Genomic DNA, 57,671 nt, shown 5'->3' with positions numbered 1-57,671 from the left:
CCGTAGGTCGCCAGGACCGCCTGGGCCTCGATCGGGTCGCCGAGCGTGGTGCCGGTGCCGTGCGCCTCCACCGCGTCCACGTCCGCAGTGGTCAGCCGCGCGTTCGCCAGGGCCTGCCGGATGACCCGCTGCTGCGACGGGCCGTTGGGGGCGGTGAGGCCGTTGGACGCGCCGTCCTGGTTCACGGCCGTGCCCCGCACCACGGCGAGGATCCGCCGGCCCTCGCGCCGCGCGTCGGAGAGCCGTTGCACCAGCAGCACACCGGTGCCCTCGCCCCAGCCGGTGCCGTCGGCGGCGGCGGCGAACGACTTGCACCGGCCGTCCGGGGACAGGCCCCGCTGGCGGGAGAACTCGATGAACGTGCCGGGCGTGGCCATCACCGTCACGCCACCGGCCAACGCCAGGTCGCACTCACCGGAGCGCAGCGCCTGCACCGCCAGGTGCAACGCGACGAGCGACGACGAGCACGCCGTGTCCACGGTGACCGCCGGACCCTCCAACCCGAACGAGTAGGCGACCCGGCCGGACAGCACGCTGCCCGACGTGCCGACGCCGACGTAGCCCTCCACCTCGGCCGGCAGCGCCACCAGCCGGGTGGCGTAGTCGTGGTACATCACGCCGGCGAAGACGCCGGTCCGCGAGCCGCGCAGGGTGGCCGGGTCCACGCCCGCCGACTCGAACGCCTCCCAGGAGGTCTCCAGCAGCAGCCGCTGCTGGGGGTCCATGGCCAGCGCCTCGCGGGGCGAGATGCCGAAGAAGCCGCTGTCGAAGTCGGCGGCGTCGTAGAGGAAGCCGCCCTGCGTCGCGTACGACGTGCCGCTGTGGTCGGGGTCCGGGTCGAACAGCGACCCGAGGTCCCAGCCCCGGTCGGCGGGGAACTCGGCGATGCCGTCACCACCGGCGGCCAGCAACTCCCAGAGCTGCTCCGGGTTCTCCACCCCGCCCGGATAGCGGCACGCCATGCCGACGATGGCCACCGGCTCGTCCAGGCCGGTCGTGGCGGCGGCCGGCGCGGCGGCCGGGTCCGGCCGGTTTCCGGCCAGTTCGGACCAGACCTGTCCGGCGAGCGCGGCCGGGGTCGGGTAGTCGAACACCAGCGTGGACGCCAGCCGCAGCCCGGTGGCCGCGTTGACCCGGTTGCGCAGGTCCACCGCCGTCAACGAGTCGAAGCCCAACTCCTGGAACGCCCGGTCGGCCGGCACCGCGCCGGCGCCGGCGTGACCGAGCACCTGCGCGACCAGGCCGCGCACCAACAGGTCCACCTCGGCACGGGCCTCGTCGTCGGTGAGCCGGGCGAGCCGGCCGGCCCAACCACCTGTCGCGGCCACCCGCCGGCCGGCGGGGCGGCCGACGAGCGTGGCAAGCATCGCCGGTACGGGCGCGGCGGCGGCCGCCGCGCGCAGCGCCGGCACGTCGATCACGGTCGGCACGAGCTGCGGTCGACCGGCGGCCAGGGCGGCGTCGAACAGCTCCAGGCCGGTCGCCACGCTCATCGGCGTCAGCCCGGCGCGCGCCGACCGCTGCCGCTCACCCTCCGACAGCGACGCCGCCATGCCGGCGGTGTCCCACATGCCCCACGCCAACGACACCGCCGGCAGGCCCGTCGACCGACGGTGCACCGCCAGCGCGTCCAGGAACGTGTTCCCCGCCGCGTACGCGGCCTGCCCTGGTGAGCCGAGCACCCCGGCGACGGACGAGAACACCACGAACAGGTCCATCTCACGGTCCCGGGTCGCCTCGTGCAACCACCACCCGGCGGCCACCTTCGGCCCGAGCACGTTCGCCAACCGCTCCGGACTGATCGACGACACCACACCGTCGTCCAACACACCAGCCGTGTGCACCACACCGGCCAGCCGGCCTTCCACCCCCGAAACCAGGCTGACGACCTGATCCCGATCGGTCACGTCACACGCCACCACCGACACCGACGCGCCCAGCCCGGACAACCGCTCCACCAACGCGTCCGCACCGGGCGCGGCCGGACCCTGCCGCGACACCAACACCAACGACCGCACCCCATGACCGGTCACCAGATGCTCCGCGACCAGCGCGCCGAGGGCCCCGGTACCACCGGTCACCAGCACCGTCCCGGCCCCGACCACCCCACCGGCATCGGCGCTGTCTCGCGCCGACGCGTCGTCGGCGGCGGTCCGACCGGCGGCCTGCGGCGCGGACCGGGGGTCCGTCGTGGCGGGCGCGGCGCGCACCAGGCGCGGCGTCGACACCACCTCGCCGCGTACCGCCACCTGCCCGCCGGTGCCCGCCGGGTCACCGAGCACGCCGGCGAGCACCGACAGCGCCGCGGCATCCACGTCGCGATCCAGATCGGCCACCACGATCCGCTCCGGATGCTCCGACTGCGCCGACCGCAGCAGACCCCACACCGCCGCGCCCGCCAGGTCGGTCACCCGATCCCCGTCCGCCACGGCCACCGCGCCCCGCGTCGTCACCACCAACCGCGACTCCGCGAGCGACTCCGCCGCCAGCCACGCCTGCACCACCGCCAGCACGTCCGTCACCGCCGCGCGGACCGCCTGCGGCAGGTCCGGGCCGGACGGCGCGGCCACCGGCAGCACAAGGACGTCTGGCGCGTCCGGCCCGGCGGCGGCCGGCACGTCCTGGTACGACGGGAGCCCGTCGACAGTCGCGCCGAGCGTGGCCCAGCCGGACACCTGACCGGCAGGCGTCTCCACGGGCTGCCAGCGCACCTCGTACAGGGGGCGGGTGGCGGCGCCGGGCCGGGCCATCTCGCGCAGGACCAGCGAGTCCACCGACACGACGGGGGCGCCGGCCTCGTCGGTGGCGGTCAGCCGGACCGCGTCGCCGGAGCGGGACAGTCGAACCCGGAGCACGGTGGCGCCGGCGGCGTGCACCTGCACGCCCCCGAACGCGAACGGCACCCGGGGACCGGCTGCCGCGCCGTCGGGCAGCAGCCCGATCGGGTGCAGCGCGGCGTCCAGCAACGCCGGGTGGAGCGCGAACCGGGCCGCGTCGGCGGCCACGTCGTCCGGCAGGGCGATCTCGGCGTACGCCTCGCCGTCGCCGGTCCAGGCACGGCGCAGGCCCCGGAACGCCGGCCCGTACGTCAGGTCGTGCGCGGCGAGCGTGTCGTACCAGCCGGTCAGGTCGACCTCGGTCGCGCCGGCCGGCGGCCAGACCACCGTGTCAGTTTCCTCGGCAACGGGCGGTTCGAGGACGCCGTCGGCGTGCCGGGTCCAACCCGCCTCGGGGTCGTCGTCGGGGCGGGAGTGGACGGTGACGGCCCGTCGGGTTCCGGCACCGTCGACGCGTACCTGGATGCGCAGGCGACCGGTGTCCGGCAGGACCAGCGGCGTGGCGACGGTGAGGTCACGGAGCCGGGGTACGCCGGCCTCGTCGCCGGCCCGGACGGCGAGTTCGACGAGCGCCGCGCCGGGCAGCAGCGTGGCCCCGGCGACCGCGTGGTCGGCCAGCCAGGGGTGGGTGGCGAGGGAGATCTGGCCGGTGAGGACCACCTCGCCGTCGCCGGCCAGGTCGACGGTGGCGCCGAGCAGCGGGTGCGCGGCGTCGCTCAGCCCGGCGCCGGTCACGTCGCCCCGGCGGCGACCGGCCGCCGGCCAGTAGCGCCGGTGCTGGAACGCGTAGGTGGGCAGGTCGACGCGGGTGGCGCCGATGCCGGCGAACCACGGCGTCCAGTCGACGGGCACGCCGTGCACGTGCAGCTCGGCCAGCCCGGCCAGCAACGCGCCGGTCTCGTCCCGGTCCCGGCGCTGCACCGGCACCGCGACCACACCGTCGTGGTCCGCCAGGATCTCCGCTGCCAGCGCGGTCAGCACGCTGCGCGGGCCGATCTCCAGGAACGTGTCCACCCCGGCGTCGCGCAGCGCGGTCACCCCGTCGGCGAACCGCACCGCCTCCCGAGCGTGCCGCACCCAGTGGTCCGGGGTGCGCAGGTCGTCCTCCGCCGCGAGCGCGCCGGTCACGGTGGACACCACAGGCAGCAGCGGTGCGCCGAACGTCAGCCCGTCGAGGACGGTGCGGAACTCGGCGAGCATCGGCTCCATCAGTGGGCTGTGGAACGCGTGCGACACCGCCAGCCGGCGGGTCCGCACGCCCCGGTCCCGCCACCCGCGGTCGAACTCGTCCAGCGCGTCGAGGTCACCGGAGACGACTGTCGCCGTCGGGCCGTTGACCGCCGCGACGCCAAGCGTCGGGTGTCCGGCGATCGACGCGGCCACCTCGGCCTCCGGAGCCGCGACCGCGAGCATCCCGCCGCCGGCCGGCAGCGCCTGCATCAGCCTGCCCCGCGCCGCGACGAGGGTGCACGCGTCCGGCAGCGACAGCACCCCGGCCACGTACGCGGCGGTGATCTCGCCGATCGAGTGCCCGCCCACGTGGTCGGGGACGACGCCGAGCGACTCGACCAGGCGGAACAGCGCCACCTCGACGGCGAACAGCCCCGCCTGGGTGAACTCGGTCCGGTCCAGCAGGTCGCCGTCGCCGAACAGCACCGGCTTCAGCGGCTGCGACAGCAGCGGGTCGAGGTGCTGACACACCTCGTCCAGGGCGGACGCGAACGTCGGGAACGCGTCGGACAGTTCCCGGCCCATGCCGGCCCGTTGCGCGCCCTGCCCGGAGAACAGCACCGCGAGCGGGCCGCGCCGGGTGGGGGCGCCGGTGACCACCGCGCCGGACGGTTCGCCCGCGGCGAGGGCCCGCAGCGCGGCGAGCAGCCCGTCGCGGTCGGTGACGCCGAGCACGGCCCGCCGCTCCAGCGGGGTCCGGGTGGTGGCGGACGACCAGGCCACGTCGGCCGGGCGGAGCGTCTCGTCGGCGGTCAGCCAGGCCGCCCACCGGCCGGCCTGGGCGGCGAGCGCGGCGTCGGTACGCGCCGACAGCAGCACCGGCGCCTGCCGCTCGGTCGCGTCCGGCTCCTCGGCGCCGGTGGGGACGGTGTCCGTCGGTTGTTCGAGGATGACGTGGGCGTTGGTGCCGGAGATGCCGAACGACGACACCGCCGCCCGACGCGGCCGGTCCACCGCCGGCCACGGACGGGCCGACGTCGCCAGCTCCACCGCACCGGCCGACCAGTCCACGTGCGGGGACGGCTCGTCCACGTGCAGGGTCGGCGGCATGATCCCGTGCCGCATAGCGAGGACCATCTTGATGATCCCGGCGACACCGGCGGCGGCCTGCGTGTGTCCCAGGTTGGACTTCACGGAGCCGAGCAGCAGCGGGGTGGACCGGTCCTGCCCGTAGGTCGCCAGGACCGCCTGGGCCTCGATCGGGTCGCCGAGCGTGGTGCCGGTGCCGTGCGCCTCCACCGCGTCCACGTCCGCAGTGGTCAGCCGCGCGTTCGCCAGGGCCTGCCGGATGACCCGCTGCTGCGACGGGCCGTTCGGCGCGGTCAACCCGTTCGACGCGCCGTCGGAGTTGACCGCCGTGGCGCGCACCACGGCGAGGATCCGCCGACCCTCGCGCCGCGCGTCGGAGAGGCGTTGCACCAGCAGCACGCCGACGCCCTCGGACCAGCCGGTGCCGTCGGCGGACGCGGCGAACGACTTGCAGTGGCCGTCCGGGGACAGGCCGCGCTGCCGGGAGAACTCGACGAACGTGCCGGGCGTGGCCATCACGGTCACGCCGCCGGCGAGCGCCAGGTCGCACTCGCCGGAGCGCAGCGCCTGACCGGCCAGGTGCAGCGCCACGAGCGACGACGAGCAGGCGGTGTCCACGGTGACCGCCGGACCTTCCAGCCCGAACGTGTACGCGACCCGGCCGGAGAGCACGCTGGCGGAGGTGCCGGTGCCGACGAAGCCCTCGGCGTCCGGCGGGAGGTCGGCCAGCCGGGAGGCGTAGTCGTGGTACATGACGCCGGCGAACACGCCGGTGCGGGAGCCGCGCAGCGCCACCGGGTCGACCCCGGCGGACTCGAAGCTCTCCCAGGACGCCTCCAGCAGCAGCCGCTGCTGCGGGTCCATGGCGACCGCCTCGCGCGGCGAGATGCCGAAGAAGTCCGGGTCGAAGTCGGCGGCGCCGGCGAGGAAGCCGCCGTGCCGGGCGTACGAGGTGCCGGCGTGGTCGGGGTCCGGGTGGTAGAGCGTGTCGAGGTCCCAGCCCCGGTCGGCGGGGAACTCGACGATGCCGTCGCGGCCGGCGGCCAGGAGTCGCCAGAGCTGCTCGGGGGTGTCGACGCCGCCGGGATAGCGGCAGGCCATGCCGACGATGGCGATCGGCTCGTCGGTGTCGACGGCCCGCACCGCCGCGCGGCGGGCGCTGATCCGGCCGGAGATCTGCTCGTGGAGGTGCTCGGCGAGCGCGGCCGGGCTGGGGTGGTCGAAGACAAGCGTGGACGGCAGCCGCAGCCCGGTGGCCGCGTTGACCCGGTTGCGCAGGTCCACGGCGGTCAGCGAGTCGAAGCCGAGTTCCCGGAACGCCCGGTCGGCCGGCACCGCGCCGGCCCCGGCGTGACCGAGCACCTGCGCGACCAGGCCCCGCACCAGCAGGTCCACCTCGGCGCGGGCGTCCTGCGGGTCGAGGCCGGCGAGCCGGTCGGCCCAGTCGCCGCCCGCGCCGGCCTGCCGCCGGGTGGCGGTCGGACCGACGAGGGTCCGCAGCACGGCCGGCACCGGGCCGGCGCCGAGCGCGGACCGCAGCGCCGGTACGTCGAGGACGGCCGGCACGAGCACCGGGCGGCCCTCGGCGAGCGCGGCGTCGAACAGCTCCAGGCCGGTCGCCACGCTCATCGGCGTCAACCCGGCGCGTGCCGACCGCTGCCGCTCACCCTCCGACAGGGACGCCGCCATGCCTGCCGTGTCCCACATGCCCCAGGCCAGGCTGATGCCGGGCAGCCCGTCCTGCCGGCGTCGCGCGGCCAGCGCGTCCAGGAACGCGTTCCCCGCCGCATAGGCCGCCTGCCCCGGCGAGCCGAGCACCCCGGCGACCGAGGAGAACACCACGAACAGATCCAGCTCACGGTCGCGGGTCGCCTCGTGCAACCACCACGCCGCCGTGGCCTTCGGCGCCAACACCGCCGCCAGCCGCTCCGGGCTGATCGACGACACCACCCCGTCGTCCAGCACACCGGCCGTGTGCACCACCCCGGCCAACCGGCCCGGCAGACCCACCACCAACCGGAACACCTGATCCCGATCGGTCACGTCACACGCCAGCACCGACACCGACGCGCCCAGTCCGGTCAACCGCTCGACCAGCGCGTCCGCGCCCGGCGCGGCCGGCCCCTGCCGCGACACCAGCACCAGCGACCGCACGCCGTGCCCGGTCACCAGCCGTTCCGCGACCAGCGCGCCCAACGCCCCGGTGCCTCCGGTGACCAGCACCGTCCCGGCACCGCCCACCCCACCGGCACCGGTCCCGGCACCGGCACCATCCGGCGCCGACACGTGGCCGGTGGCGGCCCGGCCGTCGGCTCGCCGCGCGGGACCGACGCCCGCCGTGGCCTGCGCGGATCCCGCACCCGCAATGGCGGGCGCGACGCGGACCAGGCGGGGCACGAAGACCCGGCCGTCGCGTACCGCGAGTTGGGCGCCGGTCGGGTCGGTGACCGCGTGCGCGAGCACGGCGAGCGTCCGGTCGTCCGGATCGGCGTCGAGGTCGGCCAGCACGATCCGGCCGGGATGCTCGGACTGCGCCGAGCGCAGCAGGCCCCACACGGCGGCGCCGGCCAGGTCGGTCACCGGGTCGCCGTCGCCGACGGAGACCGCGCCCCGGGTGAGGACGACGAGCGGCGCGCCGGCGAGCGCGTCGGCGGCCAGCCAGGGCCGCACGACGGCCAGCACGTCGGTGGTGACCGCGCGCACCGCGTCCGGGGTGGGCAGGTCGGCGGCGGGCACCGGCAGGACCAGCGCCGGGGGTGCCAGGTCCGCCTCGACAAGCGCCGCCACGCTCGGGTACGCCGCCAGCCCGGCCGGCGCCGGCACGCCCGGCCGGCTCGCCGACCCGTCCTCGGGCTGCTCGCCGGGGGCGGTGAGCACGGCCCAGCCGGTCGGCGCGTCGGTGGCGGGAACGTCCTCCCGCTGCCAGGTGAGCGTGTACAGGGACCGGGCCGCGACGCCCGGCACGACGGGGCCGGTCAACTCCCGCAGCGCCAGCGTGTCGATGGAGACCACCGGGGCGCCGGCGGTGTCCACCGCCACCAGACGGACGGTCGAGCCGGTACGGGTGAGCCGCACCCGCAGGACGCGGGCCCCGGTGGCGTGCACCTGGAGGCCCTCGACGGTGAACGGCACGCGCGGGCCGTCGCCGGCGAGCAGCAGCCCCACCGGGTGCAGCGCGGCGTCGAGCAGCGCCGGGTGCACGCCGAACCGGGACGCCTCGCCGGCCGCCTCGTCGGGCAGCGCGACCTCGGCGTACGCCTCGCCGTCGCCGGTCCAGAGCCGGCGTAGGCCCCGGAACACCGGCCCGTACGCGAGGCCGTGCCCGGCCAGGGCCGGGTACCAGCCGGACAGGTCCACCTCGGTCAGTCCGGTGGGCGGCCAGGCGTCGAGCGTCGGTTCGTCGGCGGTGGCGGGTTCCAGCACGCCGTCGGCGTGGGCGGTCCACCCGTCGTCGCCGTCGGGCTGGGAGTGGATGGCCACCGGCCGGGCGCCGGTGTCGTCGGCGGCGCCGACGCGGACCTGCACCCGCACGCCGCCGGTGGCGGGCAGCGGCAGCGGCGCGGTGAGCGTGAGGTCGCGTACCCGGGGGGTGCCGGCCTCGTCGCCGGCCCGGACGGCCAGTTCGGTGAGCGCGGTGCCGGGCACCAGGACGGTCCCGGCGACGACGTGGTCGGCGAGCCACGGGTGGGTGGCCGGCGACAGCCGGCCGGTGAGCAGCACCATGTCGGCGCCGGCCACGGTGACGGCGGCGGCGAGCAGCGGGTGGGCGGCGTCGCCGAGTCCGGCGCCGCCGACGTCGCCGGGGCGGGGCCGCCCGGTGGGCAGCCAGTAGCGCTGGTGCCGGAACGCGTACGTGGGCAGGTCGACCCCTGTCGCGCCGGCCCCGGCGAACCACTCCGGGAAGGAGACCGGCACGCCGTGCACGTGCAGGTCGGCCAGCGTGGCGAGCAGGGCGGCGGTCTCGTCGCGGTCCCGGCGTTGGACGGCGACCGCGAGCGCGTCGGGCACGACGTCACCGGCAAGCGCGGTGAGCACGCTCTGCGGGCCGATCTCCAGGAAGGTGTCCACTCCGGCGTCGCGCAGCGCGGTGATGCCGTCGGCGAAGCGGACCGCCTCACGGACGTGCCGCACCCAGTAGTCGGCGCGGGTCAGCTCGGCCGGGTCGGCGAGCGCGCCGGTCAGGTTGGACACCACCGGCAGCAGCGGCGCGGAGAAGCTCAGCCGGTCGAGCACGGCCCGGAACTCGGCGAGCATCGGCGCCATCAACGGGCTGTGGAACGCGTGCGACACGGTGAGCCGGCGGGTGCGGACGCCCCGGTCGTGCCAGCCACGTTCGACGTCGGCCAGCGCGTCGAGCGGCCCGGACACCACCACCGACGACGGCCCGTTCACGGCGGCGACGCCCACCTCGGGCACGCCGTCGAGGGAGGCCAGGACGTCCGGTTCCGGCGCGGCGACCGCGAGCATCCCGCCGCCGGCCGGCAGCGCCTGCATGAGCCGCCCGCGCGCGGCGACCAGCGCGCACGCGTCCGGCAGCGACAACACGCCGGCCACGTACGCGGCGGTGACCTCGCCGATCGAGTGGCCGCCGACGACGTCCGGGGTGACGCCGAACGACTCGACGAGCCGGAACAGCGCCACCTCGACCGCGAACAGCCCGGCCTGGGTGAACCGGGTCTGGTCGAGCAGGTCGCCGTCGCCGAACAGCACCGGCTTCAGCGGCTCCGGCAGCAGCGGGTCGAGCTGCGCGCACACCTCGTCCAACGCGGCGGCGAAGACCGGAAACGCGTCGGACAGCTCGCGGCCCATGCCGGCGCGCTGCGCGCCCTGCCCGGAGAAGAGGATCGCGAGCCGGCCCCGGGTGGTCGCCGTACCGGTGTGCACGGCGCCGGCCGGCGTGCCGTCGGCGAGCGCGCGCAGCCCGGCGAGCAGGTCGTCGCGGTCGGTGGCGACGACGACGGCGCGGTGGTCGAGGACGGCGCGGCCGGCGACGGACGACCAGCCGACATCGACCGGCCGGGCGGCTTCGTCGGCGGCCAGCCGGCGGGCCCAGCGGCCGGCCTGCGCGGCGAGCGCCTCCGGATCGCGGGCGGAGAGCAGCACCGGCGCGGGTCGGCGCGGCGGCGCGGCGGTGACGGGGACCGGCTCGGCGGGCGGCGCCTCGATGATGACGTGGGCGTTGGTGCCGCTCACCCCGAACGAGGAGACGGCGGCGCGGCGGGGCCGGTGCGACAGCGGCCAGGGCCGGGCCTCGGTGAGCAGGGCGACATTGCCGGCGTCCCAGTCGATGTGCGGGGACGGCGCGTCGACGTGCAGCGTGCGGGGCAGTACGCCGTGCCGCATCGCCATGATCATCTTGATGATGCCGGCGGCGCCGGCGGCGGCCTGGGTGTGGCCCAGGTTTGACTTGACCGAGCCCAGCCAGAGCGGTTCGCCGGTCCGGTCCTGCCCGTACGTGGCCAGCAGCGCCTGCGCCTCGATCGGATCGCCCAGCGTGGTGCCGGTGCCGTGCGCCTCCACCGCGTCCACGTCCGACGTGGTCAACCGCGCGTTCGCCAGCGCCTGCCGGATCACCCGCTGCTGCGACGGACCGTTCGGCGCGGTGAGCCCGTTCGACGCGCCGTCCTGGTTGACGGCGGTGCCGGCGACCACGGCGAGGATCCGCCGCCCGTCGCGGCGGGCGTCGGAGAGGCGTTGCACCAGCAGCACGCCGACGCCCTCGGACCAGCCGGTGCCGTCGGCGGACGCGGCGAACGACTTGCACCGGCCGTCGGCCGCGAGACCGCGCTGGCGGGAGAACTCGACGAAGGTGCCCGGGTTGGCCATCACGGTCACCCCGCCGGCCAACGCCAGGTCGCACTCGCCGGAGCGCAGCGCCTGCACGGCGAGGTGCAGCGCGACGAGCGACGACGAGCAGGCGGTGTCCACGGTGACCGCCGGACCCTCCAACCCGAACGTGTACGCCACCCGACCGGACACCACGCTGCCGGAGTTGCCGGTGCCGAGGTAGCCCTCCACACCCTCGGGCAGCTCCCCCACCCCGGCGGCGTAGTCGTGGTACATCAGGCCGGCGAACACGCCGGTGCGGGAGCCGCGCAGCCGGGCCGGGTCGACGCCGGCGGACTCGAACGTCTCCCAGGACGCCTCCAGCAGCAGCCGCTGCTGCGGGTCCATCGCCAGGGCCTCGCGTGGGCTGATGCCGAAGAAGCCGTTGTCGAAGTCGGCGGCGCCGGCGAGGAAGCCGCCCTCGCGGGCGTAGGAGGTGCCCGGGTGGTCGGGGTCCGGGTGGAACAGGGTGTCGAGGTCCCAGCCCCGGTCGGTGGGGAACGCGCCGACGCCGTCGCCGTCGGCGGCCAGCAGCTCCCACAGCGCCTCGGGGCTGTCGACGCCGCCCGGGTAGCGGCAGGCCATGCCGACGATCGCGATCGGCTCGTCCACGCCGGTGACCGTGGCCGCGTCGGCGCGGGTCGCCGTGGTGGCGCCGGTGAGCTGCTCGTGCACGTGCCCGGCGAGCGCGGCCGGGGTCGGGTAGTCGAACACCAGTGTGGACGCCAGCCGCAGCCCGGTGGCCGCGTTGACCCGGTTGCGCAGGTCCACCGCGGTCAGCGAGTCGAAGCCGAGTTCCTGGAACGCCCGGTCGGCCGGCACCGCGTCCGCGCCGCCGTGGCCGAGCACCTGCGCGACCAGGCCGCGCACCAACAGGCCCACCTCGGCGCGGGCCTCGTCGGCGGGCATCGCCGCGAGCCGGCCGGCCCACCCGTCGGCCGCCGCGCCGGCCTGCCGCCGGGCGGGCGCGCCGGCCAGGGCCCGCAGGATCGGGGGTACGCCGGCGGCGGCGCGCAGCGCCGGCAGGTCGAGCACGGCCGGCACGAGCGCGGCGGTGTCGCCGGCCAGGGCGGCGTCGAAGAGCGCCACGCCCACCGCCGCGGTGATCACGCCGAGCCCGGCGCGGGTGACCCGGGAGCGGTCGGCGTCGTCGAGGCCGGCGGCCATCCCGTCGGTGTCCCACATGCCCCAGGCCAGCGCGTGCGCGGGCCGGCCCTCGGCGCGGCGGTGGACGGCGAGCGCGTCGAGGTAGGCGTTCGCGGCCGCGTACGCGCCCTGACCGGGGGAACCGAGCACGCCGGCGATCGACGAGTAGGTGACGAACAGGTCGAGGTCGAGGCCGGCGGTGGCCTCGTGCAGGTGCCAGGCGGCGTCCACCTTGGGCGCGAGCACCCGGGCAAGCCGGTCGGCGTCGGTGCCGGTGATGACGGCGTCGTCGAGCACGCCGGCGGTGTGCACGATCCCGGCGAGCCGGCCGGCGGCGGTGAGGTCGGCGACCAGCCGGTCGACCGCGTCGCGGTCGGTGACGTCGCAGGCCAGCACCCGCACGTGGGCGCCCAGCGCGGTCAGCTCGCCGGCCAGCTCGGCGGCGCCGTCGGCGTCGGGTCCGCGCCGGCTGACCAGGGCCAGCGAGTCCACGCCCCGGTCGGCGACCAGGTGCCGGGCGAGCAGCGCGCCGAGCGCGCCGGTGCCGCCGGTGACCAGGACGGTGCCGCCGCGGGTCGCCGGGCCGGCCGCGGGCGGAGTGTCGGCGCGTACCAGCCGGGGGGTGTGGATGGTGTCGCCGCGGACCGCGAGCTGCGCCGCGGCCGGGTCGTCGGCGGCGGCCGCGAGCAGCGCCAGCACGCCGGCGTCGAGGTCCCGGTCGAGGTCGGCCAGGACGATCCGGCCGGGGTGCTCGGACTGGGCGGAGCGGACCAGACCCCAGACGGCGGCGCCGGCCAGGTCGGTGGCCGGGTCGTCGGGCGCGGCGGGCATCGCGTCGCGGGTGACCACGACGAGCCGCGCGTCGGCGGTCGCGTCGGCGGTCAGCCAGTCGCGCAGCGTGGTGAGCACGCCTGTGGTGGCGGCCCGGACCGCGTCCGGCGTCGGCCCGGCCGGCGGCACCGGCAGCAGCACCAGCGGGGGTACGCCGCCAGCGGCCACCAGCGCGGCCACGTCCGGGTGGGCGGCGGCGTCGGGCAGGGCGGACAGCGGCGCGCCGAGCACCGCCGTGACGGGCGGCGGGACCGGGGTGAGCGGTTCGGCCGGCCAGGCGACCCGGAACAGCGACCGGGCGGCGCGGGTGGCGGCCGGCGGCGTGACGCCGGTCAGCTCGCGCAGCACCAGCGCGTCGACGGTGACGACGGGCCGGTCGGTGTGGTCGACGGCGAGCAGCCGCACCGCGGCGCCGGCCCGGGTGAGCCGGACCCGCAGCGTGTCCGCGCCGACGGCGTGCACCTGGACGCCGGTGAACGCGAACGGCGCCTTCGGGCCGGTGGTGCCGTCACCGGGCAGCAGCGCGGTGGGGTGCAGCGCGGCGTCGAGCAGCGCCGGGTGCACGCCGAACCCGCCGGCCGGATCGGTGCCGGCGGACGGCAGTGTCACCTCGGCGTAGACCGTGTCGCCGCCTGTCGTCCAGGCCCGCCGCAGCCCCTGGAACGCCGGCCCGTACGTCATGCCGTGGCCGGCGAGCGCGTCGTACCAGCCGGTGAGGTCGGTCTCGACGGCGTGCGGCGGGGGCCAGGCGCCCAGGCCGGTCTCGTCGGCGGGAGCGGCGGCGGTGAGCAGGCCCTCGGCGTGGCGGATCCAGTCGCCGTCGGGGTCGTCGTCGGGCTGCGAGTGCACCGCGACGGTGCGCCAGCCGGTGTGGTCGCGCGGGCCGACCCGGACCTGCACCCGCACCGCGCCCCGGGCGGGGAGCACCAGCGGCGCGGCGACGGTCAGCTCGCGGACCCGGCAGGGGCCGAACTCCTCGCCGGCGCGCAGCACGAGTTCGACGAGCGCGGTGCCGGGGACGAGGACCGCGCCGGCGACCTGGTGGTCGGCGAGCCACGGCTGGGTGGACAGGGACAGCCGGCCGGTGAGCACGGCGGCGTCCTCGCCGGCCAGCCGGACGGCGGCGGTGAGCAGCGGGTGGCCGGCGGCGCCGAGGCCGGCGCCGGCGACGTCGGCGGCGGGCCCGGCCGGGCGCAGCCAGTAGCGGTCGCCGCCGAACGCGTAGGTGGGCAGGTCGGCCACGGTGGCCGGGGCGCCGGCGAACAGCGGGGTCCAGTCGACGTGCGCGCCGCCCGCGAAGAGTTCCGCCAGCGCGGTGAGCAGCGCGCGGGGCTCGGTACGGTCGGCGCGCTGGGTGGCGACGGCGAGCACGGCCGGGTCGCCGGCGGTGTCGCGGATCAGCGCGGTGAGCACGCCGCGCGGGCCGACCTCCAGGAACGTGTCCACCCCGGCGTCCCGCAGCGCGGTCACACCGTCGGCGAACCGCACCGCCTCCCGCACGTGCCGCATCCAGTAGTCGGCGGTGGTGACCTCGTCCCCGGCCAGCGCGCCGGTCACGTTGGACACCATCGGCAGGCTCGGCGCGGCGAAGCCCAACCCGTCCAGGACGGCGCGGAACTCGGCGAGCATCGGCTCCATCAACGGACTGTGGAACGCATGCGACACCGCCAACCGGCGCACCCGGACACCCCGGTCGCGCCAAGCGTGCTCCAGCTCGCCCAACGCGTCCACCGGCCCGGACACCACCACCGACGACGGACCGTTGACCGCCGCGATCCCGAGATCCGCGTGGCCCGCGATCGACGCGACCACCTCGGCCTCCGACGCCGCGACCGCCAGCATTCCGCCGCCCTCGGGCAGCGCCTGCATCAACCGGCCCCGCGCCGCGACCAGGGCGCACGCGTCCGGCAGCGACAACACCCCCGCCACGTGCGCGGCGGCGATCTCACCGATCGAATGCCCACCCACGAAGTCCGGGCTCACGCCGAACGACTCCACCAGACGGAACAACGCCACCTCGACCGCGAACAACCCCGCCTGCGTGAACTCGGTCCGATCCAGCAGATCACCGTCACCGAACAGCACCGGCTTCAACGGCCGCGACAGCAACGGATCGAGCTGCCCACACACCTCGTCCAACACGGACGCGAACGCCGGGAACGCCTCGGACAACTCCCGACCCATGCCGGCGCGCTGCGCGCCCTGACCGGAGAACAGCACCGCCACCGCCTGCCGGTCGGTGGCGCGGCCGGTGACCAGGTTCTCGGCGGGGGCGCCGGCGGCGAGCGCGCGCAGCCCGGCGACCAGCTCGTCGGGGTCGGCGGCGAGAAGCACCGCGCGGTGCTCCAGCGGGGTCCGCGCGGTCAGCGACGTCCGGGCGGCGTCGGTCAGGTCGGGTCGGCCCGGCGCGGCGAACGCGTCGGCCCAGCGGGCCGCCTGCCGGGCCAGCCCGCCGTCGCCGCGCGCGGACAGCAGCACCGGCGCCAGCGGCGGCGCGGGAGTGTCGGTCACCTCGGGCTCGGCGGCCGGCGGCTGCTCGATGACGATGTGGGCGTTGGTGCCGCTGACGCCGAACGAGGAGACCGCCGCCCGGCGGGGCCGGTCCACCGCCGGCCACGGCCGAGCCTCGGTGAGCAGTTCCACCGCGCCGGCCGACCAGTCGACGTGCGGGGTCGGCGCGTCCACGTGCAGCGTGCGGGGCAGCACGCCGTGCCGCATCGCCTGCACCATCTTGATCACCCCGGCGACGCCGGCGGCGGCCTGGCTGTGCCCGATGTTCGACTTGATCGAGCCCAGCCACAGCGGCTCGCCGGCCCGCTCCCGCCCGTACGTGGCCAGCAGCGCCTGTGCCTCGATCGGGTCGCCGAGCGTGGTGGCGGTGCCGTGCGCCTCGACGGCGTCCACGTCGCCGGTGCCCAGCCCGGCGGCGGCGAGCGCGGCCCGGATGACCCGCTGCTGGGACGGCCCGTTCGGGGCGGTGAGGCCGTTGGACGCGCCGTCCTGGTTGACCGCGGAGCCGCGGACCACGGCGAGCACCCGGTGGCCGTTGCGGCGGGCGTCGGACAGCCGCTCCACCACCAGCACGCCGACGCCCTCGGACCACCCGGTGCCGTCGGCGGACGCGGCGAACGACCGGCAGCGGCCGTCGGCGGCCAGCCCGCCCTGGCGGGTGAACTCGACGAACGCGCCGGGGGTGACCAGCACGTTCACGCCACCGGCGAGCGCCAGGTCGCACTCGCCGGCGCGCAGCGACTGCACGGCCAGGTGCAGCGCGACGAGCGACGACGAGCAGGCGGTGTCCACGGTGACCGCCGGGCCCTCCAACCCGAACGTGTAGGCGACCCGGCCGGAGATGACGCTGTGCGCGCCACCGGTCAGCCGGTAGCCGTCCAGGTCGCGGGTCTCGTCGCCGGCGCCGTAGCCGGACGGGGACGCGCCGACGAACACGCCTGTGGAGGTGCCGTGCAGCGCGTCCGGGGCGAGCGCGGCCTGCTCGAACGCCTCCCAGGTGGCCTCCAGCAGCAGCCGCTGCTGCGGGTCCATCGCGAGCGCCTCGCGCGGGCTGATGCCGAAGAAGTCCGGGTCGAACTCGGTGGCCCGGTCGATGAATCCGCCGTGGCGGGTGAACGAGCGGCCCGGGGCGTCCGGGTCGTCGGCGAAGAGCCGGTCGAGGTCCCAGTCCCGGTCGGTGCGGAACTCGGTGATGCCGTCGCGGCCCTCGGCGACCAGCTCCCACAGCCCGTCGGGGTCGCTGACGCCGCCCGGGTAGCGGCAGCTCATGCCGACGATCGCGATCGGCTCGTCGGCGGTCGCCGGGCCGGCGGGGGCGTCGGCGGCGGCGTCGCCGGCCTCGGGCAGCCGCAGCAGCGTGGCGAGCTGACCGGCGAGCACGGCCGGGCTGGGGTAGTCGAAGATGACGGTGGTGGGCAGCGACAGCCCGGTGGCGGCGGTGAGCTGGTTACGCAGCTCCACCGCGGTCAGCGAGTCGAAGCCGAGGTCGCGGAACGCGCGCCGGGGGCGTACCGCGTCGCTGCCGGCGTGGCCGAGCACCGCGGCGGCGTGGTCGCGGACCAGGTCGGTGAGGCGGCGTTCCCGGTCGGCGAGCGGCAGGTCGAGCAGGTGCCGGCGCAGTCCGGCGGCCCGGTCGTCGACGTCCTCGGCGGGACGTTCGGCCAGCGCGTCGCGGGCCTCCGGGATGTCGGCAAGCAGCGGCCGGGGCCGGGCGGAGGCGTACGCGGGCGCGAACTGGGCCCAGTCCACGTCCGCCACGACGAGCGTGGTCTCACCGTGCTCGACGGCCCGACGCAGGGCCAGCAGCGCGGCGGCCGGCTGCATCGGGTTGAGGCCGCGCCGACTGAGCAGCCGTTGCGCCTCCTCGGTGGTGGCCATCCCACCCTCGGCCCAGGCGCCCCAGGAGATCGAGGTGGCGGCCAGTCCCCGGGCGCGGCGCTGCTCGGCGAGCGCGTCTAGGTGGGCGTTCGCCGCCGCGTACGCGCCCTGGCCGCCGCTGCCCCACACGCCGGAGATGGAGGCGAACAGCACGAACGCGTCGAGCTGCCGGTCGCCGAGCAGCTCGTCCAGGTGGACGGCGCCGGCGACCTTGCCGGCCGTCACGTGGTCGAACACGTCGAGGTCGGTGTCGACGAGCGCGGTGAGCCGGGTGATGCCGGCGGCGTGCAGCACGGCGGTCAGCGGCGCGACGTCGTCCAGGCCGGCGACCAGCGCGGCGACCTGCTCCCGGTCGGCCAGGTCGCAGGCGACCACGCTGACCCGTACCCCGTCGGCGGTCAGCTCGTCGGCCAGCTCGCGGGCGCCGTCGGCGTCGAGGCCGCGGCGGCTGGTGAGCACCAGATGCTCGGCGCCGTTGGCGGCGAGCCAGCGGGCGGCCTGGGCGCCGATCGCGCCGGTGCCGCCGGTGATCAGCACGGTGCCGCGCGGCTGCCAGCCGGTGAGCTGCCCGGCGGTCCGCGCGGTGGTGCGGGCCAGCCGGCGGACGAACGTGCCGTAGGGGCGGACCGCGAACTGGTCCTCGTCGCCGCCGCCGGTGAGGACGCGGGCGACCTCGGCCCAGGTGGCGGCGTCGGGCGCGGCGGGCAGGTCGAGCACGCCGCCCCACTGCCGGGGGTGTTCCAGGCCGATCACCCGGGCCAGGCCCCAGAGCGCGGCCTGGGCGGCGCTGGCGACCGGTTCGGCCGGCCCGGTGCCCACCCCGCCCCGGGTGACGCACCACAGCGGCGCGGCACGGCCGGCGTCCTGGGCGGCCTGCACCAGCCGGGTGGTGGCGACCAGGCCGGTGGAGATGCCGGGGTGGCCCGGGTGGTCGGCGTCGGCGAGCCCGAGCAGGGACACGATCGCGGTCGGCTCGTCGGTGAGCGAGGCGGCCAGCTCGGCGCGGGTCGCATGGACCGGGTCCACGGTCAGCGTGCGCAGCGTCGACCCGTCGGGCAGCGCGGCGGCGAGCCCCGCCGACCAGGCGTCGACCCGCTCGTCGCCGGCCGGCGACACCACCAGGAGGTCGGCGGCGGCCGGGCCGCCACCGGCGGCGGCCGGCTGCCACACCACGCGGTACGACCAGCCGTCCAGCACGGCCCGCTGGAGCCGGGCGCGGCGCCAGGACGACAGCAGCGGCAGCGCCGGGGCGAGCACCTCCGGGTCGGCGTCGCCGGTGGTGAGCGCGGCGACGTCGGCGCGTTCCACCGCCGACCAGAACTCCACGTCGACGACGTCCGGGCCGACCGGGCCGGCGGCGCTCGCCGCGATCCGCTCCGGCCAGTAGCGGCGCCGCTGGAACGCGTACGTGGGCAGGCCGGTGAGCACCGGCGCGGGGGCGAGGACCCGGGCCAGGTCCACCGGCAGGCCGTGCGCGTGGGCGTGGGCGATGCTGGTCAGCAGCCGCAGCCGGGCGTCCTCGCCGCGTCGTAGCGTGGACAGCGCCCGGCCGGTGGTGCCGGTGTCGTCCAGGATGGCCGCGATCGACATGGTGAGCACCGGGTGCGGGGACACCTCGACGAAGTCGGTGTGCCCGGCGTCGATCGCGGTCCGCACGGCGGTGTCGAAGAGCACCGGCAGGCGCAGGTTGTCGGCCCAGTGGTCGGCGTCGAGGCGGGCGCCGTCGATCCGGTCGCCGGTGACCGTGGAGATGATCGGCATCTCGCCGGCGCGCGGGGTCAGCCCGGCCAGTTCGGTGCGGAGCCGGTCGGCGACCGGTGCCACGGCCGGCGAGTGCGACGCGTAGTCGACGGCCACCGGCCGGGCCCGTACCCCCTCGGCGACAAGCGTGGCGATCAGGTCGGCGACGGCCTGCGACGGTCCGGCCACGGCGGTGGTGGCGGGTCCGTTGACCACCGAGACGGTGACGCCCTCGGGCAGCCGGGCGGCCAGCTCGGCGGCGGGCAGGTCGACGGCGGCCATGGCGCCGGTGCCGGCGACGTCGGCCAGCGCCCGCAGGCGCAGCGCGAGCACCCGGGCCGCGTCGGCGAGGGTGAGCGCGCCGGCCACGTGGGCGGCGACGATCTCGCCCTGGGAGTGGCCGATGACGGCGCGCGGGCTCATCCCGGCGTGCCGCCACAGCCGGGCCAGCGCCACGCCGACCGCGAACAGCGCCGGCTGGGCGATCTCGGAGCGGGTCAGCCACGAGGTGTCGGCGCCGGTGAGCACGGCGACCACGTCGACGTCGAGCCAGCGGTCCAGTTCGGCCTGGCACTCGGCGAGCGCCTCGTCGAAGACCGGCGCGGCGCCGATCAGCTCGGCGGCCATGGCGGCGTGCTGGGCGCCCTGGCCGGGGAACACCCAGACCGGTCCCTCCCCCGGCTCGCCGGCCTGGCCGGTGACGACGGTGGCGGCGGGGGTGCCGGCGGCGACCGCGTCCAGGCCGGCGAGGAGCTGGTCGGGGTCGGCGGCGACCACGGCCGCCCGGTGCTCGAACACCGACCGGGTGGTGGCCAGCGACCAGGCCAGCCGCGCCGGGTCGAGGTCGGCGTGGTCGCGGACGTGGCGGGCCAGCCGGGCGGCCTGCTCGCGCAGCGCGTCGGCGGAGCGGGCGGAGAGCGGCCACACGGTGGCGGCGCCGGCGACCAGGGCCGGCCGGTCGGTGTCGGCCGCCGGGGCGGGCGTCGGGTCGGCCTGCTCCACGATGACGTGGGCGTTGGTGCCGGAGATGCCGAACGAGGAGATCGCGGCGCGGCGCGGCCGGTCCACCTCGGGCCAGCTCCGGGCCTCGGTGAGCAGCTCCACCGCGCCGGCGGTCCAGTCGATGTGCGGCGACGGCGTGTCGACGTGCAGCGTGGCGGGCAGCCGGCCGTGCCGGATGGCCTGCACCATCTTGATCACGCCCGCGACGCCGGCGGCGGACTGGCTGTGGCCCAGGTTCGACTTGATCGAGCCGAGCCAGAGCGGGTCGCCGTCGCGGTCCCGCCCGTACGTGGCCAGCAGCGCCTGCGCCTCGATCGGGTCGCCGAGCGTGGTGCCGGTGCCGTGCGCCTCGACCGCGTCCACGTCACCGGTGTCCAGCCGGGCGTTGCTCAGCGCCTGCCGGATGACCCGCTGCTGGGAGGGGCCGTTGGGGGCGGTGAGCCCGTTCGACGCGCCGTCCTGGTTGATCGCGCTGCCGCGCAGCACCGCGAGCACCGGGTGGCCGTTGCGGCGGGCGTCGGCGAGCCGTTCGACGAGCAGCAGGCCGACGCCCTCGGCCCAGCCGGTGCCGTCGGCGGCGCCGGCGAACGACTTGCACCGCCCGTCGGAGGCGAGTCCCCGCTGGCGGGAGAAGCCGACGAACGCGCTGGGGCTGGCCATCACCGTCACGCCGCCGGCAAGCGCCAGGTCGAACTCGCCGGCGCGCAGCGCCTGCGCGGCCAGGTGCAGCGCGACGAGCGACGAGGAGCAGGCGGTGTCCACCGTGACGGCCGGCCCCTCCAGCCCGAGCGCGTACGCGATCCGCCCGGAGACCACGCTGGTGACGGTGCCGGTGAGCAGGTAGCCCTCGTCGGCGTCCGTCGCGCCGCCGTCGGCGGCGGCGCCGTAGCCGTTGGCGGCGGTGCCGACGAACACGCCGACCTTCTGGCCGCGTACCGACGAGGGGGCGATGCCGGCGGTCTCGAACGCCTCCCACGAGGTCTCCAGCAGCAGCCGCTGCTGCGGGTCCATCGCGAGGGCCTCACGGGGGCTGATGCCGAAGAACTCGGCGTCGAAGCCGGCCGCGTCGTAGAGGAAGCCGCCCTGCTGGGTGGTGGAGCGGCCGACCCGGTCGGCGGACGGGTCGTAGAGGTTGGCCAGGTCCCAGCCCCGGTCGGTGGGGAAACCGCCGATCGCGTCGCCGCCGGCGTCCACCAGCTCCCACAACTGCTCCGGGGTGGACACCCCGCCCGGGTAGCGGCAGGACATCGCGACGATCGCGATCGGCTCCCGGGCGGCGGCGGTGAGCTGCTGGTTGAGCTGCTTGAGCCGGCCGGTCTCCTTGAGGGAGGCCCGAAGCGCCTCGACGACCTTGTCTGCGGACGTGGACATCATCTACTCCGTACGTGGGCGTCAGGACTCGGAGCCGTCGAGGGCCAGCCGGATCAGGGTGTCGGTGTCGAGGTCGTCGAGGTCGACCTCCGCGCCGTCCGGCTCGGGCGCGGGACCGTCGGCGTCGGCGAGGCCGAGCAGCAGCTCCAGCAGCCCGGCCTCGCGGATGCGGGCGAGCGGGACGGTGGCCAGCGCCTGGCGTACCGCGGTCTCGGCCGGGTCAGCCGCCGGCGTGCCCGACGCGTCGGGCAGCAGCGTGGCGCGCAGGTGGTCGGCCAGCGCCGTGGGGTCGGGGTGGTCGAAGACCAGCGTGGTGGGCAGCGCCAGGCCGGTGGCCCGGTTGAGCCGGTTGCGCAGCTCGACCGCGGTGAGCGAGTCGAAGCCGAGGTCCTTGAACGCCCGGCGGGGCTTGACCCGGTCGGGGCCGCCGTGGCCGAGCACGGCCGCCGCCTCGGCGCGGACCAGCTCGACGAGGCGCCGGTCCCGGTCCTCGGTGGACAGGTCGCGGAGCTTGTCGCGCAGCGCCGCGCCACCGTCGGCGGGGACCTCGGCGGCGGCGCGGATCGCCTGGCGGGCCTCGGGCAGGTCGGCCAGGAACGGCCGGGGACGGCTCGACGCGTACGCGGGGGCGAACGTCGCCCAGTCCACGTCGACCACGGTGAGGGTGGCGTCGCCGCGCCCGACCGCGACGCGCATGGCGTGCACCGCGTCGGCCGGGGCCATCGCCCGCAGGCCGCGCCGGGCCAGTTCCCGCTGCGCGTCGTCGGTGGCCATGCCGCCGTCGGCCCACGGCCCCCAGGCCACCGAGGTGGCGGCGAGGCCGCGGGCGTGCCGCCGCGCGGCCAGCGCGTCGAGGTGGGCGTTGCCGGCCGCGTAGCCGGCCTGCCCGCCGCTGCCCCACACCCCGGCGATGGACGCGAACAGCACGAACGCGTCGAGCGGCCGGTCGCCGAGCAGCTCGTCGAGGTGCACCGCGCCGGCGGTCTTGCCGGCGGACACCCCGGCCAGCCGGTCCGGGTCGGTGTCGAGCAGCGGCGCCACGTCGTTGAGCCCGGCGGCGTGCACCACGGCGGTCAGCGGCGCCGGGTCGGCGTCGAGGCGGCCGAGCAGCGCGGCGACCGCGTCCCGGTCGGCGACGTCGCAGGCGGCCACGGTGACGCGTACGCCGAGCGCGGTCAGCTCGTCGCGCAGCTCGGCCGCGCCGGGGGCGGCGTCGCCGCGCCGGCTGGTGAGCACCAGGTGGTCCGCGCCGGCGCCGGCCGCCCAGCGGGCGACGTGCGCGCCGAGCGCGCCGGTGCCGCCGGTGACCAGGACCGTGCCGGTGGGCTGCCACCGGTCGGCGGCGGCCGGCGCGGCGGGGGTGGCGCGGACCAGCCGGCGCGCGTGCAGGCCGCCGTCGCGCAGCGCGAGCTGGTCCTCGTCGCCGTCGCCGGTGAGCGCGGCGGCGAGCCGGGCCGGGTCGGTCTCACCGGCGGGCAGGTCGAGCAGGTTGACGCGCGGCCGGGGCAGTTCCAGCCCGGCGACCCGGGCCAGGCCCCACAGGCCGCCCTGGGCGACGCCGCGCACCGAATCGTCGCCGTCGACGGCGACCGCGTCCCGGGTGAGGCACCACAGCGGCGGCGTGTCGCCGGTGTCGTGCAGCGCCTGGATCAGCAGCAGCGTGGCGACGGTGCCGGCGGGCAGGCTCGGGTGCTCCGGGTGCGGCGTGTCGTGCAGGCCGAGGAGGGAGACCACGCCGTCGACCGGCCCGTCGGCGAGCGCCTTGCCGAGCGCGGCGGCGAGGTCGGTGCGGGTGGCGGTGGCCGGGTCGACCGTGACCGGGCGCAGCTCCGCGCCGGCCAGCGCGGCGGCGACGTCGGCGGTGGCGGGTTCGCCGGCCGGGCCGACGACCAGCCAGGCGCCGCCGACGGCGGGCCACTCGTCGAGGTCGAGCCGTTTCCAGGTGACCTGGTACGCCCACCGGTCGGCCGGGGTGCGCCGGGTACGCGCCCGCCGCCAGGTGGTGAGCGCGGGCAGCGCCGGGGCGAGCGTGTCGAGGGCGTCGTCGGCGAGGTGCCCGGCGAGCGCGGTGAGGTCGCCGCTCTCCACGGCGGCCCAGAACTCGGCGTCGGAGGCGTCGGTGCGGGTGGGCGTGTCGGGCCAGAACCGCTCGTGCTGGAACGCGTACGTGGGCAGGTCGACGCGGGTGGCGCCGGTGAACCAGGGCGCCCAGTCGACGCGTACGCCGTGCACGTGCAGCTCCGCCAGCGCGGTCAGCAGGGCTTCCGCCTCGCCCCGGTCCCGGCGCTGCACGGCGGTCGTCACGACCGTCTCGTCGTCGGCGAGGATCTCGGCGGCCGGCGCGGTCAGCACGCTCTGCGGGCCGATCTCCAGGAACGTGTCCGCGCCGGCGTCGCGCAGCGCGGTCACGCCGTCGGCGAACCGCACCGCCTCCCGCACGTGCCGCACCCAGTAGTCGGCGCTGGTGACCTCGTCGGGCTCGGCCAGCGCGCCGGTCACGTTGGACACCATCGGCAGGGTCGGCGCGGCGAACGTCAGGCCGTCGAGGACGGTGCGGAACTCGGCGAGCATCGGCTCCATCAGCGGGCTGTGGAACGCGTGCGACACCGTCAACCGGCGTACCCGGACGCCGCCGTCCTGCCAGGCGCGGTCGATCTCGTCGAGCGCGTCGAGCGGCCCGGACACCACCACCGACGACGGGCCGTTGACCGCCGCGATCCCGAGGTCCGCGCGGTCCGCGATCGACGCGGCCACCTCGGACTCCGGCGCGGCGACCGCCAGCATCCCGCCGCCGTCCGGCAGCGCCTGCATCAGCCGGCCCCGCGCCGCCACCATCGTGCAGGCGTCCGGGAGCGACAGCACCCCCGCCACGTGCGCGGCGGTGATCTCGCCGATCGAGTGCCCGCCGACGAGGTCCGGGGTGACGCCGAACGACTCGACCAGGCGGAACAGCGCCACCTCGACCGCGAACAGGGCGGCCTGGGTGAACTCGGTCCGGTCCAGCGACGCCGCCTCCGCCGTGCCCGGCTCGGCGAACAGCACCTCCCGCAGCGGCCGGGGCAGCAGGCCGTCCAGGTGGCCGCAGACCTCGTCCATGGCGGACGCGAACACACCGAACGCCTCGGACAGCTCCCGGCCCATGCCGGCGCGTTGTGCGCCCTGCCCGGAGAACAGCACCGCCAGCCGCCCGCGTGGGCCGGCCGGGCCGGTGGTCACCGCGCCGGAGGACGCGCCGCCGGCCAGCGCGCGCAGCGCGGCCAGCAGGTCGCCCCGGTCGGCGACGCCGAGCACGGCCCGCTGCTCCAACGCCGGCCGGGTGGTGAACGCGGACCATCCGACGTCGGCCGGACGGAGCGTCTGGTCGGCGGCGAGCCAGCGTGCCCACCGGTCGGCCTGGGCGGCGAGCGCGGCGTCGGTGCGCGCGGACAGCAGCACAGGCACCGGCCGGTCGCTCGCGTCCGGCTCCTCGGCGACCCTCGGGACGGCGTCCGTCGGTTGTTCGAGGATGACGTGGGCGTTGGTGCCGGAGATCCCGAACGACGACACCGCCGCCCGACGCGGCCGGTCCACCGCCGGCCACGGGGTCGGCGCCGTCGCCAGCGTCACCGCCCCGGCGGTCCAGTCGATGTGCGGGGACGGCTCGTCCACGTGCAGGGTCGGCGGCATGATCCCGTGCCGCATGGCCAGGACCATCTTGATGATCCCCGCGACGCCGGCCGCCGCCTGCGTGTGTCCCAGGTTCGACTTCACGGAGCCGAGCAGCAGCGGCGTGGACCGCTCCTGCCCGTACGTGGCCAGCAGCGCCTGCGCCTCGATCGGATCGCCGAGCGTGGTGCCGGTGCCGTGCGCCTCCACCGCGTCCACGTCGGCCGTGGTCAGCCGCGCGTTGGCCAGGGCCTGCCGGATGACCCGCTGCTGCGACGGGCCGTTCGGCGCGGTCAGGCCGTTCGACGCGCCGTCCTGGTTGACCGCCGTGCCCCGCACCACGGCGAGGACCCGGTGGCCGCGACGTCGGGCGTCGGAGAGCCGCTCGACGAGCAGCATGCCGACGCCCTCGCCCCAGCTCGTGCCGTCGGCCCCGGCGGCGAACGACTTGCACCGCCCGTCGGGGGCGAGGCCGCGCTGGCGGGAGAAGCCGACGAACGCGCTGGGCGTGGCCATCACGGTCACGCCGCCCGCGAGCGCCAGGTCGCACTCCCCGGCTCGCAACGCCTGCGCGGCCAGGTGCAGCGCGACGAGCGACGACGAGCAGGCGGTGTCCACGGTGACGGCCGGCCCTTCCAGCCCGAAGACGTACGCGACGCGGCCGGAGGCGACACTGCCGGCGGTGCCGTTGACCAGGTAGCCCTCCAGTTCCGCGGAGGCGTCGAGCCGGCCGGCGTAGTCGTGGTGGATCAGTCCGGCGAAGACGCCGGTGGTCGTGGTGCGGTCGTGCGGGTCGAGGCCGGCGGACTCGAACGCCTCCCACGACGTTTCCAGCAGCAGCCGCTGCTGCGGGTCCATGGCGAGGGCCTCGCGGGGGCTGATGCCGAAGAACGCCGGGTCGAAGTCGGCGGCGTCGGCGAGGAACCCGCCGTACCGGGTGGTGGACGTGCCGGCGCGGTCGGCGTCCGGGTCGTAGAGCGCGTCGAGGTCCCAACCCCGGTCGCCGGGGAACTCGGCGATCCCGTCGCCGCCGGTGGAGACCAGGTCCCAGAGCTGGTCCGGGCTGGTGACGCCGCCGGGGAGCCGGCAGGCCATGCCGATGATGGCGATCGGGTCGTCGTCCTCGGCGGCGGTGGCCCGGGTGGTGGTGGCGACGGCGGCCGGCCGGTGGCCGAGTCGTTCGTGCAGGTGCTCGGCGAGGCGTTCCGGGGTGGGGTGGTCGAAGACCAGCGTGGCGGGCAGCCGCAGCCCGGTGGCCGAGGCGAGCCGGTTGCGCAGCTCGACCGAGGTCAGCGAGTCGAACCCGAGATCCTTGAACGCCCGCGCGCCGGGCACCGCCTGCGCGGAGGCGTGCCCGAGCACGGCCGCGGCCTGCGCCCGGACCAGCTCCACCAGAAGCGCGGTCGCCTCGTCCGGGGCCAGGCCGGCGAGCCGCTCGGCCAGGCCGGTGGTGGTGGCGTCCGTGGTGCGGGCCTGCCGGCGTCCACCGGTGGGGGCGAGCAGGCGCAGCAGCGGCGGGAGCGGCGTCCGGTCGCCGGTGACCCGCAGCCGGGCGGCGACGACGGCGGGCAGCGGTTGCGTGGCGGCGGCGTCGAGCAGCGCGCTGCCCTCGGCGGCGCCGAGGCCGGTCATGCCGACCCGGCCGAGTCGGTGCCGATCGCCGGCGTCGAGCCGCCCGGCCATGCCGCCGGTGGCCCACGCGCCCCAGCCGATGCTGGTGGCGGGCAGTCCGGTGGCCCGGCGGTGGGTGGCGAGCGCGTCGAGGAACGCGTTCGCGGCGGCGTAGTTGCCCTGCCCGGGTGAGCCGAGCGTCGCCGCGATCGAGGAGAACAGCACGAACGCGGACAGGTCGTGACCGGCGGTGCCCCGGTGCAGCGCCCACGCCGCGTCCACCTTGGGCCGCAACACCCGGTCCACGGCGTCGGCGTCGAGCGACGCGATCGTGGCGTCGGCGACTACACCGGCGCAGTGGTAGACGGCGGTCAGGTCCACGCCGGCCAGCAGGTCGGCCACCCGCTTCGCATCGCCGAGATCCACGGCTACGGCGCGGACGGCGGCCCCGCCCTTGGTCAGCTCGTCGACGAGCGCGGCGTAGGCCGGGTCGTCGGCCGGGGACCGGCGGGCGGCCAGCACCAGGTTACGAGCGTGGCCGGTGGCGACGAGGTGCCGGGCGACGATCGCCGCGAGGGCGCCGGACGCGCCGGTCACCAGCGTGACCCGGTCCGGGTCGACAGGTGCCGGCACGGTCAGCACGACCTTGCCGACGTGCCGGGCCTGACTCAGGTGCCGCAACGCGACCCGGGCCTGCCGCACGTCCCACGCCCGCACCGGCAGCGGCCGCAACGCGCCCCTGGTGAACAGGTCGAGCAGTTCGCCCAGCATCGCCCCGATCCGCTCGCCGCCGGCCTCGTTGAGGTCGAACGACCGGTAGGCGACACCCGGATGCTCCCGCGCCACCACCTGCGGGTCACGCAGGTCCGTCTTGCCCATCTCCACGAACCGCCCGCCGCGCGGCAGCAACCGCAGCGACGCGTCCACGAACTCCCCCGCCAGGGCGTCCAGCACCACGTCCACCCCGGCACCACCGCTGGCACCCCGGAACGCCTGCTCGAACTCCGTGCTGCGCGACGACGCGATCCGCTCGTCCGCCACGCCCAGGCCCCGCAACGTGCCCCACTTGCCGGGACTCGCCGTCGCGTACACCGTCGCGCCCAGGTGGTGCGCGATCTGGATCGCCGCCATCCCCACCCCGCCCGCACCGGAGTGGATCAACACCGACTCACCGGAACGCAGATCCGCCAGGTCCCGCAACGCGTACCAGGCCGTCAGGAACACCACAGGCACCGACGCCGCCTCGACGAACGACCACCCCTGCGGCACCCGGGCGATCCGATCCCGCCGCGCCACCACCTCCGGACCGAAACCCGGCTCGAACAACCCGAAGACCCGATCACCCACGGCCAACCCGGACACCCCCGGACCGACCTCCAGGACCACGCCCGCGCCCTCGCTGCCCATCACCGCCGACGCGTCCGGATACATGCCGAGCGCGATCAACACGTCCCGGAAGTTCACCCCGGCCGCCCGCACCGCCACCCGCACCTCACCGGCCGCGAGCGGGGCCGGCTCGGCCGGCACGATCTCGACGCCGTCGAGCGTGCCGGGTCGCGCGGGGGCGACGTGCCAGCCGCCCGCCGCCGGCGGCGCCGGCGCCGCGTCCGCCGGGCGCGCCAACCGGGGTACGCGCACCCGGTCACCGCGCAGCGCGAGCTGCCCGCCCGACGGGGCCGGGTCGGTCGCCACGGCGGCCAGCACGCCGAGGGCGCGCCGGTCGAGGGCGGCGTCGGTGTCCACCAGCACGATCCGGTCGGGGTGCTCGGACTGGGCGGACCGCAGCAGCCCCCACACCGCCGCGGCGGCCGGGTCGACCGCCCGGTCGTCGTCGCCGGTGCTCACCGCGCCCCGGGTCAGCACCACCAGCCGCGAATCCGCGAGCGCGTCGGCGGACAGCCACGCCTGCACGCTCGCCAGCACCGACGCCGTCACCGACCGCACCCGGCCCGGCAGGTCGCCGTCGACGTCGGCCGCGGCGTCCGCCGCGAGACCGATCGGCAGCAGGATCGCGGCCGGGGCTGGTGCGCCGGCGTCGACGGCCGCCGCCAGCGCCGCGACGTCCGGGACGTTCGGCAGCGCCTCGGCCGGGTCGAACCACCCGGCGTGCGGGGACGCCGCGTCGGCCCGGCCACGCATGCGCCCGGTCGCCTTCCGGCCCCGGGCCGGGCGGTCCGCCTCGGCGTCGTCCGGCCGGGCCGGGGCGAGCGCCGCCCAGGTCAGGTCCACGTCGGCCGGCGGGATCTCCTCGACCGGCCAGGTCACCGCGTACAGCGAGCGGGGGCCGGCGGCGGGGGCGGGGGCGCCGGCCAGTTCGCGCAGCACCAGCGTGTCCACCGACACCACCGGCGCGCCGGTCTCGTCGACCGCCACCAGGCGCACGCCGTCGCCGGCGCGGGACAGTCGCACCCGCAGCACCCGGGCGCCGGCGGCGTGCACCTGCACCCCCTCGAACGCGAACGGCACGCGCGGTCCGGTCGCCGTGTCGCCACCGGGCAGCAGGCCGATCGGGTGCAGCGCGGCGTCCAGCAGCGCCGGGTGCACCGCGAACCCGGCCACCGTGGTGTCCGAGAGCGCCACCTCGGCGTACACCTCGTCGCGGCCGGTCCAGGCCCGGCGCAGGCCCTGGAACGTCGGCCCGTAGGTGAGGCCGTGGCCGACGAGCGTCTCGTACCAGCCGGTCAGGTCCGTCTCGGTGACGCCCGGCGGCGGCCAGGCGGCGAGGCCGGGCTCGTCGGCGGCGGCCGGCTCCAGCACCGCCTCGGCGTGCCGGGTCCACTCCGCGTCCGGGTCGTCGTCCGGCTGGGCGTACACGGCGGCGTCCCGGCCGCCGGTGTCGTCGGCGGCGCCGACGCGCACCTGCACCCGGACACCGCCGGTGGCGGGCAGCACCAGCGGCGCGGTGACGGTGAGGTCGCGTACCCGGGGGGCATCGACCTCGTCGCCGGCGCGCACCACCAGCTCCACAAGCGCGGTGCCCGGCAGCAGCACGGCGCCGGCCACCACGTGCTCGGCCAGCCAGGGCTGGGCGGACAGCGCGAGCCGGCCGGTCAGCACCGTCTCGTCCGCGCCGGCCAGCCGCACCGCGGCGCCGAGCAGCGGGTGACCGGGCGCGGCCAGTCCGGCGCCGGTCAGGTCACCGGCCCGCCAGCCGGTGGCGTCGGGCCAGAACCGCCGGCGCTGGAACGGGTACGTGGGCAGGTCCAGCGGTGCCCCGCCGCCGGTCAGCGGCGTCCAGTCCACCGGCACGCCACCGGCGTACGCCTCGGCGAGCGCGGTGAGCAGCGCCGGTCCCTCGGTCCGACCGGCGCGCAGCGTCGGCACGACCACCGGGGTGGCATCGTCGCCGAGGCAGTCGCGGATCATGCCGGCGAGCACCCCGTCCGGCCCGACCTCCAGGTACGTGCCGACGTGTCGCTGCCGCAGGTCGGCGACGCCGTCGGCGAAGCGAACCGCGTCGCGGACGTGCCGCACCCAGTAGTCGGACTCACGCAGCGCGTCCGGTTCGGCGACGCGGCCGGTCAGGTTCGACAGCACCGGCAGGCGCGGCGCGTCGAGGGTGAGCCCGTCGACGACGGCCCGGAAGTCGTCGAGCATCGGCGTCATCAGCGGGCTGTGGAACGCGTGGCTGACCCGCAGCCGGCGGGTCCGCACCCCCCGTTCCCGCCAGTGGTGCGCCAGTTCGTCGAGCGCGTCCGACGCGCCGGAGACGACCACCGAGGACGGGCCGTTGACCGCGGCGACGCCGACCCGGTCGGCGTACCCGGCGAGCGCGGCGGTCACCTCGTCCTCGGGTGCGGCGACCGCGAGCATGCCGCCGCCGTCGGGCAGCGCCTGCATGAGCCGGCCACGGGCGGCGACGAGCGCGGCGGCGTCGGGCAGGGACAGCACCCCGGCCACGTACCCGGCGGTGATCTCGCCGACCGAGTGCCCGCCGACCACGTCGGGGGTGATGCCGAACGACTCGACCAGCCGGAACAGCGCCACCTCGACGGCGAACAGCGCCGGCTGGGTGAACTCGGTGCGGTCCAGCAGCGCCGCTTCCGGGGCGCCCTCGGGCGCGAAGAGCACCGGTCGCAGCGGGCGGGGCAGCAGCGGGTCGAGGTGCCGGCAGACCTCGTCCAGCGCGGCGGCGAAGACCGGGAACGCCCGGTACGCCTCGCGGCCCATGCCGGGGCGCTGCGCGCCCTGCCCGGAGAAGAGGACGGCGAGCCGGCCGGTGCCGGCGGTACCGCGTACCACAGTGGACGACGGCTCGTCGGCGGCGACGGCGGCCAGGCCGGCGAGCAGGCCGGACCGGTCGCGGGGCAGCAGCACGGCCCGGTGTTCGAACGCGGACCGCCCGGTGGCGAGCGCGTGGCCGAGGTCGGCCGGCGACACCGCCGGGTTCGCCTCGATCCAGGCGGCCAGCCGGCCGGCCTGGGCGCGCAGCGCCTCCGGGGTGCGGGCGGAGAGCACGCACGGGACGCCGAGGTCGCCGGTGACGGCGGGCGGAGTGGTCGGCACCGGGGTCGGTTCGGGGGCCTGTTCCAGGATGGCGTGCACGTTGGTGCCGGAGATGCCGAACGAGGAGACGGCGGCGCGGCGGGGCCGGTCGACCGCCGGCCAGGGTGCCGTCGCGGTGGCCAGGGTGACCGCGCCGGCCGACCAGTCGACGTGCGGGGACGGCTCGTCGGCGTGCAGCGTCGGCGGCACCACGCCGTGCCGCATGGCGAGGACCATCTTGATGATCCCGGCGACACCGGCCGCGGCCTGGGTGTGACCGATGTTCGACTTGACGGAGCCGAGCAGCAGCGGCGTGGACCGGTCCTGCCCGTACGTGGCGAGCAACGCCTGCGCCTCGATCGGGTCACCCAGCGCGGTGCCGGTGCCGTGCGCCTCCACCACGTCCACGTCGGCCGGGGACAGCCGCGCGTTGGCCAGCGCGGCCCGGATGACGCGCTGCTGGGACGGGCCGTTGGGGGCGGTGAGGCCGCTGCTCGCGCCGTCCTGATTGACCGCGCTGCCGCGCAGCACCGCGAGGATCCGGCGATTGTTGCGGCGGGCGTCGGAGAGGCGTTCCAGCAGCAGCATGCCGACGCCCTCGGCGAAGCCGGTGCCGTCGGCGCCGGCGCCGAACGCCTTGCACCGCCCGTCCGGGGACAGGCCGCGTTGCCGGGAGAACTCGGCGAGCATGCCGGGGCTGGACATGACCGTCACGCCGCCGGCGAGCGCCAGCCCGCACTCCTGCTGGCGCAGCGCCTGGGCGGCCAGGTGCAGCGCGACGAGCGACGACGAGCAGGCGGTGTCGACGGTGACCGCCGGGCCCTCCAGGCCGAGCAGGTAGGAGATGCGGCCGGAGGCGACGCTGCCGGCGCTGCCGTTGCCCACGTACCCGTCGAGGTCGTCGTCGGTGCCGACGGCGGTGCCGGCGTAGTCGTGGTAGATCAGGCCGACGTAGACGCCGGTGCTGCTGCCGCGGATTCCGGCCGGGTCGACGCCGGCCCGTTCCAGCGCCTCCCAGGAGGTCTCCAGCAGCAGCCGCTGCTGCGGGTCCATGGCGAGCGCCTCGCGCGGGTTGATGCCGAAGAACGCGGCGTCGAAGTCGGCGGCGTCGTAGAGGAAGCCGCCGTGCCGGGGCGCCGGCCGGTCGTCGCCGTCCTCCAGCAGGCCGGCGAGGTCCCAGCCCCGGTCGGTGGGGAACGGCGCGATCACGTCCGCGCCAGCGGTGACCAGGTCCCACAGGTCCTCGGGGCTGTGGACGTCCCCGGGGAATCGGCAGGCCATGCCGACAACGGCGATCGGCTCGTCGACGGCGGTGGTCGCGGTGACGGCGGGTGTGGCGGCGGGCGCGGCCCGGCCGCCGATCTCCCGGTCGAGGTGTTCGGCGAGCACGACCGGGGTGGGGTGGTCGAACGCCACGGTGGCGGGCAGTCGCAGCCCGGTGGCGGCGGCGAGCCGGTTGCGCAGCTCCACCGAGGTCAGCGAGTCGAAGCCGAGTTCCTTGAACGGGCGGTGCGGGTCGACGCCGTCGGCGGACCGGTGGCCGAGCACCGCGGCGACGCTGCCGGCGACCAGGTCGAGGAGCTGGTTGTGCCGGGCGGCGGGGTTGAGCGCCGCGAGCCGGTCGGCGAGCGACAGGTCTCCGCCGGTACGCGCGGCGGCCCGCCGCCGAGCCGGGCGGATCAGGTCGCGCAGCAGTTCCGGTACGCGGGTCGGGTCGGCGCCGGTCGGCACGTTCATCAGCACGGTGTGCGCGCCGCCGTGCCGCCGGGCCGCGTCGAGCAGCGCGAGCCCCTCGGCGTCGGTGAGCGGGGCGCTGCCGGCGCGGATGGCGCGCCGGTGCTCGCCGTCGTCGAGGTGGGCGGTCATCGTGCTGGTGGTGGCCCAGAGCCCCCAGGCGAGGCTGGCCGCCGGCCGCCCGGTGGCCCGGCGGTGGGCGGCGAGCGCGTCGAGGAACGCGTTCGCGGCGGCGTAGTTGCCCTGCCCGGGCGAGCCGAGCGTCGCCGCGATCGAGGAGAACAGCACGAACTCCGCCAGGTCGTGACCGGCGGTGGCCCGGTGCAGCGCCCACGCCGCGTCCACCTTCGGCCGCAGCACCCGGTCGACGGCGTCGGCGTCCAGTGAGGTGACCGTCGCGTCGGCGATCGCGCCGGCGCAGTGGTACACGGCGGTCAGGTCGACGCCGGCCACGAGGTCGGCGGCCCGGCCGTGTTCGGTCAGGTCGACCGGGACGGCGCGGACGGTGGCGCCGGCGTCGGTCAGCGCGTCCACGAGCGCCGCGTACGCCGGGTCGTCGGCCGGGGACCGGCGGGCGGCGAGCAGCAGGTTGCGCGTCTGCCCGGTGGCGACGAGGTGCCGGGCGAGCAGGCCGGCGAGGGTGCCGGACGCACCGGTCACCAGCGTGACCCGGTCCGGGTCGGCGGGCGCGGGCACGGTGAGCACCACCTTGCCGACGTGCCGGGCCTGGCTCAGGTGCCGCAACGCGGTCCGCGCCTGCCGCACGTCCCAGGTGCGGGTGGGCAGCGGGGTCAGCGCGCCCGATTTGAACAGGTCGAGCAGTTCGGTGAGCATCCGGCCGAGGCGCTCGCCGCCGGCCCCGTTCAGCTCGAACGCCCGGTAGGTGACGCCGGGGTGCTCGGCGGCGACCTGGTCCGGATCGCGGACGTCGGTCTTGCCCATCTCCACGAACCGGCCGCCGCGCGGCAGCAGCCGCAGCGACGCGTCCACGAACTCCCCCGCCAGGGCGTCCAGCACCACGTCCACACCGGCGCCACCGGACGCGGCGGCGAACGACTGCGCGAACTCCGTCGTCCGCGACGACGCGATCCGCTCGTCCGCCACCTCGAGACCCCGCAGGGTGTCCCACTTCGGAGGGCTGGCCGTGGCGTAGACCGTCGCGCCGAGATGCCGGGCGATCTGGATCGCCGCCATCCCGACGCCACCGGTCCCCGAGTGGATCAGCACCGACTCGCCGGAGCGCAGGTCCGCCAGGTCCCGCAACGCGTACCACGCGGTCAGGAACACCACAGGCACCGACGCCGCCTCGACGAACGACCACCCGGCCGGCATCCGCGCGATCCGGTCCCGCCGCGCCACCACCTCCGGACCGAAACCCGGCTCGAACAGCCCGAAGACCCGGTCACCCACGGCCAACCCGGGCACGTCCGGGCCGACCTCCAGGACCACCCCGGCGCCCTCGCTGCCCATCACCGCCGACGCGTCCGGGTACATCCCCAGCGCGATCAACACGTCCCGGAAGTTCACCCCGGCCGCCCGCACCGCCACCCGCACCTCGCCGGCGGCGAGCGGCGGCGTGTCGGTCGGCCGCAGGGCGACACCGTCGATGGTGCCGGGCGCGACGGCCGCCACGTGCCAGCGTTCGGTCGACGGGACGAGCCGGTCGCCGGCCGGGCGCACCACGCGCGGGACGAGCACGTCGCCGTCGCGCAGCGCGACCTGCCCGCCGGCCGGCGCGGCGGCGAGCAGCGCCAGCACGTCGGCGTCGGGCGCGCGGTCGAGGTCGGCCAGCACGATCCGGCCCGGGTGTTCCGACTGCGCGGACCGCAGCAGCCCCCACACGGCGGCGCCGGCCAGGTCCGTGATCCGGTCGCCGTCGCGGGCCGCCATCGCGCCCCGGGTGGTCACCACCAGCCGCGAGTCGGCAAGCGCGTCGGCGGCCAGCCAGCTCCGCACCGCCGCCAGCGCCGCCACGGTCACCGACCGCACCCGCTCCGGCAGGTCCCCGCCGACCGTCCCGGTCTTCCCGCCGCCGGGCACGCCGTCGGCGGTCACCCCGCCCCAGCCGGTCGGCGGCGGCAGGATCGGCAGCAGCGCCGCCTCGGGGACCGGCGCGCCGGCCTCGACGGCGGCCACCAGCGCGGCCACGTCGGGATGGCTCGTGCCGACCGGCTCGCCGGCCCTGTCGTCGTCGTGCGCCGCGTCCGGGCCGGCGATCCCGGCCAGCACCGTCCATGCCGGCGGCCCGGCCGCCGGCGTCACCTCCCGGGCCGACCAGGCCACCTCGAGGACGGACCGGTCGGCCGCGGCCGGCACCACGGACGCGCCCAGCTCCTTGAGCACCAGCTCGTCCACCGACACCACGGGCGCGCCGGTCTCGTCGGTGGCGACCAGGCGCACCACGTCGCCGGCGCGGGACAGCCGCACCCGCAGCGCCGCCGCGCCGGCCGCGTGCACCTGCACGCCACCGAACGTGAACGGCACCCGCGGTCCGGGCGTCGCGTCCCCGCCCGACAGCAGGCCGATCGCGTGCAGCGCGGCGTCGAGCAGCGCCGGGTGCACCTCGAATCGGCCGGCGCGGTCGGCCGGCCCGTCCGGCAGGGCGACCTCGGCGCAGACCGTGCCGTCGACGGTCCAGGCCCGACGCAGGCCCCGGAACGCTGGCCCGTACGCCAGGCCGTGCCCGGCGAGCGTGTCGTACCAGCCGGCGAGGTCCACCTCGGACGCGCCCGTCGGGGGCCAGGCGTCGAGCGTCGACTCCTCGCCGGCGGCCGGTTCCAGCACACCCTCGGCGTGCCGGGTCCAGCCGTCGTCGGCGCCGTCGGGTTGGGCGTGCACGGTCACCGGGCGGGCGCCCGCGTCGTCGGGCGCGCCGACGCGCACCTGCACCCGGACTGCGCCGGTGTCCGGCAGGGCCAGCGGGGCGACGAGCGTCAGCTCGCGTACCCGGGCGGCGCCGACCTCGTCGCCGGCCCGGACCGCCAGCTCGACGAGCGCGGTGCCGGGCAGCAGCACGGTGCCGGCGACCGCGTGGTCGGTCAGCCACGGCTGCGCCGCGAGCGAGAGCCGGCCGGTCAGCACCACCTCGTCGGCGTCGGCCAGCCGGACCGCGGCGCCGAGCAGCGGGTGCCCGGCGGCGCCGAGACCCGCGCCGGTGACGTCGCCACCGTGCGTCGTGCCCGGTTCGGGCCAGAACCGGTCCCGTTGGAACGCGTACGGCGGCAGGTCCACCCGGCCGGCCCCGGAGCCGGCGAAGACGGCCGCCCAGTCGACGGGCACGCCCGCGGTGTGCAGGCCGCCGAGCGCGGTGAGGAGCTGGCGAGGGCCGTGCTCGTCGCGGCGCAGCGAGCCGACGACCACGCCTGGCGACCCGGCCGGCGCGCGGTCGAGCGCGTCCTGCACCACGACCTTGAGCACCGGGTGCGGGCTGATCTCGACGAACGCCCGGTGACCGCTCTCGATCAGCGCGTCCACGACCGGCGCGAGGCGGACCGGTTCGCGCAGGTTGCGGAACCAGTAGCCGGCGTCCAGTTCGGTGGTGTCGACCGGCTCGCCGGTGACGGTGGAGTGGAACACCACCCGGCTCGGGCGGGGGGCGAGCGTGCCGAGCGCGGCGGTCAGGTCGTCGCGGACCGCATCGACGTGCGCGCAGTGCGAGGCGTAGTCGACGGCGATCCGCCGGGCCCGCAGGTCCCGGTCGGCGGCGACGGCGAGCAGCTCGTCCACGGCGTCGGCGTCCCCGGAGACGACGGTGACGGTGGCGCCGTTGAGGGCGGCGACGCCGAGCCGGTCGCCCCAGGGCGCGACGAGGTCGGCGGTGTCGGCGGCGGAGAGCGGGACGGAGACCATGCCGCCCCGGCCCGAGAGGGCGAGCAGCGCCCGGCTGCGGACCACCACGAGTCGCATCGCGTCGGGCAGGGTGAGCGCGCCGGCCACGCACGCGGCGGCGATCTCGCCCTGCGAGTGGCCGATCACCGCGTCCGGGCGTACGCCGCAGGAGCGCCACACCTCGGCCAGCGAGACCATCACGGCGAACAGCAGCGGCTGGACCACGTCGACCCGGTCCAGCGGCGGGGCGCCGGGCGCGCCGCGCAGCACGTCCTCGGGCGTCCAGTCGACAAGCCCGGCCAGCTCGGCCGCGCACTCGCGCATCCGGTCCCGGAAGACCGGTGAGCTGTCGAGCAGGTCGAGCGCCATGCCGGGCCACTGGGAGCCCTGGCCGGGGAAGACGAAGACGATCTTCGGCGTACCGTCGGCGGGGGCTGCCGGCGGCGCGGCGGCGGCCAGCGCGGAGAGCGCGTCGGCGCGGCCGGCGGCGACGGTGACCTGCCGGTACGGGTGCTGGGCCCGGTCGGTGGCCAGGGACCGGCCGACGTCGACCAGGTCCAGGTCGGGGTGGGCGTCGAGGTGCGCGCGCAGCCGGGCGGCCTGGGCGGGCAGCGCGCGGGCGCCGCGGGCGGAGAGCAGCAGCGGCACGGCGTCGGCGGAGACCAGGCCGGGGCCGGCGGCGGGCGCGGGGGCGGCGGTCGGCGCGGCGGGGGCTGCCTCGATGACGGCGTGCGCGTTGGTGCCGGAGATGCCGAACGAGGAGACGGCGGCGCGGCGGGGCCGGTCGACCGCCGGCCAGGGCGCGGTGTCCGTGACGAGGGTGACCGCGCCGGCGTCCCAGTCGATGTGCGACGAGGGCGCGTCCACGTGCAGCGTCGGCGGCACCACGCCGTGCCGCATGGCGAGGACCATCTTGATGATCCCGGCGACGCCTGCGGCGGCCTGGGTGTGCCCGATGTTCGACTTGATCGAGCCGAGCAGCAGCGGCCGGTCCGCGGGGCGGTCCTGCCCGTACGTGGCGAGCAGCGCCTGCGCCTCGATCGGGTCGCCGAGCGTGGTGCCGGTGCCGTGCGCCTCCACCACGTCCACGTCGGCCGGCGACAGCCGCGCGTTGGCCAGCGCCGCGCGGATGACCCGCTGCTGCGAGGGGCCGTTCGGGGCGGTGAGCCCGTTGGACGCGCCGTCGGAGTTGACCGCGGTGCCGCGCACCACGGCGAGGACGCGGTGCCCGTCGCGGTGCGCGTCGGCGAGGCGCTGCACCAGCAGGATGCCGACGCCCTCGCCCCAGCCGGTGCCGTCCGCGCCGGCGGCGAACGCCTTGCACCGGCCGTCCGGGGCCAGGCCGCCCTGGCGGGAGAACTCGGAGAACATGCCGGGCGTGGCCATCAGCGCCACGCCGCCGGCGAGCGCCAGGTCGCACTCGCCGGAGCGCAGCGCCTGCGCGGCCAGGTGCAGCGCGACGAGCGACGACGAGCAGGCGGTGTCCACGGTGACGGCCGGGCCTTCCAGCCCGAACGTGTAGGCGAGCCGGCCGGACGCGACACTGCCGGCGGTGCCGGTGAGCAGGTGACCTTCGAGCCCGTCGGCGCCGTTGGCGGCGTAGCCGGAGGAGGCGGCGCCGACGAAGACGCCGGTGGCGGTGCCGGCGCGGGTGGCCGGGTCGAGGCCGGCGGACTCGAACGCCTCCCACGCGGTCTCCAGCAGCAGCCGCTGCTGCGGGTCCATGGCCAGCGCCTCACGCGGCGAGATGCCGAAGAACGCCGGGTCGAAGTGGCCGGCGTCGGCGAGGAACCCGCCGTGGCGGGTGGTGGAGGTGCCGGCCCGCTCGGCGTCCGGGTCGTAGAGCGCGTCGAGGTCCCAGCCCCGGTCGGCGGGGAAGCCGCCGATCGCGTCGCCGCCGGCGGCGACCAGGTCCCAGAGCTGCTCGGGGGTGGCGACGCCACCGGGGTAGCGGCAGGCCATGCCGATGATGGCGAGCGGTTCGTCGGCGCGGGCCGGCCCGGCGGCGCGGGTGGCCGGCGCGGCGGGACCGGCGGCGGCGAGCTGCCCGTGCAACAGGCCGGCGACGCGTTCCGGGGTGGGGTGGTCGAAGACCAGCGTGGCGGGCAGCCGCAGCCCGGTGGCCGAGGCGAGCCGGTTGCGCAGCTCGACCGAGGTGAGCGAGTCGAACCCGAGATCCTTGAACGCCCGCCCGCCGGGCACCGCCTGCGCGGAGGCGTGCCCGAGCACGGCCGCGGCCTGCGCCCGGACCAGCTCCACCAGAAGCGCGGTCGCCTCGTCCGGGGCCAGGCCGGCGAGCCGCTCGGCCAGGCCGCTCTCGCCGCCGGTGGACCGCGCGGCGCGGCGGGCGCCGGTGCGGGCCAGGCCGCGCAGGATCGCCGGGTAGCGGTCGGACTCGCCGGTGAGCCGCAGCGTGGCCGCGGCGACGGCGGGCCGGGCGCGGCGGGTGGCGGCGTCGAGCAGGGCGGCGCCCTCGGTGGCGGTGAGCGGGGTCATGCCGAGGCGGCGCAGCCGGCGCGCGTCGTCCCGGTCGAGGTGGGCGGTCATCGCGCTGGTGGTGTCCCACATGCCCCACCCGATGGCGGTGGCGGGCAGCCCGGTGGCGTGGCGGTGGGCGGCGAGCGCGTCGAGGAACGCGTTCGCGGCGGCGTAGTTGCCCTGCCCGGGTGAGCCGAGCGTCGCCGCGATCGAGGAGAACAGCACGAACGCGGACAGGTCGTGACCGGCGGTGGCCCGGTGCAGCGCCCACGCCGCGTCCACCTTGGGCCGCAACACCCGGTCCACGGCGTCGGCGTCAAGCGACGCGATCGTGGCGTCGGCGACCACACCGGCGCAGTGGTAGACGGCGGTCAGGTCCACGCCGGCCAGCAGGTCGGCCACGTGCTCCGCATCGCCGAGGTCCACGGCGGCCGCCTCGACCGTGGCCCCGGCCTCGGTCAACTCCGCGACGAGCGCCGCGTAGGCCGGGTCGTCGGCCGGGGAACGGCGGGCGGCCAGCAGCAGACTGCGCGACCGTCCCGAAGCGACGAGGTGCCGGGCGACGATGCCCGCGAGGGCGCCGGACGCGCCGGTCACCAACGTGACCCGGTCCGGGTCGACAGGTGCCGGCACGGTCAGCACGACCTTGCCGACGTGCCGGGCCTGACTCAGGTGCCGCAACGCGGTCCGCGCCTGCCGCACGTCCCACGCCCGCACCGGCAGCGGCGACAGCACACCGCGCTCGAACAGCGCCAGCAGTTCGGCAAGCATCTCCCCGATCCGCGCCCCGCCCGCGTCGTTCAGGTCGAACGACCGGTAGGCGACGCCCGGGTGCTCCCGCGCCACCACCTGCGGGTCGCGCAGGTCGGTCTTGCCCATCTCCACGAACCGGCCGCCGCGCGGCAGCAGCCGCAGCGACGCGTCCACGAACTCCCCCGCCAGCGCGTCCAGCACCACGTCCACCCCGGCACCACCGCTGGCACCCCGGAACGCCTGCTCGAACTCCGTGGTCCGCGACGACGCGATCCGCTCGTCCGCCACGCCCAGGCCCCGCAGCGTGCCCCACTTGCCGGGACTCGCCGTCGCGTACACCGTCGCGCCCAGGTGGTGCGCGATCTGGATCGCCGCCATGCCGACGCCACCCGCACCGGAGTGGATCAACACCGACTCACCGGAACGCAGATCCGCCAGGTCCCGCAACGCGTACCAGGCGGTCAGGAACACCAGCGGCACGGAGGCCGCCTCGGTGAACGACCAGCCGGCCGGGATGCGGGCCACCCGCTCGCGGGCGGCGAGCGCCTCCGGGCCGAAGCCCGGCTCGAACATGCCCAGCACCCGGTCACCGGGGGCCAGGTCGGTGACGTCCGGGCCGACGGCCAGCACCACGCCCGCGCCCTCGCTGCCCATCCGGGCCGCCGGATCGGGATACATGCCGAGCGCGATCAGCACGTCGCGGAAGTTCACGCCGGTGGCCCGCACCGCGATGCGGACCTGGCCGGGGCCCGGCTCGGCGACCGGCGCCGACACCGGCGCGACGCCGTCGAGCGTGCCGGGCGCGACCGCCGCGAGATGCCACGGCCCGGACGGCGGGCTCAGCTCGTCGTCAGCCGGGCGCGCCAACCGGGGTACGCGCACCGCGTCCCCGCGCAACGCCACCTGACCGCCGGTCGGCGACGGGTCGGCGACCACCCCGGCCAGCGCCGACAGCGCCCCGGCGTCCGGCTCCCGGTCCAGGTCGACGAGCACGATGCGGCCCGGGTGCTCGGACTGCGCCGAACGCAGCAGCCCCCACACCGCCGCGCCGGTCAGGTCGGTGATCCGGTCGTCGTCGGTGGCGGCGACCGCGCCCCGGGTGAGCACCACCAGGCGCGCGTCGGCGAGCGCGTCGGCGGCCAGCCAGTCCTGGAGCGTCCCCAGCACGGCGGTGGTCACCGCGCGGACCCGGTCCGGCAGCCCTGCGGCAGCACCGGTCGCGGCCGCCGTCGCGCCCGCGTCGTCGGCCGGGCCGGCGGCGGACCCGTCGCCGGTCGGACGGTTGTCGGCCGGGGCGGCGGCGGATCCGTCGTCGGTGAGCCGGTTGTCGGCCGGGCCGGCGGCGGATCCGTCGCCCGTGGGCCGGTTGTCGGACAGCCGCAGCAGCACCGCCTCCGGGGCCGGGGCGCCGGCCGCCACGGCGGCGACGAGCGCCGCCACGTCCGGATACTCCGCCACGTCACCGCTGCCGGACCCGGCGAGGCCGGCCGGGTCCTCCTCGGTCGTCCGCAGCGCCGCCCACACCGGCGCGGTGGCCGGCGCGGGGACATCCTCGACCGGCCAGGTCAGCGCGTACAGCGACCGGTCGGTGGCGGTCGCCGGCGCGGCGCCGGAGAACTCCCGCAGCGTCACCGCGTCCACCGAGACCACCGGCGCGCCGGCGGCGTCCACCGCGACCAGCCGCACCGACGCGCCGGCGCGGGTCAGCCGCACCCGCAGCACCCGGGCGCCGGCGGCGTGCACCTGCACGCCCTCGAACGCGAACGGGACCCGGGGGCCGTCGCCGGTGCCGGCGTCGAGCAGGCCGATCGGGTGCAGCGCCGCGTCGAGCAGCGCCGGGTGCACGCCGAAGCCCGTCGGGTCGGCCCCGTCGGGGAGCGTCACCTCGGCGTACGCCTCGTCGGGGCCGGAGAGGACCCGGCGCACGCCCCGGAACACCGGCCCGTACGTCAGGCCGTGCGCGGCGAACGCGTCGTACCAGCCGGTGACGTCCACCTCGGACGCCCCGGCGGGCGGCCACTCGCCGATCGAGGGCTCCTCGGCGGCGGCCGGCTCCAGCAGGCCCTCGGCGTGCCGCACCCACTCGGCGTCCGGGTCGTCGTCGGGCTGGGCGTGCACGGTCACCGGCCGGGCGCCGGCGTCGTCGGCGGCACCGACCCGCACCTGCACCCGGACCGCGCCGACATCCGGCAGGGTGAGCGGGGTGGCCACGGTCAGCTCGCGGATCCGGCCGGCGTCGACCTCGTCGCCGGCGCGCACCACCAGTTCCAGCAGCGCGGTGCCGGGCACCACCACCGCGCCGGCGACCACGTGGTCGGCCAGCCACGGGTGGGTGGACGTGGACAGCTTCCCGGTGAGGACCACCTCGTCGTCGCCGGCGAGCCGGACGGCGGCGCCGAGCAGCGGGTGCCCGGCCACGCCGAGCCCGGCCCCGGACACGTCACCGACCTGCCAGGCCGGCGCGTCCGGCCAGAACCGTTCCCGCTGGAACGCGTACGTGGGCAGGTCGACCGGCCGGGCACCGGTGTCGGCGAACCAGGGCGTCCAGTCGACGGGTACGCCGTGCGCGTGCAGCTCGGCCAGCGCCGCGAGCAGCCCCTCGGTCTCCGGCCGGTCGCGCCGTTGGGTGGCGACGGTGAGCAGGCCGTCGGTGTCGGGCAGCGCCTCGGCGGTGAGCGCGGTGAGGACGCTGCGCGGGCCGATCTCCAGGAACGTGTCCACGCCGGCCTCGCGCAGCGCGGTCACGCCGTCGGCGTAGCGGACCGCCTCGCGGACGTGCCGCACCCAGTAGTCGGGGGTGCGCAGGTCGTCGCCCTCGGCGAGCGCGCCGGTCAGGTTGGACACCACCGGCACGGTCGGCGCGGCGAAGCTCAGCCGGGCCAGCACCGCGCGGAAGCGGCCCAGCATCGGTTCCATCAGCGGGCTGTGGAACGCGTGCGACACGGTGAGCCGCCGCACCCGCACGTCCTGCCCGGTCCAGCGGGCGGCCAACGCGTCCAGCGCGTCGGCCGCCCCGGAGACGACCACCGAGGACGGGCCGTTGACCGCGGCGATCCCGACCCGGTCGGCGTAGCCGTCCAGGTCGGCGCGGACCCGTTCCTCGCTGGCGGCGACGGCGAGCATGCCGCCGCCGGCGGGCAGCGCCTGCATCAGCGCGCCCCGGGCGGCCACCAGCAGACAGGCGTGTTCCAGCGTCAGCACGCCGGCCAGGTGCGCGGCGGTGATCTCGCCGACGGAGTGGCCGGCCAGCAGGTCCGGGGTGACGCCGAACGACTCGACCAGGCGGAACAGCGCCACCTCGACGGCGAACAGGCCGGCCTGGGTGAACACGGTCTCATCCAGCAGGTCACCGTCGTCGAACAGCGCCTCCTTGAGCGGCCGGGGCAGCGCCCGGTCCAGGTAGGAGCAGACCTCGTCGAGCGCGGCGGCGAACACCGGGAACTGCGCGTACAGCTCGCGGCCCATGCCGGCGCGCTGCGCGCCCTGCCCGGAGAAGAGCATCGCGGTGGGGCCGCGGTCGGTCGCCTCGCCGGTGACAACCGTGCCGGACGGCGCACCGGCGGCCAGCGCGCGCAGCGCGGCCCGCAGGCCGTCCGGGTCGGCGGCGGTGACGACGGCCCGCCGGTCCAGCGCGGTCCGGGTGGTGACCGAGGCGTAGGCCACGTCCCGCATCCGGGGCGTGGGGTCGGCGTCCAGCCAGGACGCCCAGCGGCCGGCCTGGGCGGCGAGCCCGGCCGGGTCGGCGGCGGAGAGCAGCACCGGCACCACCGGCCGGTCCACGGTGGCGGTCGGCTCGGGCGCCGGCTCGGCGGCCGGGGCCTCCTCGATGACGAGGTGGGCGTTGGTGCCGCTCATGCCGAACGAGGAGACGGCGGCCCGGCGGACCCGGTCGGGGTCGGCGGGCCATGGCCGGGGCTCGGTGAGCAGCGCCACCGCGCCGGCCGACCAGTCCACGTGCGGGGTGGGCACGTCGGCGTGCAGCGTGGCGGGGAGCAGGCCGTGGCGCAGCGCCAGCACCATCTTCATCACGCCGGCGACGCCGGCGGCGGCCTGGGTGTGGCCGAGGTTCGACTTGAGCGAGCCGAGCCGCAGCGGCCGGTCGGCGGGCCGGTCCCGGCCGTACGTGGCGAGCAGCGCCTGGGCCTCGATCGGGTCGCCGAGCGTGGTGCCGGTGCCGTGCGCCTCGACCGCGTCGACGTCGGCCGGGGTGAGACCGGCGTTGTCCAGGGCCTCCCGGATGACGCGCTGCTGGGCGGGGCCGTTGGGGGCGGTGAGCCCGCTGCTGGCCCCGTCGGAGTTGACCGCGCTGCCCCGGATCACGGCCAGCACCGGGTGGCCGAGCCGCCGGGCGTCGCTGAGCCGTTCCACAAGCACCAGGCCGGCGCCCTCGGCCCAGCCGGTGCCGTCGGCGGCGGCGGAGAACGCCTTGCACCGACCGTCGGCGGCGAGGCCGCGTTGGCGGGAGAACTCGACGAAGCCGCCCGGGGTGGCCATCACGCTTGCCCCGCCGGCGACGGCCAGGCTGCACTCGCCGTCGCGCAGCGCCTGCGCGGCGAGGTGCAGCGCGACGAGCGACGACGAGCAGGCGGTGTCGATGGTGACGGCGGGCCCTTCCAGGCCGAACGTGTAGGCGAGGCGGCCGGAGATGACGCTGGCGGCGGTGCCGGTCAGCACGTACCCCTCGACGCCGGCGGGCAACCGGCGCAGCACCGACGCGTAGTCCTGCCCGGCGGTGCCCACGAACACGCCGGTGCGGCTGCCGCGCAGCGTGCCGGCGTCGATGCCGGCCCGTTCGAACACCTCCCAGGTGGTCTCCAGCAGCAGCCGCTGCTGCGGGTCCATGGCGAGCGCCTCGCGCGGGCTGATGCCGAACGGGGTGGGGTCGAAGTGGCCGGCGTCGGTGAGGAAGCCACCCCGGTCGCTGTACGAGGTGCCCTGGTGGTCGGGGTCCGGGTCGTACAGGTCCGCCAGGTCCCAGCCGCGGTCGGTGGGGAACGGTCCGGTGGCGTCGGTTCCGGCGGCGACCAGGTCCCAGAGCTGTTCCGGGGTGGCCACGCCGCCGGGGAACCGGCAGGCCATGGCGACCACGGCGATCGGTTCGGGCTCCTCCAGCTCGCGCAGGCGCCGGTGCGCCTGACGGAGCTCGGTGGTCACCCACCTGAGGTGTTCGAGAAGCTTCTCTTCGTCCGCCATGATCCACCCGCCCGCAGTTGCTGCCGATCGATTCCGTCGAACACCGAGGTCGCCGCCGGTGCGGCACACGGGGGTACGCCGGCACCCGGCCCGTCACCGTGAGTGGACGCTACTGAGCGCTGACCTGCGACCCAACCCCTACGCACCCCTCATTCGCCGTCCCCGGCGGGGGTCCGGCCGGGCCGGCGGACCGTCAGCGGAGCTGCCCGGCGAGCGCCGGGAGGATGGCCCGGGGGCGGCCCGGCGGGGTGGCGCGGCGACGCCACTCGCGGGGGTAGCCGACGGACACCTCCTCGAACCGGACGCCGTCGTGGCGGGTGCTGCGCGGGATGTGCAGGTGTCCGTAGACGGCGACGCGGGCGTCGTAGTGCAGGTGCCAGTCGGCGGTGAGGTCGGTGCCGCACCACTGGGCGAACTCGGGATGGCGCAGGATCCGGGTCGGTTCGCGGACCAGCGGGTAGTGGTTGACCAGCACGGTGGGCAGGCCGCCGCGCTCGGCGTCCAGCCGCCGTTCGGTGCGGATGACCCGGGCCCGGCACCAGGCGTCCCGGCTCGGGTACGGGTCCGGGTGCAGCAGGATCTCGTCGGTGCACACCACCCCGGTCTCGTACGCCAGCGCCAGCGCCTGCGCCCGGTTGTAGGTGCCCGGCGGCCGCCACGAGTGGTCGTACCCGACGAACAGCGGCACCACCAGCACCGGGTCGCCGTCGGCGTCCCACACCGGGTAGGGATCCTCGGGGGTGAGCACGCCGAGTCGCCGGCACGTAGCCACCAGGTGCCGGTAGCGGGCCTCGCCGCGCAACTGCACCGGGTCGTCGCGGGGCGTCCACAGCTCGTGGTTGCCGGGTGACCACACGACCCGGGCGAAGCGCCGGGCGAGCAGGCCGAGCGCCCACTCGACGTCGTGCAGATACTCGCCGACGTCCCCGGCGACGATCAGCCAGTCGTCGTCGCCGTCGGGGCGCAGCCGTTCGACGAGCGCCCGGTTCTCGGCGTGCCCGACGTGCAGGTCGCTGATGGCGAGCAGCCGGCCACCCCTAGCCGCGTGCGTACCCCTAGCTCCGGCGCTGGTCACGACTTGCCGAACTCTCGCTGGATGATGGCGAAGATGTCGTCCTCGCCGGCGTCGGCCAGGTCGTCGGCGACCGGGGCGGCGGCCGGCGGCGGCGCGGCGTCGCCGCGCCAGCGGGCCAGCAGGTCCTCCAGTCGGCGGGTGACCTGGGCGTCCCGCCGCTCGTCCGGCACCGCGTCGAGCAGCCGCGCCAGCCGGTCGATCTCGGCGGTGACGCCGCCGGTGTCGGGGCGCAGTTCCCGGCCCAGGTGCTCGGCGAGCGCGGCCGGGGTGGGGTGGTCGAAGACCAGCGTGGTGGGCAGCGCCAGGCCGGTTCCGGCGGTGAGCCGGTTGCGCAGTTCGACGGCGGTGAGCGAGTCGAAGCCGAGGTCGAGGAAGCCGCGTGCGGCCCGGACGGTGGCCGGGGTGCGGTGTCCGAGCACGGTGGCGGCTTCGGCGCGTACCAGGTCGAGCAGGATCCGGTCCCGTTCCGCCGGGCCGGCGGCGGCGAGCCGGGCGCGCAGCGCGGCCGGCGCGTCCGCGTCGGCGGCCGGGGCGGCGGCGCGGTCGGCGGTGGCCTCCGGGATGCCGGTGAGCAGCGGGCTGGGCCGGCGGGCGGTGAACGCGGCGGCGAACCGCTCCCAGTCGACGTCGGCGACGACCACGGCGCTGTCGTCGCGGTCAAGCGCGCCCTGCAGGGCGGTGACCGCGAGGTCCGGGTCGAGCGCGGGCAGACCCCGCCGGGCGAGTTGGTCCCCCTGGTCGCCCTGGGCCATGCCGGCGCCGGCCCACGGCCCCCAGGCGACGGCGGTGCCGGCCGCGCCGCGGGCGCGTCGCCGGGCGACGAGGCCGTCGAGGTACGCGTTGGCGGCGGCGTAGCCGGCCTGCCCGGCGGAGCCCCACACCCCGGCGATGGAGGAGAACACCACGAACGCGTCCAGGTCCGGCAGCAACGCGTCGAGGTTGGCCGCGCCGTCGACCTTGGCGCGCAGCACGTCGGCCAGTTCCGCGCCGGTCATCGCGGCGAGCGGGGTGGCCTGGGCGGCGCCGGCGGCATGCACGACGGCACGGACCGGTTCGGCTCCCAGGCCGTCGAGCAGCCCGGCCAGCGCGGCCCGGTCGGCCACGTCGCACGCCGCCACCGTCACCCGCACGCCGTCGGCACGCAGCCGCTCGACCAGCTCGGCAGCCCCGGGTGCGTCCGGCCCACGCCGGCTGGTCAGCACCACGTGCTCGGCACCGCTGTCGGCCGCCCACCGCGCGACCCGCGCGCCCAACGCACCGGTACCACCGGTCACCAGCACCGTCCCGGAAAGGCGGAACTGCCGCCGCACCGGATCATCCGAAGCCCGCACCAACCGCCGGGCGAAGACCCCCGACGACCGCACCGCCACCTGATCCTCGCCACTACCGGCCAACACGCCACACACCCGACGCACCGCCCGGTCGTCCAGCACCTCCGGCAGGTCCACCAGGCCACCCCAGCGGCCCGGCTCCTCCAACCCCGCGACACGGCCGAGCCCCCAGGTCCCGGACGCGACCGGGTCGACCGGCCGGTCGGTGGCGCCCACCGCCACCGCACCCCGGGTCAGCCACCACAGCCGACCGGCGAGGCCGCTGTCGGCGACCGCCTGCACGGTGGCCAGCGCCGCGCCGGCGCCGGCGCCGCCGAGCGCGAGCAGCGACACCACGCCGGCGGTCGGGTCGGCGTCGCGCAGCGCCTTGGCGAGCAGTTCCCGGTCGTCGTCCGGCCCGTCCGGCCGTACCTGCCGGACGCTCGCGCCGGCCGAGGTCATCCCGTCGGCCAGGGCCGTGACAAGCGTGTCGTCGACGCCGGCGTACGGCACCAGCAGCAGCCACGTCCCGCCGAGCGTCGCGGTCGGCTCGGGCAGGCCCGGCCAGTCGATCCGGTAGCGCCACGAGTCGGCGGTGGCGCGCCGCCGTCCGGCGTTCCGCCACCGGGCGAGTGCCGGTAGCAGTTCGGCGACCGGCCGCCCGGTGTGGAACTCCGGGTCGAGGCCGGTGAGGTCGGCCTGGTCGACGGCGGCCCAGAACCTGTCGTCCGTCTCGCCGCCGCCGGCCGGCGCCGGGTGCGGGGTGTCCTCGTCGGACAGCCAGTAGCGGGTGCGCTGGAACGCGTAGGTGGGCAGGTCGACGGTGGCGGGTCGCCGGCCGTCGCGGGTGAACCAGGCGGCCCAGTCGATCCGGGTGCCTGTCGCGTGCAGGCGGGTCAGCGCGGTGGTGAGCGCGGTGACCTCGTCCTGGTCGCGGCGCAACGCCGGGATGTGGTGCACGGGTCGGTCGCCGGGCGTGTCGGCGGCCATCGCGGTCAACGTCGCGTCCGGTCCGAGTTCCAGGATCGTGCCCACGCCGAGGTCGTGCAGCGCGGCGACGCCGTCGGCGAACCGGACCGCCTCGCGCACGTGCCGCACCCAGTACTCCGGCCCCGCGACCTGCACCGGGTCGGCGAGCCGGCCGGTCAGGTTCGACACGATCGGTAGACGCGGCGCCTGCCAGTCCAGACCCGCGATAGCGGCCCGGAACCCGTCGAGCATCGGCTCCATCAACCGCGAGTGGAACGCATGACTCACCGTCAGCCGCTTCACCCGCCAACCCTCGGCAGCACACGTCTCCGCGACGCGGTCCAACTCCGTGACCGGCCCCGACAGCACCACCGACGACGGACCATTCACCGCCGCCACATCCACCCCGGCAGCGACCTCCCGGACCTGCGCCTCCGACGCGCCCACCGCCAGCATCCCGCCACCGGCCGGCAACGCCTGCATCAACGACCCCCGCGCCGCCACCAACACACACGCGTCCGCCAACGACAACACCCCGGCCACGTACGCGGCCGTCACCTCACCGATCGAATGCCCCGCCACGAAGTCGACAGCCACGCCCCACGACGACAGCAACTCCCACAACGCCACCTCCACCGCGAACAAACCCGCCTGCGCGAACACGGTCCGGTCCAGCAGCTCACCGCCGTCGAACACGACCTCCCGCAACGAACGATCGAGGCGGCCCTCGAACCCCGCGCACACCCGGTCGAACGCGTCCGCAAAGACCGGGAACGCGTCGTACAGCTCCCGACCCATGCCGGGACGCTGCGACCCCTGACCGGTGAACACCACCGCCCGCCGACCCGACGACGTCTCCCCCGTCACCACACCGGGCGCCGATCCGCCCCCGGCGATCGCCGTCAACCCGGCCAGCAACGACTCCCGGTCCGCACCCACCACCGCCGCCCGGTGCGTCAGGGCCGCCCGCGTCGTCGCCAGCGAGAAACCCACCTCGGCCGGCGACACGTCGTCGTCCTGCAGCCGGTCGAGCAACCGGCCGGCCTGCGCCGCCAGGGCCTCCGCCGACCGCCCCGACACCAGCCACGGCACCACCGGCACCGCCTCGGCGGGTCGGTCGTGCCCGGTCCGGGCCGCCGGGGGCTCCTCCAGGATGAGGTGCGCGTTGGTGCCGGAGATGCCGAACGACGACACCGCCGCCCGGCGCGGCCGGTCCACCGCCGGCCACGGGCGCGCCGACGTGGCCAGCTCCACCGCGCCGGCCGACCAGTCCACCTTCGACGACGGCGCGTCCACGTGCAGGGTGGCCGGCACCACGCCGTGGCGCAGCGCGAGGACCGCCTTGATGACGCTCGCCGCGCCGGCCGCCGCCTGGATGTGCCCGATGTTCGACTTGATCGAGCCGAGCAGCAGCGGGGTCTCCCGGTCCTGCCCGTACGTGGCCAGCACCGCCTGCGCCTCGATCGGGTCGCCGAGCGTGGTGCCGGTGCCGTGCGCCTCCACCACGTCCACGTCGGCGGTGGTGAGGCGCGCCGAGGCGAGCGCGGCCCGGATGACGCGCTGCTGGGCGGGCCCGTTCGGGGCGGTCAACCCGTTCGACGCGCCGTCGGAGTTCACCGCCGAGCCGCGCAGCACGGCGAGGATCCGCCGGCCGTCCCGCTCGGCGTCGGAGAGTCGTTGCACCAGCAGCACGCCGACGCCCTCACCCCACCCGGTGCCGCCGGCGCCCTCGGCGAACGACCGGCACCGCCCGTCCGGGGCGAGCCCGCCCTGACGGGAGAACTCGACGAAGGTGGCCGGCGAGGCCATCACGGTCACGCCGCCGGCCAGCGCCAGCGTGCATTCCCCGCTGCGCAGCGACTGGGCGGCCAGGTGCAGCGCCACCAGCGACGACGAGCAGGCCGAGTCGACTGTCACCGCCGGCCCCTCCAGGCCGAGCGCGTACGCCACCCGGCCGGAGAGCACGCTGGTGGCGGTGCCGGTGAGCAGGTGGCCGCCGACGTCCTGGGCCCGGCCCATCGCGGTCGAGGCGTACCCCTGGAAGCTGGCGCCGGCGAAGACGCCGACGCGTTCCCCGCGGAGCCGGGCCGGGTCGATGCCGGCCGACTCGACCGCCTCCCAGGACGTCTCCAGCAACAGCCGCTGCTGCGGGTCCATGGCGAGCGCCTCGCGGGGGGAGATCCCGAAGAAGTCGGCGTCGAACGCGGCCGCGTCGTAGACGAACCCACCCTGCCGGGGGAACGAGGTGTCGGAGAGGCGGCCGGCGAGGAACCGGTCCCAGCCCCGGTCGAGCGGGAAGTCGGCGATGCCGTCCCGTCCGGCCGCGAGCAGGTCCCACAGCTCGTCCGGGCCGGTCACGCCGCCGGGCAGGCGGCAGGCCATGCCGACGACGACGATCGGATCGTCGTCGACCGCGACGGCGGTGACCGGAGCGTCCGCGTCGGCCGGCGCGCCGGTCAGCGTCGCGGCCAGGTGGGCGGCGAGCGCCGCCGGGGTCGGCTGGTCGAAGACGAGAGTGCTCGGCAGCGTCAGGCCGGTCTCGGCGGTGAGCCGGTTCCGCAGCTCGACGGCGGTGAGCGAGTCGAAGCCCTGCTGCTGGAACGCCCGGTCGGCGGCCACGGCGTCGGCGGTCGGGTGGCCGAGCACCGTGGCGGCCTCGGCGCGGACCAGGTCGAGCAGGTGTCCGGCGCGCTCGGCGGGGGTGAGCGCGGCGAGCCGGCGGACGAGCGGGGACGGTCCGTCGGCGGGCGCGGCCTGGGCGGGCCGGGCCTCGGGCAGCTCGTCGAGCAGCGGGCTGGGGCGCCGCGCGGTGAACGAGGCGGCGAACCGCTCCCAGTCGACGTCGGCGACGACCACCGTGCTGTCGTCACGGTCCAGCGCGCCCCGCAGCGCGGTGATCGCGAGGTCCGGGTCCATGGCGGGCAGCCCGCGCCGGGCCAGGTGGTCGCGCGCCTCACCGCTCTCCGCCATGCCACCACCGGCCCACGGTCCCCAGGCCACGGCGGTGCCGGCGGCGCCCCTGGCGCGGCGTCGGGCGACGAGCGCGTCGGCGGCGGCGTTCGCGGCGGCGTAGCCGGCCTGCCCGGCGGAGCCCCACACCCCGGCGATGGAGGTGAACACCACGAACGCGTCCAGGTCCGGCAGCAACGCGTCGAGGTTGGCCGCGCCGTCGACCTTGGCGCGCAGCACGTCGCGCAGCTCGTCGGCGGTGACGGCGGCCAGCGGGGTGAACTGCGGCGCACCGGCGGCGTGCACGACGGCGCGGACCGGTTCGCCGATGTTCTCCAGCAGCCCGGCCAGCGCCGTCCGGTCGGCGACGTCGCAGGCCGCCACCGTCACCCGCACGCCCTCGGCCCGCAGCCGGTCGGCCAGCTCGGCCGCTCCCGGCGCGTCCGGACCATGCCGGCTGGTCAGCACCACGTGCGCCGCGCCCGCACCGGCCGCCCACCGCGCCACCCGGGCACCCAGGGCACCCGTACCGCCGGTGACCAGCACCGTCCCGGAGAACCGGAACTCCCGCCGCACCGGGTCGGCCCCGGCACGCACCAACCGCCGGGCGAACACCCCCGACGACCGCACCGCCACCTGATCCTCGCCACCACCGGCGAGCACCCCGCACACCCGGCGCACCGCCCGGTCGTCCAGCACCTCCGGCAGGTCCACCAGGCCACCCCAGCGACCCGGCTCCTCCAACCCCGCGACACGGCCGAGCCCCCAGGTCCCGGCCGCGTCCGGGTCGGTGTCGCCGCCGAGGGCGACCGCGCCGCGCGTCAGCCACCACAGCCGGCCGGGGACGCCGCTGTCGGCGAACGCCTGCACGGTGGCCAGCGCCGCCTCGGGTCGCGGGTCGAGCAGCGCCAGCACGCCGGCGACGTCGCCGGTCGCGGCGGCGCGGAGCCGGTCGGCCGTCGCCGGCCGGTCGGTGGGCGCGTCGAGCAGCACCGGCACGACGTGCGCGCCGTGCGCGGTCAGGCCGGCGACGAGCGGGGGCTCGGCCCGGTCGTCAGTGGTCAGCAGCAGCCACGTCCCGGTCAGGCCCGGCGGGGGTACGGCGGCCAGCGGTCGCCAGTCCACCCGGTAGCGCCAGGAGTCGACGGTCCGGCGGTCCCGTCCCGCCCGCCGCCAGCGGGCCAGTGCCGGGAGCAGGTCCCGCAGCGGCTGGTCGGCGGTGAGTCGCAGTTCGTCGCCGAGGCCGGCGAGGTCCTCCCGTTCGACGGCCGCCCAGAACCGGTCGTCGAGGTCGCTGCCGCCGCCGGGTGTCGCGGGTGCGGTCTCCGGCCAGTAGCGGGTGCGCTGGAACGCGTAGGTGGGCAGGTCGACGGTGGCGGGTCGCCGGTCGTCGCGGGTGAACCAGGCGGCCCAGTCCACGGGCGTGCCTGTCACGTGCAGGCGGGCCAGCGCGGTGGTCAGCGCGGTGACCTCGCCCCGGTCCCGGCGCAACGCCGCAACGTGCTGGACGGGCCGGTCGGCGGGGGTGTCCGCCGCCATCGCGGTCAACGTCGCGTCCGGACCGAGTTCCAGGAACGTGCCCACGCCGAGGTCGTGCAGCGCTGCGATGCCGTCGGCGAAGCGGACCGCCTCGCGGACGTGCCGCACCCAGTACTCCGGACCCGCGACCTGCACCGGGTCGGCGAGCCGGCCGGTCAGGTTCGACACGATCGGCAGACGCGGCACCTGCCAGTCCAGACCCGCGATAGCGGCCCGGAACCCGTCGAGCATCGGCTCCATCAACCGCGAGTGGAACGCATGACTCACCGTCAGCCGCTTCACCCGCCAACCCTCGGCAACACACGTCTCCGCGACGCGGTCCAACTCCGTGACCGGACCGGACAGCACCACCGACGCCGGACCGTTCACCGCCGCCACATCCACCCCGAAACCGGAAGCCCCCGCCGGGCCGACCCCCGGATCCGAGCCGCCTCCACCGGCCGCCGCAGCGCCACCGACACCCGACAGCAGCTCCCGGACCTGCGCCTCCGACGCGCCCACGGCCAGCATCCCGCCACCGGCCGGCAACGCCTGCATCAACGACCCCCGCGCCGCCACCAACACACACGCGTCCGCCAACGACAACACACCCGCCACGTACGCGGCCGTCACCTCACCGATCGAATGCCCGGCCAGATAGTCGGCCGTGACACCCCACGAGGACACCAGCTCCCACAACGCCACCTCCACCGCGAACAAACCCGCCTGCGCGAACACGGTCCGGTCGAGCAGGTCACCGCCGTCGAACACCACCTCCCGCAACGGCCGCTCCAGGCGACCCTCGAACCCCGCGCACACCCGGTCGAACGCGTCCGCGAACACCGGGAACGCCGCATACAGCTCCCGACCCATGCCGGGACGCTGCGAGCCCTGGCCGGTGAACAGGACCGCCCGGCGGCCGGCCACCGGTTCGCCGGTCACCAGGCCCGTCGCGCCGACGCCGTCGGCGAGCGCGGACAGGCCGGCCAGGAGCGCGTCGCGGTCCGCGCCGACGACCGCCGCGCGGTGCTCCAGCGGCGCCCGGGTGGCGACGAGCGACCAGCCGACCTCGGCCGGCGACACGTCGGGGTGCTCGCGCAGGTGGTCGAGCAGCCGGGCCGCCTGCCCGGCGAGCGCCGGGGCCGAGCGGGCCGACAGCATCCACGGCGTGACCGGCGACGGGGCGACGGCGTCCGGGTCGTGCTGTGCCGACACGGGTTCTTCGAGGATGACGTGGGCGTTGGTGCCGGAGATGCCGAACGACGACACCGCCGCCCGACGCGGCCGGTCCACCGCCGGCCACGGGCGCGCCGACGTGGCCAGCTCCACCGCCCCGGTCGACCAGTCCACCTTCGACGACGGCGCGTCCACGTGCAGGGTGGCCGGCACCACGCCGTGCCGCATGGCGAGGACGGCCTTGATGATTCCGGCGACGCCGGCCGCCGCCTGCGTGTGCCCCAGGTTCGACTTCACCGAGCCGAGGAGCAGCGGTTCGGCCCGCTCCTGCCCGTACGTGGCGAGCAGCGCCTGCGCCTCGATCGGGTCGCCCAGCGTGGTGCCGGTGCCGTGCGCCTCGACCACGTCCACGTCCGACGTGGACAGTCCGGCGTCGGCGAGCGCGGCGCGGATCACCCGCTGCTGCGCCGGCCCGTTCGGCGCGGTCAACCCGTTCGACGCCCCGTCGGAGTTCACCGCCGAGCCGCGCAGCACCGCGAGGATCCGCCGGCCGTCCCGCTCGGCGTCGGAGAGTCGTTGCACCAGCAGCACGCCGACGCCCTCACCCCACCCGGTGCCGCCGGCGCCCTCGGCGAACGACCGGCACCGCCCGTCCGGGGCGAGCCCGCCCTGACGGGAGAACTCGACGAACGCGCCGGGGGTGGCCATCACCGTCACGCCACCGGCGAGCGCCAGGTCGCACTCGCCGGCCCGCAGCGACCGGGCGGCGAGGTGCAGCGCCACCAGTGACGAGGAACAGGCGGTGTCCACGGTCAGCGCCGGCCCTGCCAGGCCGAGCGCGTACGACACCCGGCCGGAGAGCACGCTGGCGGAGGCGCCTGTCGCGCCGTAGCCGGCGAGGTGCTCGCCGCCGTACCGGATGAGGTGGTCGAAGTCCTGCCCGTTGGTGCCGGCGAAGACGCCGACCCGGCTGCCGCGCAGCGCCAGCGGGTCGATCCGGGCGTCCTCGATCGCCGCCCAGGACGTCTCCAGCAGCAGCCGCTGCTGCGGGTCCATGGCGGTCGCCTCGCGCGGCGAGATGCCGAAGAAGTGCGCGTCGAACGCGCCGGCGTCGTCCAGGAACGCGCCCCGGGTGACGTCCGGCGGCAGCGCGGCCAGGTCCCAGTGCCGGTCGCGGGGCAGGTCGGTCATGGCGTCGACGCCGTCGGCTAGCATCCGCCAGAACTCCTCCGGGGAGCTGGCGCCGGCGGGGAAGCGGCAGCCCATGCCGACGATGACGATCGGGTCGTCGTCGACCGGGCGTACCGCCGTGGGGGTGGTGTCGGCGGACCCACCGGTCAGTTCGGCGGCCAGGTGGGCGGCCAGGGCCTCAGGGTTGGGGTGGTCGAATGCCAGCGTGGCGGGCAGCGTGAGCCCGGTGGCGGCGTCGAGGCGGTTACGCAGCTCGACGGCGGTCAGCGAGGTGAAACCGAGGTCCCGGAACGCGCGCCGGTGCGGCACCTCGTCGGCGCCGCCGTGTCCGAGGACGGCGGCGATCTCGCCGCGCACCAGTTCACCGAGGGCGTCCCGCCGGTCGGCCGGGGCGAGGCCGGCGAGCCGACGCCGCAGCCCGGCGGACCGGTCACCGTCGGCGGCGACCGGGGTGGCGGTGAGCAGGTCGCGGATCAGGGGGTCGGGCCGCTGGCCGGGGGCGGCGGCGATCCGGTCCCAGTCGACGTCGGCGACGACGAGGTGGGTCTCGTCCCGGTCGAGCGCCCGGCGCAACGCGCGGAGCGCGCGCTCGGGGTCCATGGCGTGGACGCCGCCGCGGGCCATCCGGCGTTCGAACTCGCCGGCGCTGACGCCGCCGTCGGCCCAGAGCCCCCAGGCGACGGCGGTGGCGGGCCGCCCCTCGGCGCGGCGGCGGTGGGCGAGCGCGTCGAGCCAGGCGTTCCCGGGCGCGTAGTTGCCCTGGCCGGGGCCGGCCATGGTGCCGGCGAGGGAGGAGAAGAGCACGAACGCGTCGACGTCGTGGTCGCGGGTCAGGTCGTCGAGGTGGCGGGCCGCGTCGACCTTGGCGCGCAGCGCGGTGGCCATCCGGTCGGCGGTGAGCGCGTCGGTGACGGTGTCGTCGAGCGCGGCGGCGGTGTGCACGACGGTGCGCAGCGGCGCGTCGGCGGGAAGGCTGGCGAGCAGGTCGCGCAACGCGTCCCGGTCGGCGGCGTCGCAGGCGGCGATCGTCACGCGGGCGCCCAGGGCGGTCAGCTCGTCGCGCAGCTCGGCCGCGCCGGGCGCGTCGGGGCCGCGTCGGCTGAGCAGCAGCAGGTGGTCGACGCCGGCGCCGGCGAGGAACCGGGCGACGTGCGCGCCGAGCGCGCCGGTGCCGCCGGTGACGAGCGCGGTGCCGCGCGGGGTCCAGCTCCGCGCCGCGCCGCCGGGTCGGGTGTCCCGGACCAGCCGCCGGGCGTACGCGCCGCCCGTGCGTACCGCCGTCTGGTCCTCGGCCGGCTCGCCGCCGAGCAGCCGGCGTAGCCGGGCCACGGCGCGCGGGTCGGGCGATGGTGGCAGGTCGACGAGGCCGCCCCAGCGGTGCGGGTGTTCGGCGCGGAGCGCGCCGCCGAGTCCCCAGAGCAGCGCCTGGTCGGGGTCGACGGCCGGGTCGGCGGGGTCGACGGCGACGGCCCGGCGGGTGGCGACCCAGAGCCGCGCGGTGCTGCCGGCGTCGCCGAGGGCCTGGGCGAGCGTGACCGTGCCGGCGAGCCCGGCCGGCACGGAGGCGTGGTCCGGATGGGTGCCGGTGGCGAGGCCGAGCAGCGACAGCACGGCCCCGGGCGGCGACGCGACGAGGTCCCGGGCGAGGTCGGCCCGGTCGTGGCCGGTGGGCACGCTCAGCACCCGCACGCCGGGTGCGGCCAGCGCGTCGGCCCACCGCCGGCCCGCCTCGTCCGCCTCGGCCGGTACGACGAGGAGCAGGTCACCGGCGTCGGGGCCGGTCGGGTCGGGCAGCGGCTGCCAGGTGACCCGGTGGTGCCAGGAGTCGAGGGCGGCCTCGCTCTCCCGGCGGCGGCGCCAGGCGGAGAGCGCGGGCAGCACGTCGGCGAGCGGGGTGTCGGGGTCGACGGCGAGCGCGGCGGCGAGGCCGGCCAGGTCCTCGTTCTCGATCACCTGCCAGAACGCCGTGTCGTCGGCGTCGTCGCGGTGGTGACGGGTGCGCGCGTCGAGCCAGTACCGCTGGTGCTGGAACGCGTAGGTGGGCAGGTCGACGGTGGCGGGTCGCCGGCCGTCGCGGGTGAACCACGCGGCCCAGTCGATCCGGGTGCCTGTCACGTGCAGGCGGGCCAGCGCGGTGGTCAGCGCGGTGACCTCGCCCCGGTCCCGACGCAACGCCGCAACGTGCTGGACGGGCCGGTCGGCCGGGGTGTCCGCCGCCATCGCGGTCAACGTCGCATCCGGACCGAGTTCCAGGAACGTGCCCACACCCAGGCCGTGCAACGCAGCGACGCCGTCGGCGAACCGGACCGCCTCCCGCACGTGCCGCACCCAGTACTCCGGACCCGCGACCTGCAC

General features: G+C 77.0%; 3 protein-coding genes and 1 pseudogene (1 of these 4 running past the window's edge). All 4 read right to left on the bottom strand.

The features are described from left to right. Window positions 1-21,401, bottom strand: partial view of a type I polyketide synthase gene (locus tag ACIA5A_RS07845; RefSeq protein ID WP_396757760.1) — the 5' portion only. 8,329 nt of this gene lie to the left of the window's left edge; only the first 21,401 of its 29,730 coding nucleotides appear in the window; the start codon lies at window positions 21,399-21,401; the stop codon falls past the left edge of the window. A gap of 21 nt (window positions 21,402-21,422) precedes the next feature. After that, entirely contained in the window at window positions 21,423-45,128 is a 23,706-nt protein-coding gene (locus ACIA5A_RS07840) for a type I polyketide synthase (protein ID WP_396757757.1), read from the bottom strand. 193 nt (window positions 45,129-45,321) lie between these two features. After that, a complete protein-coding gene (locus ACIA5A_RS07835) occupies window positions 45,322-46,203 on the bottom strand; it encodes a metallophosphoesterase family protein (protein WP_396757755.1) in 882 nt (293 codons plus the stop codon). Further along, window positions 46,200-57,644 (bottom strand): annotated as a pseudogene (locus ACIA5A_RS07830) (type I polyketide synthase); the annotation flags it as partial. The pseudogene ACIA5A_RS07830 and the gene ACIA5A_RS07835, both read right to left, overlap by 4 nt. Window positions 57,645-57,671: the final 27 nt, after the last annotated feature.

This window comes from Micromonospora sp. NPDC051300, from assembly GCF_044455315.1.
Lineage (GTDB): Bacteria > Actinomycetota > Actinomycetes > Mycobacteriales > Micromonosporaceae > Micromonospora > Micromonospora robiginosa.
Note: the sequence above shows the minus strand (reverse complement) of the source record. Positions and strands in the feature narration are given on the sequence as shown.

Bases quoted from the DNA above. Each gene is read 5' to 3' on its own strand.
- ACIA5A_RS07840 (WP_396757757.1), bottom strand. From the start codon at position 45,128: ATGGCGGACGAAGAGAAGCTTCTCGAACACCTCAGGTGGGTGACCACC.